This window comes from Pseudomonas sp. NPDC089534, from assembly GCF_044749305.1.
Taxonomy (GTDB): Bacteria; Pseudomonadota; Gammaproteobacteria; order Pseudomonadales; family Pseudomonadaceae; genus Aquipseudomonas; species Aquipseudomonas ekonensis.
This window is the reverse complement of the sequence record NZ_JBIVHR010000004.1, coordinates 1-54681: the sequence shown is the minus strand read 5'-3', so window position 1 is coordinate 54681 and position 54681 is coordinate 1. Positions and strand designations below refer to the sequence as shown.

Sequence of the window (54681 nt, the reverse complement as noted above, 5' to 3'; positions counted from 1 at the left end):
CCCGCTCGTTCGACGACAACAACAAGGGCAAGTACGTGGGCGAGCCGCGCACGGTGTATGTGCAGACTTCCGTGGCGTTCTGATCCTGCGCGTTGAATGGCTTTCAGGGCCGCTGCGCGCCCCAGCGGGAGCAAGCTCCCTCGCCACAGGCGCGCTATCGACCGCCGGACAAAACGAAACGGGCCTGCAATCGCAGGCCCGTTTTCATTGGGTGGATAGGTGAATCAGCGGATCAGCCGTTGATCGCTGCCTGTTCGTTCTCCAGGAATTCTTCCTCCAGCAGCCGGTCGGCGTGGGTGCCGCGTTCGAGCCTCACCACATTGGCGCGTTTGGCCCGCAGCTTGCCGTACAGGTGCTCCAGTGCATGTTCCAGTTTGGTGCTGGCCCCTTCGATCGCCTGTTCCAGCGTATCGGCTTTGTGGGTCACGGAAATCGGTTGATGGCCTTTTGGCCGCGCTTCCAGTTGGCAGCGCATGTCATGGGGACCGGGCTTGTCGCCGTTCTCGTCACCCAGGTGAACTTCGACGCGGGTCAGGTCTTCCTCATAACGTTCGAGCGTGCTCTCAATGGTTGTACGTACCCACTCCTCCAGTCGCTTGCTGCTTTGAACATGGTTGTCGCTGTTGACTTGGATTTGCATAGTTCATCCCTTATTTCAGCTTGCTCTCAAGAGGCCCGGAACAGGATTTCCGTGACCCCTTGATGACAACAATCGGCCCGTGCGCCGAACATTTCAACCCCCTGAAAAAGATAAATATCCGTACGCAAAAAAAGCCGGACAACGGGCAAAAGCACTGGTATGGTCGGGAATTGCCTCGGCCTGCCTTGCCGAAAAATCCGGTCACAAACTCCCGTCGTTCAACGGGTGCAGGCCCCGGAAAATCCCCGCCTCCTCCACCAGCCAGTCATGCACCGCGCGCACGCCCGGATGGCTCAGCGCACCCGGCGCGTACAGCAGCACGTAGCGCTTGTGGTTGGGCACCGACTGGCCGAACGGCACGATCAGCGTGCCCCGCTCCAGTTCGTCGTTGAGCAGGGTGCGCCGGGCGATGGCCACCCCCATCCCGGCGATGGCCGCCTCGATGGTCAGGTGGTTGCGGTTGAACGTATGCCCACGCCGCACATCGGCGCCTTCGAAGCCGATGGCGTCGAGGTAGAACTCCCATTCCGCGTATTCGTAGCTGCCGCGCCAGGCGGTGATGTCGTGCAGCAACGGAAAATGCACCAGATCCGCCGGACCGTGCAGCGGCGGCCGCCCGCGCAGCAGGCCCGGCGCGCACACAGGAAAGATCTGCTCGTCGAGCAGGGCTGTGGATAACAGCCCCGGATAGCTGCCGTCGTTCAGGTCGATGGCCAGGTCGAAGTCCCCTTCGTGCAGCGGCACGCTGCTGTCCTCCGCCACCAGCCGCAGCTGGATGTCCGGGTAGCGCTGCTGCAGGCGCGGCAGGCGCGGCGTCAGCCATTTGCTGAGGAACGAGGGAATCGAGCGCACCCGCAGGATCCCGCTGATCATGCCCGCATCGAGCCGCCGCAGCTCCGCGTCGATGCTGCCGTAGGCCTCGTTGACCGTCATCGCCAGCCGCTGGCCCTCGGCACTGAGCTCCACGCCCCGGGCCCGGCGATGGAACAGGCGCAGCCCCAGGCGCTCCTCCAGTTGGCGGATCTGCTGGCTCACCGCCCCCGGCGTGATGTGCAGCTCCTCCGCGCAGCGGGTGAACGACAGGTGCCGGGCGGCACAGGAAAACACCTGCAGCCAGACGTAAGTCTGGGCATGCAATTGACGACTCATGGTTTAGTCCTGCTAAAGGCTTTCTTAGGAAGTTTCGTTGGTCACGTCGAACCGAGGCAGGCAGTATCGCCGACATTGCGCTTGTCCTACAAAAAATGGCAGCGATTCCTACTCCATTGCTTGTAAGGGTTTAGCATGGCTATCAGTGTTTTCGATCTGTTCAAAGTCGGCATCGGTCCGTCCAGTTCCCATACCGTCGGCCCGATGCGCGCCGCCGCGACCTTCGCCCAGGCCCTGACCGACCGTCGCCTGCTCAACGATGTCGAGCGGGTGGAAGTGCGCCTGTACGGCTCGCTGTCCGCCACCGGCGTCGGCCACGCCACCGACCGCGCCAGCGTCATGGGCCTGATGGGCGAATGGCCGGACAGCATCGACCCGGGCACCATCGAACCGCGCATCCAGCGGCTGCGCGAGACCGGCCAACTGTCCCTCGGCGGCCAACGGTCGATTGCCTTCAACTGGCAACACGATCTCCTGCTGCTGGACGAGAGCCTGCCCTACCACCCCAACGCCATGTCGCTGACAGCCTTTGCCGCGACGGGCGAGCTGTTCAGCCAAACGTACTACTCGGTGGGCGGCGGTTTCATCGTCGAAGCGGCCGAGGTCGAGTCCGGCGCGGCAGCGGCCGGCGAGGTGACCCTGCCCTACGACTTCTCCAGCGCCGTGGAACTGCTGGCGCTGTGCAAGCAGCACAACCTGCGGGTGTCCGAGCTGATGATGGCCAACGAACGGGCCTGGCGCAGCGACGCCGAGATCCGCCAGGGCCTGCTGCACATCTGGTCGGTGATGCGCGAGTGCGTCGAGCAAGGGCTGAGCCACGAAGGCGTACTGCCCGGCGGCCTGAACGTGCCCCGCCGTGCGGCGAAACTGCACCGCAGCCTGCTGGAGATCGGCAAGCCCAACGTGATCAGTTCGACGCTGTCGGCGATGGAATGGGTCAACCTGTTCGCCCTCGCCGTCAACGAAGAGAACGCCGCCGGCGGGCGCATGGTCACCGCACCCACCAACGGCGCGGCAGGGATCATTCCCGCGGTTCTGCACTACTTCATGAAATTCAACCCGCAGGCGTCGGACGACGACGTGGTCGCGTTCTTCCTGGGGGCCGCCGCCGTCGGCATCCTGTGCAAGAAAAACGCCTCGATCTCCGGCGCCGAAGTCGGCTGCCAGGGCGAAGTCGGTTCGGCCTGCGCCATGGCGGCTGCGGGCCTGGCCGAAGTGCTCGGCGCCACCCCGGAGCAACTGGAGAACGCCGCCGAGATCGGCCTGGAGCACAACCTCGGCCTGACCTGCGACCCGGTCGGCGGCCTGGTGCAGGTGCCGTGCATCGAGCGCAACGCCATCGCCGCCGTGAAGGCGATCAACGCCACGCAGATGGCCCTGCGCGGCGACGGCAAACACTTCATTTCCCTCGACCGGGTGATCCGCACCATGCGCGACACCGGCGCCGACATGCATGACAAGTACAAAGAGACTTCACGGGGCGGCCTGGCCGTGAGCTGGGTGGAGTGCTGACGCGCCTCCCCTGACCGCCCCGGCCGGCCGCCTCGCGCGGCCGGCCAACCGTGAGCCCGAGCAAGAATAATAACGAGGCAAAAACGATGACCGATGTACGTACACCCGCTGCCGAACACCCCGCTGCAGACCTCACACGCCACACCGAAACCACCCAAAAGGGCTGGAGCAAGGCCGACACCACCTGGATGCTGGGCCTGTACGGCACGGCGATCGGCGCCGGCACGCTGTTCCTGCCGATCAACGCCGGCGTCGGCGGCTTCTGGCCGATGCTGATCCTGGCGCTGCTGGCCTTCCCGATGACTTTCTTCGCCCATCGCGGCCTGACCCGCTTCGTGCTGTCCGGACGCTGCGGCGACATCACCGAAGTGGTGGAGGAACACTTCGGCACCGGCGCCGGCAAACTGATCACCCTTTTGTATTTCTTCGCGATCTTCCCGATCCTGCTGGTGTACAGCGTGGCGCTGACCAACACCCTGAGCAGCTTCCTCGAACACCAGCTGCACATCGCCCCGCCACCGCGCGCCGTGCTGTCGCTGGGGCTGATCCTCGGCCTGATGGCCATCGTGCGCTGCGGCCAGGGCGTGATCGTCAAGGCCATGAGCGTGCTGGTCTATCCGTTCGTCGCCGCCTTGCTGCTGCTCGGCCTGAGCCTGATCCCGAACTGGAACGGCGCCTTCTTCGCCAGCGCCCAGGACGCCATGCCCGCGTCGGTGTTCCTCAAGACCCTGTGGCTGGCGATCCCGGTGATGGTGTTCTCGTTCAACCATTCGCCGATCATTTCCGCCTTCGCCCTCGACCAGAAACAGCGCTACGGCGCCCAGGCCGAACGCAAGAGCAACGGCATCCTGGCCATGGCCCACGGCATGATGGTGGTGACGGTGATGTTCTTCTGCTTCAGTTGCGTGCTGGCGCTGTCGCCGGCGGACCTGGCGGCGGCCAAGGCGCAGAACATCTCGATCCTGTCGTACCTGGCCAACCATTTCCAGACCCCGGTCATCGCGTACGCCGCGCCGCTGATTGCGCTGGTGGCGATCACCAAGTCCTTCCTCGGCCACTACATCGGCGCCAGCGAAGGCTTCCAGGGCATGATCGTCAAGAGCCTGCGCGGCCGCGGCCGGGCGGTGTCGGCCGGTTGGCTGAACCGTGCGACCGCGCTGTTCATGATCCTCAGTTGCTGGGCCGTGGCGACGTTCAACCCGAGCATCCTGGGGATGATCGAAACCCTCGGGGGACCGGTGATCGCCTGCCTGCTGTTCCTGATGCCGATGTACGCCATCCGCCGCGTGCCAGCCTTGCGCCAATATTCGGGCCCGCTGTCGAACGTGTTCGTCGTGCTGATCGGCCTGATTGCACTGTCGGCGATCATCTATTCGTTCCTGCCCTGAAACGGGCCACGCAAAAAGAAGGCGAGCCCCGGGCTCGCCTTCTTTTTGGCCGTGGACATTGTTCGGCACGCGTTCCGGCATGTCCCTTGCTACCGCCCTTGCGCTGCAAACGGACTTTGCAAACGCAAGCGAGCGACATGCCGATGGTCTGGCAGGGCGAACCAACCCGGCCACGACCGGTCAACAACTGCACGTTCAATCAGGCGGTGACGCATCATGGACAATCCCTTTCAGATCATTACCGATGCCTTCGCGCCGGACTATCAGATCAACCTGAGCATTCAGGGCCTGGACGGCAGCATCATGCTGACCCTCTCCCAAAATGGCCGGGTCGCGGCCAAGCGCATGATCAGCGCCGACCAGCGCAACGACCCCAAACGCCTCAGGCATCTGGTGCAGAGCATTCAGTTCGGCATCGCCATCGAGCAGGGCCACAGCGCCATGGCCATTCTCGAAGCGATGACCCACGGCGATCCCCTTCCCCCGCCGCCGCACCGGCGCCAAAGTCCGGCACGGCCGGCGACCCGGCTTTAGAGCTCGCCCTTCTCGACTTCCGGATGCTCGCCGGAGCCTGCGCCGGTCTTGCGGTGCGGGTGCTCGATCTTCACCGACGGGAACTGCGAGGAGGCGTAGCGCACCACCAGGATCGAGAACGCCAGCAGCAGAATCCCGCCGCACAGGTAGATGATGCCCATGTCCGGCGGGTTGTGGTGCGAGACGTTGGAGATCAGCAACCGGGTCAGCGCGGTGATCGCCACATAGATCAGGAAACGCACCGGCATGTGGTTGGTCTTGAAGTAAATCCCGACCATCGCCCCCAGTTCCAGGTAGATGAACAGCAGCAGGATGTCGTCGATCTTGATGTGGCCCTCTTCGACCATCGTGAGAAATTCCATCACCGCCGCCCAGGCGGTCACCGCGCCGATGGCGAACAGCGCCAGGTAGTGGAAGGTCTCGACGAAGAGGTTGCCCAGGGACTCGGCCAGCTGATGCACGTTTTGCCGCAGTTTCTCGGCCCAGTTGATTTTCACGGTGATGTTTCCTTAGCCCGGTACGAGCGGATGATGCGGGGTGGACATGACGGTTTTTCTGCACGCGTCCCCTGCCATGCAGAAACAAGGCCACGCATCATGGCGAGCGGCGGGGAAACCTGCGCCGTGGCGTTTGGTCGCACCATGCGGGGGCGAAACGAAAGGCGTTGCCGGAAGAGGCAAAAGGGGATGGCCGAAACACTGCGCCGCATTCTTCAAACATGTGCAGCGAACTTGAACCGGCGTTCGGCGCAACGCCGATTCCCATTACAAATATTTACATCGCGACGGGCCTGATTAATTGTGAAGCGGTAACTTCATTCGGCTTACGGTTACATGACATCCGACAGCCAATACGTTTGCGGCATAAGTTTATTCAATAAAGAACTGATCAAGCGTCCAATAGTTAGTTTCGGCATGCACCGATTTGACGCAGCGGAAAGATCACATTATCGGCGCCGCCATAAAACTGTGCGGCACTTAACATTAATTCCATAACAATCCCATGAGCGAGGCCTTGACCGCCGCCGCGATCTTGTTCTGGCACCCCAGCTTCTTGAGGCAGTGGTTAATGTGAAAATTGACCGTTCGCTTGGAGATGCCGAGGATGATGGACACGTCGTCCGACGACTTGCCGTCGGCGGTCCACTGCAGGATTTCCTTCTCCCGCTGGGACAGTTCGATGGGCACCGGCTGCACCGATTCGGCGCCCATGAGCTGCAGCCGGGTGAGGCCCAGGTGGGTGATCTGCGCCAGCCAGGACAGCTCGGCCTGCTTGGTCTCAAGCTCCAGCGCAGTGATCGGCTGGTTGCCGCGCGCGAAGGTCACCAGCCCCTGGGCCTCGCTGTTGAGCAGCGTTTGCCCCCACCCTTCCGAGAGCCCGTGGCGGTGCGCTTCCTGCCAGAATTCCGGGGCCCGGGCCTTGAGCTCGGCGTCCCACAGCACCGGTTTGACGCTTCTGAGCGCACGGATGACGTAGGGGTCGATTTCCAGGTAACGATTGTCGGAATAGGCAGCCTGCCAGGCGGGCGAATAGTTGTTGACGAGAAAAAGACGCGGCTTGGTGATCGGGAAAAGTCTTCTCGAACCGTAAGCCAAGTAATCGAATTCCAACTGACGGGCTACGCTGGTTAGATTGTCGAACAATACTTCGACATCCGTGGCGGACATAGCCTTCTCTAACAGTTCAGCCTGCCAGTGCGACATAGAGATTCCTTTCTCATACTTATTGCATGCGGCTTCGTGCCGGCGCCCATAACATATTTCAAAATATTGCGATAGCTGTCAAGGGTGACAGGTAGTTCGCGAACTCGCAGTGCCCTCTAATTAACTCCAGCCCAATCACTAAAAGGAAACTGTGATGGATTACTTGTCTGGACGTTACGACCAGTTGACGCCCGTCGAGCGTCAACGCCTGGCGCACTATCGCTATCAGGTGTTTGTGGAAAGGCTCGGCTGGGACTTGTCGACGCCCGCCGACTTCGAGTTCGACCAGTTCGACCACAGCGGCACCCACTACATCGTCGCCGAAGAGGATGGCGGCACCATCAAGGGCTGCGCCCGCCTGCTGCCCACCACCCAGCCGTACCTGTTGAGCGAGGTGTTCACCTCGTTGCTCGACGACGTGCCCGCACCGTGCCGGGACGACATCTGGGAGCTGTCGCGCTTCACCTCCCTGGACCTGGACACCCAGACCGGCCGGGACGAACAGATGATGTCCGACGAGAACACCGTGGGCCTGTTCATGGCCACCCTGGACTACGCCCGCACCTGCGGCGTGTCCCGACTGGTGTCGGTGTCCCCGCTCGCCGTCGGCCGCCTGCTCAAGCGCGGCGGCATCGACTTCAAATGGCTGGCGCCGCCGCGGATGCTGGACAACCGGACTCTCGGCGCCTGCTGCATCACGGTGCAGTGACGCCCGACGCCTCAAAAAAACAAGCAAGCCGCTGTAACGAGCCCAACGGTTCCTGTCGGTGTGGATCGATCTTGCGACATGGAAAGCAACTGCCGAAAACCTACGTTCAACACTGAGGGATGATCATGATCGACATGGAAAGGAAAGTCGCAAAGGACATCGTGCACAAGGGCCACGATGACGACGTGCTGATATACGACGCCCGCCACCTGCTGCCCGCCTGGCTGGACGCCGGGATCGTCGCGCGGGCGGAGCTCGGGCCGGCGCAGAGCGAGGCGGTGAACCGGGCGTACCGCGCCGACAGCGACCGGCTGGTGCTGCGCTCGCTGCCGACGGTGATCGGCCTGGACGAGCTGGAGCAGGCCGGCCTCTCGGCGGAACTGCCGGAGCTGCTGATCCATTACGAGAAGGCCACCGACCACCTGATCCTGAGCGGTGTCTGGATACCGGAAAGCACCGAAGCCAAGCTGGCGCAGCTGCCGGGCTGCGAAGCGCCGCTGGACGTCGGCCAGCGGCGCCGGGTGCACGACATCCTCAAGGGCCTGGACGGCTGCCCGCAGCAAGGCTTGCTGTGCTTCACCCTGTTCAACGACACCGCCAACTACTTCTTCTACCGCAAGCACCACGAACACGTGCCCGGCCTGATGCTGATCGAGGTCGCCCGGCAGGCCATGTACGCGCACTTCTACGAGCACAGCGGCTACGCCCGCGGCGAGGTCTCGATCTCCATCGTCGACCTGATGTCCAGCTTCCCCCGCTACACCGAGTCGTCCTTCCAGGTCGACGTGCTGGTGGGCGACTACGACGGGCTCGCGCCGTCCCGGGCGCGCAAGGTGGACAAGCGCGCGCGGTTCTACCAGCGCGGCGAACTGGTGGCCGACATCCGGCTCCACGGGGAAGTCATCAAGATGCCCGTGTTCAAGCGCATGCGGAACATCAACATCGACCCGGGCCTGTGGTTCCGGCCGCTCAAGGGCATCCGCCAGGAAGTGCTGGTGCGCCTGGAGTCCGGCCGCCACCTGACCGGCCGCCTGGAACTGCTGTCGATGGCCGGCCTGCAAGTGCGCAGCGACAGCCCGCTCGACGCGCCGGCGCAGGGCCATGCGTACCTGTACCTGGAAAACGAAGGCATGGTCTGCCTGCCGGTGCAGACGGTCAGGCCCCACGCGGCCTCGACGGACGGCCTGCTCCGGCTGCAACTGGCGGAGCTGGATTCGCAGCTGCGGTTCAAGTGGCGGGAAGTGCTCAAGCAGTTCACCTACTTCTCCCATGAGGAAACCGTGCCGGTCGCCGAGTTCGGGCAGCCGCTGTGGATGAACCTGAACCCGGCGTCGGCGATGCCCGAGCAGAGGACAGAGCCATGACCGCCTATCCCAACGTGCTCGAACCGCTGCACCTGAAGGGCGGGCTGACGCTGCGCAACCGGCTGTTCTTCGCCTCGATGGGCGTGGACCTGGCCGACCGCAGCGGCTGCGTGACGCCCGCCATGGTCGAGTTCTACCAAGGCATCATGGAGGGCGGCTGCTCGATGGCGTTCCTGTGCAACGCCACGGTGTCGCCCCAGTCCCGCCTGCAAAGCACCGGCCTGGCCCTGTTCGAGCCGCACCAGGGCGAGTCGCTCAAGGCCATGTTCGAGATGGCCGAACGCGTCGGCACCCCGGTGGGCGTCCAGCTCCAGCACTATGGCGGCCAGGGCACCACGACGAACACCGGGGTGCCCGTGCTGACGCCCAGCGGCGTGCCTTGCCCGCGCGTGTCCAAGCTCGATCCGGATTATCGGGTGCGGGTCATGGACGAAGCGGACATCGCCCAGGTGATCGAGCAGTTCGCCCACTCGGCCTGGCTGGCCTGGATCAACGGTGCGCAACTGGTGCAGTTGCAGGCGTCCAACGGCTACCTGCTGAGCAGCTTCCTGTCGCCCCACACCAACAAGCGCACGGACCGCTACGGGGGCAGCCAGGAAAACCGCGCGCGCCTGCTGCTCGAAGTGGTCCGCGCGATCCGCGAGCGCACCCAGGGCAAGCTGATCGTCACCATCCGGCTGGGCATCGACGACCAATTGGGTGACGAGGGGCTGCAATACCCGGACATCAAGGAAACCGTCCAGGCCCTCTGCCAGGCCGGCGTGGCGGCGCTGGAATGCTCGATGTGCATCGGCGCCACCTTCGGCCAGCTGATCCATCACTCCTCGGCCATGGACGACTACCTGCAGGCCGGGGTCAAGGCGATCAGGGCCGTGTCGACGGTGCCGGTGGGCTACGCCGGGTTCACCGACGGCCTGGACAAGGCCGAACGCCTGCTGGGCGAAGGCGTGTGCGACTGGGTGGGGATGTCCCGCGCGCTGTTCGCCGACAACGACCTGATCAACAAGACGCTGCAGGGCCGTTCGGCCGAGATCCACAAATGCCGCTGGGACAGCCAGTGCTTCAGCGACAAGAGCAATCCGCGCCTGGACCGGGTGTATTGCTGCGTGAACCCCAAATACTTGAGGCCTTCGTTGGCATAAGGACGTGACCATGTACGACTTCACAGCAAAAGTGTGCCTGGTGACAGGCGGGACCAGCGGCATCGGCGAGGCGGTCAGCGAACGCCTGATCAAGGCCGGCGCCGAGGTGATCGTGTTCGGCAGGGACGAGGAAAAAGGCGCGCAGGTGGCGGACCGGCTGGGTGAGCGCTGCCGCTTCATCCCCTGCGACGTCGCCGACCCGGCGCAGGTCGAACAGGCCTTCGGGCGCATCCGCACCCTCTACGGCCGGCTCGACTGCGCCTTCAACAACGCCGGCGTGACGGCCCGCTACGGCGCCGTGGCGGAGTCGTGCCCGGACGACTGGGCGAAGGTGATGAGCATCAACGTCAACGGCACCTACCACAGCCTGCGCCACGAACTGCGGCTGATGCTCGACCAGGGCCGGGGCTCCATCGTCAACACCTCGTCCTGCGCCGGCGTGGTGCCGATCGGCGGCCAGGTGGCCTATGTCGCCAGCAAGCAGGCGATCAACGGCATGACCCAGGTGGCGTCCATCGAAAACGCCCGGCTGGCGGACGGCGGGTGCATCCGCGTCAACGCGGTGGCCCCCGGCCCGATCCTCGGCGGCATGAACAGCGAGGCCCGCCTGCAGGCCGCGCCGGAAAACACCCAACGCAAGATCAACGTCACCTCCATGAAGCGCTTCGGCACCGCCGATGAAGTGGCGAACGCGGTGCTCTGGCTGCTCAGCGACCAGTCGTCCTACGTCACCGGCGTGATCATGCCCATCGACGGAGGGTACGCCAGCGGCAAGTTCTGACCCGGCCCCGTCCTGCCCGACGACCCGCCCACGGCGGGTCGTTGCGTTTGCGCCCGGGAAAAGCGCCGGATCCGGTCTACATTGAAAAGCCACTACCCAAAGCGAAGGGATTCGCCTATCCTTTCGCTGTATATAGATACAGTACAACCAACGTGAAGGCATGTGAGGTGGTGAATGGCCGTCGAAGTGGTATACCGCAGCAGCCGAGACCTGGAGCGCTTGTTCATGGATAAAGCCGAAGCTGACCGTCATGACAAGATGCTCGAACTGGCGGAACTGCTGTCCGAAGTGTTGCAGAAGGCCGTTCCGTCGTTGAACGAGCAGCAAGTGGAAGAAGTCGGGATCTACATGGCGAAGAACCGCGACGTGTTCGCCAAGGCGTTCAAGAGCCAGCCCGATGCGCTGTCGGAACTGATCAACGCGCCGACGACGCCTGCCGGGAAAGCCCCGGAGGCCGAAGCGACCGAACCGGCCGAGCCGGTGGAGGCGCCGGCCAAGCCGGTCAAGGCAGCGAAGGCCGCCAAGTAACCGCTGCCCGAATCGAACAAGGCCCCGGACCCAACGGTCCGGGGCCTTTTCATGTCCGGGGCAACCTGAGCCTCAGCGGTAGAGCACGCGTTCCGCCAGTTCGTCCGCCACCCGTGCCGGCGAACGCTTTTCCGCCTGGGCATGGGCAAACACCTCGGTCAGGCGCGAACTGATCTTCGACAGGTGCGCGGTGATGGTGGCCAACTCCTCGCCCCGGTGCTTGAGCGACACGTAGATCAGCCCGCCGGCGTTGATCACGTAATCGGGCGCATACAGGATGCCCCGTCGCTCCAGCTGGTCGGCCATGTCCAGGTGCGACAGCTGATTGTTCGCCGAGCCCGCCACCGCCGAGCAGCGCAACTGCGACACCGTGTGGCTGTTGAGCACACCGCCCAGGCCGCACGGCGCGAGGATGTCGCACGGTGTGCTGAGCAGCGCGTCGTTGGCGATCGGATGGGCGTTGAGCTGCTCCATCGCCAGTTGCACCTTGCCGTGGTCGATGTCGCTGACCAGCAGCTCGGCACCGGCGGCGTGCAGTTGCTCGGCCAGGGCGAACCCGACATTGCCCAGCCCCTGGATCGCCACGCGCAGGCCCTCGAGGTTGTCGCTGCCCAGCCGCGCCATGGCCGTGGCGCGGATGCCGGTGAACACGCCCATTGCGGCATGGGGCGCCGGATCGCCGGCGGAGGTGGTGCTGGTGACATGCTGGGTCTGCTGGGCGATGCAGTCCATGTCCGCCACCGACGTGCCGCTGTCGATGGCGGTGATGTAGCGGCCGTCGAGCTGGTCGATGCAGCGGCCGAACGCCTCGAACAGGGCGGCGCGGTTCTCCACATGGGCCGGCCGCACGATGACGGCGACGCCGCCGCCCTGGGCCAGACCGGCCAGGGCGGCCTTGTAGCTCATGCCCCGCGCCAGGCGGACGGCGTCCTCGACCGCGGACTCGTCGCTGGGGTAGGCCAGGTAGCGGCACCCGCCCAGGGCAGGCCCCAGACGGCTGTTGTGGATGGCAATGACCGCCTTCAACCCGGACTCCGGGTCGACGCTGAGGTGCAGCGATTCCAGGCGGGTGCTTTGCATGAGAGCGAACATCGACGGGCTCCCGAATCACTTGCGGTAGTCGCCAGTATAGGCTTGCGCCTGAAAATTGCTGAAGCGCGCCGGAATAAGCGCAGGCGCCGGGCAACGCTTCGCGGCATAACCCGATGCCAGAGCGGCGGCGCACTGGACGAATGGCAAGGAGGGGGCTACAACGAGGCATTCAACGGAGATTGTGATGAGCCCGCGCCAACGTTTCTTCGACTGCCTGCACCGTTCGCCGCCCGCGCTGTTCGAGGCTGCGCTGTGGATCGCGGCGGAACACGACAAGGCCGTCGATCCCGAAGCGTTGCTGCGCGACCTCATGGAACTGCAGCAGCACGTCGGCGCCGGCCTGCCGATGCTGCCGGCCGGCGAACTGGCGCAGCCGCTGCTGCGGCGGATGAATGACCTGGGGTTCGCCCAGGACGACTTCTCGCCGCTGCGCCCTCAGGCCGCTTTGCTGCACAAAGTGCTGCAGACCCGTCGCGGCCAGCCGTTGGCCCTGGCGCTGATCGCCCTGGAACTGGCCCGCAGGCTGGGCATCCCGCTGGCCGGCGTCAACTTTCCGGGGCATTTCCTGCTGCGGGTGCCCGGCGCCGACCACTTGCTCGATCCCTGCGGCGGACGTCGGCTCTACCCCAACGATTGCCGCGAACTGCTGCACCGCCAGTACGGCCCGGACATGAAACTGAACGCCGAGCATCTGCAGACCGCCGAACCGCAGCAGATGCTGCAGCGCCTGTCGCGCAACCTGCGTCAGCTGCACCTGACCCACGACGATTTCATCGCCGCCCTGATCGACGCCGAGCGCGTGCTCGAACTGGGCGACGCCAACGTCGCCGACTACCTGGCCCGCGCCAGCCTGTACCAGCGCCTCGATTGCCCCAATGCCGAACGCTTCGACCTGGAGCGCGCCCTGCTGCTCAGCGACGATCCGATCCAGCGGCTGCGCCTGACCGAACGCCTGGGCCACCTGCCGCCCAACTCGATCGTCCACTGAACATGCAGGAACGAACCTCTGTGGGAGCCAGCCTGCTGGCGATTCCGGACGCCGCGAACTGTCAGTCAAACCGCATCATCGTTCATCGCCAGCAGGCTGGCTCCCACAGAAAAGCGGCTGCACCTGCCGAGCCTTTGTGCCAGCCATACCTTTGTGGGAGCCAGCCTGCTGGCGATTCCAGGCGCTGCGGACTGTCACTCAAACCGCGTGATCGTTCTTCGCCAGCAGGCCGGCTCCCACATCGGATCGGCCGGGGTCGACGGGCGAACGCACCTGGATGATCAGCAAGGCGGCGATCACCGCCGGCACCGCGCAGAAGAAGAAAATCTGCTGCACCGGAATGTGCATCGCCAGCAGCAGGCTGCCGAACAGCGGCCCGAGGATCGAACCGAAGCGCCCCACCCCCAGCGCCCAACCGGTGCCGGTGGCGCGCACGTGCGCCGGGTAGAAGTTGCTGGCGAAGGCGTTGAGCGTCAGTTGCCCGCCGATGATGCAGAACCCCGCCGCAAAGACGAAGGCCACCAGATAGCGGGGATTGTCGTGGTTGAGGCCGAGCAGCACCGTGCACAGCGCCGCCCCGGCCAGCACGCCGGACAGCAGGCGCACCTTGCGCTTGAGGCGGTCGGCGAACCAGGCCATGCAGATCGCCCCCACGGTGCCGGCGAACAGGAACATCGAGGTCACCAGGTTCGCTTCCTTGAGCGCGAGGCCGCTTTCCAGCAGCAGCGACGGCAGCCAGCTGATCATGAAATACAGCAGGATCAGGCTGACGAAAAAGGTCGACCAGATCAGCAGCGTCGGCCGTGCATAGCCGTTGCGGAACAGCTCGACCACCGTCAGCTTGCTGCCCTGCTCGCGCTCGTTCTGCTCAACGGACGCCACCGGCGGCTGCCAGTCCGGCAGCATCCGCGCGGTGACCTTGCGCAGGCGCGCATAGGGCGGCGCATCGCGCAGCAGCCGCGGCAGGGACTCGGGCAACAGCCACCACAGGAACGGGAACAGCAGCAACGGCGTCACGCCCCCGGCCAGGAACACCGCCTGCCAGCCGAAGCGGTCGATGAAACCGGCAGCGACGAACCCGCCCGCCGCGCCGCCGAACGAAAAACCGCAGGCGGCCAGCGTCACCATCAAAGTGCGCAGGCGCGGCGGCGAATATTCGGACATCAGGGCCATGGCGCTGGGCATCGCCCCGCCCATGCCGATGCCGCAGATGAAGCGCGCGACCATCAGGGTGTCCAGGGAATCGGCGAACACCATCAGCACGGTCAGGCTGGCATAGATCAGGACGCAGGCCAGCAGGATCCGCCGCACGCCGAAGCGGTCGGCCAGGGGCGTCACGGCCAGCGACCCCAGGGTCAGGCCAAGCAGGTTGGCGCTGAACACCGGACCGAACGCGGCTTTCTCAAGCCCCCAGTCCTGGGCGAGCGCCGGCACCACATAGCCGAGCACCTGGGCATCGTAGCCGTCGGTGACCAGCAGCAAGGCAAGCAGGATCAGGAGCGACCACTGGAAACGGGACACAGGACGGGCGTCGAGCGCCGCCCGGAAGCTGGCAATCTGGTTGTGCATCGCAAGGTACCTGTTTTGTTCTTATGGTTGTTTGCTGCGACAGAACCGGTGTTTCCGTGTGGGAGCCAGCCTGCTGGCGAACGCGATCTGTCAGTCACCCGAAAGGTGCCTGAGAGAACGCGACCGCCAGCGGACCGGCGCCTACAGCTGAGCGGCGCGAGGCCTCAAGGGGTGTCCGGCTGGTTCGCCGGATGGGCCTTGACGAACGCCGGATGCGCGGCGGCCAACGCCGCCACCCGACGGATCCGCGGGTAGGCGTCGAGCGAAACATTGAAGCGCTCGGCCGCGTACAGCTGCGGGATCAAGTAGACGTCGGCCAGGCACGGCCATTCGCCGAAGCAAAAGCCTTCGTCGCCGATCAGTTGTTCCACCGTCGCCAGCCCCTGGCCGATCCAGTGGCCGATCCACTCCGTCACCTGGGTTTCGTCGTGGCCCGACTGACGCAGGCGGTTGAGCACGCTGACGTTGTGCAGCGGATGCACGTCGCAGCCGATCACCGACGCCACGCCGCGCACATGGGCGCGGGCGGCGAGGTTTTCCGGCAGCAGCGGCACCTGTGGATAACGTTCCTCCAGGTACTCGATGATCGCCGGCGACTGGATCAGCAGTTCGCCGTCATCGGTGCGCAAGGCCGGCACCCGACCCTGCGGATTGATCGCCAGGTACGCCGGTTGCCGGTGCTCGCCCCCCGGCGGCGCGATCAGGTTGACCGGCAGCGCACGGTAGTCGAGCCCCTTGAGCGCCAGGGCAATGCGCACCCGGTACGACGAGGTGGAACGGTAGTAGGTGTAGAGATCCATGAGCCGCTCCTGTCAGCGTGCCGCCAGCACTTTGCCCCGGCACTCGCCGAAGCCGATGGAGGCGAAACCGTCACGGGCGCAGCGGGCGCGCAGGATGATTTCGTCACCGTCCTCAAGGAACTTGCGCACTTCGCCGGTGGCCAGCTCGACCGGTTTCTTGCCGCCCTCGGTGATCTCCAGCAGGCTGCCGAACTGGCCGCTTTGCGGACCCGACAAGGTGCCTGAACCGAACAGGTCGCCGGCCTGCAGTTGGCAGCCGTTGACGCTGTGGTGCGCGACCATCTGCGCGACGGTCCAGTACATGTATTTCGTGTTGCTCAGGGTCAGGCGGTGGGCCGGCAGGTTCTGCTCGCGCATGGCTTCGGTGAGCAGCAGCACTTCCAGTTCGATGTCGAACGCGCCGCCGGCCTGGTCGCGGTTGTCCAGCAGGTACGGCAGCGGCTGCGGATCGCCTTGCGGGCGCGCCGGCTGCGCGGTGCGGAACGGCTCCAGCGCCTCGGCGGTCACCACCCACGGCGAGACGCTGGTGATGAAGCTCTTGGACAGGAACGGCCCCAGCGGCTGATATTCCCAGGCCTGGATGTCGCGGGCCGACCAGTCGTTGAGCAGGCAGAAACCGGCGATGTGCTCGGCGGCGTCGCCGATGGCGATCGGCTCGCCCATCTCGTTGCCCTGGCCGATCCAGATGCCCAGCTCCAGTTCGTAGTCCAGGCGGGCGCAGGGGCCGAAGGTCGGCTCGCTGGCGCCGGCCGGCAGGGTTTGCCCTTTCGGACGGCGCACATCGGTGCCGGAGGCGCGGACGGTGGACGCCCGGCCGTGGTAGCCGATCGGCACGTGCTTGTAGTTGGGCAGCAGCGGGTTGTCCGGGCGGAACAGCTTGCCGACGTTCTGCGCGTGCTCGATGCCGACGTAGAAATCGGTGTAGTCGCTGATCCGCGCCGGCAGGTGCATCCGGCAATCAGCCGCCAGCGGCAGCAGCTTGGCGGCCGGGGCTTGGATCTTGGCCTGCAGGGCGCTGCCTTCGCTGAACAGTTCCAGCAGACGTGCGCGCAAGGCGACCCGTGCCTCGCGGCCGAGGGCGAAGAACGCATTCAGCTGGCCGCCACGGGTGGCTTCGACCGCTTCGCGGGCGGCGCCTTCGAACAGGCCGGCGTCCAGCGCCGCCTCCAGGTCGAAAATGCGGTCGCCGATGGCCACGCCGCTGCGCGGGGCCGAACCGTCGGCGCTGAACACGCCCAGCGGCAGGTTCTGCAACGGGAAGTCCGCATGGCCGTTGGCCGAGGCGACCCAACTGCGGGCGATGGAAGTCTGAGTCATGGGTTATCTCCGGGTCGGGTCGAACGTGACGGGCAGCGTGGCCCAGCAGGCGTCGTAATTGGATTGCAGTTGCGGGCAGTCGAGGGCGAAACGGCTCGGGCGCAGCACCTGGCTGGTCTCGAACATGAACGCCATGGTGTTGTCGATCTTCGCAGGCTTGAGGTCAGCGTTGATGGCCTTGGTGCAGGTCTCGCCGTCCGGGCCGTGGGCGCTCATGCAACTGTGCAGGGACGCGCCGCCGGGCACGAAGCCTTCGGCCTTGGCGTCGTACTCGCCCTGGATCAGGCCCATGAATTCGTTCATCAGGTTGCGGTGGAACCACGGCGGACGGAACGTCTTCTCGGCCACCATCCAGCGCGGCGGGAAGATCACGAAGTCGAGGTTGGCCAGGCCGTGCACGCTGGTCGGCGAGGTCAGCACGGTGAAGATCGACGGATCCGGGTGATCGAAACTGACCGTGCCGATGGTGTTGAACCGGCGCAGGTCGTATTTGTACGGCACGTTGTTGCCGTGCCAAGCGACCACGTCCAGCGGCGAGTGTCCGAGCTCGGCGCCCCACAGCTGGCCGAGGAACTTCTGCACCAGGGTGGTCGGCTGCCGAAGGTTCTCGTAGGCGGCGACCGGGGTCAGGAAGTCACGCGGGTTGGCCAGGCCGTTGCTGCCGATCGGCCCCAGGTCCGGCAGGCGCAGCGGTGCGCCGTGGTTCTCGGCGATGTAGCCGCGGGCCTGGGCGTCCAGCAGTTCGACGCGGAACTTCAGGCCCCGCGGCAGCACGGCGATCTCCAGCGGCCCGACCTCCAGCACGCCCAGTTCGGTGGCGATGCGCAGGCGCCCCAGTTGCGGCACCAGCAGCAGCTCGCCGTCGGCGTTGAAGAACACCCGCTCCATCGAGCGGTTGGCGGCATAGCCGTAAATGCTGATGCCGGCCGGTTTTTCGGCGCCGGCGTTGGCGGCCATGCTCACCAGACCGTCGATGAAATCGGTGGGTTCGGTGGGGATGTCCAGCGGGTTCCAGCGCAGGCGGTTGGGCGTGACGTCACCCAACGGGCCGCCGGCCAGTTGCCGGTCCAGCTTGGCGAACGCCGGGTGATTGGCCGACGGGTTGATCCGGTACATCCAGGTGCGCCGCGCTTCGCTGCGGGCCATGGTGAAGGCGGTGCCGGAAAACAGTTCGGCGTAAAGGCCGTAGGGGGCTTTCTGCGGGGAGTTCTGGCCGACGGGCAGTGCGCCGGGCAACGCTTCGCTGCTGAATTCGTTGCCGAAACCGGACTGGTAAGCCAGGTCTGAATCGAGGTTCATGGAGCCTCCTGAACAGGGAGTCGGCATGGCCCGTCGCTCTGGATCAGAGGTGTTGGCACGCCGGGGTTGTTATTGTCGTAATTCGATTACGCATAACGTAATTTGCTCGCTATCCAGCGTCAAGCTATAAAGACGCCCATTCGATCCGGGACACCGCAGCACCATGGAAAAGACCAGCGACAGCAACGGCAAACAGAAAGTGCGCTCCGCCGAGGTCGGCACCGACATCCTCAAGGCGCTGGCCGAGCTGTCGCCCGCCACCTCGCTGTCGCGCCTGGCCGAGCACGTGCAGATGCCGGCGAGCAAGGTGCACCGCTATCTGCAGGCGCTGATCGCCTCCGGGTTCGCCGAGCAGGACGCCGCCACCAACCACTACGGTCTGGGCCGCGAGGCGCTGCGCGTGGGCCTGGCCGCCCTCAACAGTATGGACGTGCTGAAAGTCGCCGCCCTGCCGCTGTCGGAACTGCGCGACGAACTCAACGAAAGCTGTTTCCTGGCGGTCTGGGGCAACCAGGGCGCAACCGTGGTGCACATCGAACCGGCGGTGCGTGCGGTGACGGTGGTGACGCAACTGGGCTCGGTGCTGCCGCTGCTCAGTTCCTCCACCGGCCTGGTCTTCAGCGCTTACCTGCCGCACCGCGAAACCGACGAGCTGCGCGAGCGGGAAACCGCCGTCGATGAGCATCCGCTGGCGGATGAGAAGGCTTACGCAAGCCTGTGCCAGCAGATCCGCGCACGGGGCCTGCACCACGTGCACGGCTTGCTGATGCCGGGGGTGGACGCGCTGTCGGCCCCGGTGTTCAACGCGGTCGGGCAGATCGCCGCCGTGCTGACCATCGTCGGCCCGACCTCGCTGTTCCACGCCGACGAAAACGGCCCGGCGGCGCAGCGGCTGCTGGCGGCGGCCCGGGCCGTGAGTTGGCGGATGGGGTATCAGCCCGAAGGTCCGGTCACCTGAGAGGCCCCGTCCGCCCACAGCGTTCAGATGAGCGTGGTTCGGCTGGCGGTGTTTTCCGTGTCATCCAGAACCTCCTGGATCGCCTCCAGCACCCGCTCGTGCAGGCGCGGCAGGCCGGCGGCCTCCGCCACCAGTTTTTCGATCGCGTAAACATCCCCAATCAAATCGATGAAGTCCTTCTTGATTGCGCTGAGCGCCGGCTTGCCGACCCCGGCCTTGCCCAGCGAGGCCAGTTCGATCAAAGCCGTCTTCAAGTGCTCCAGCGCCTTGGCCCGGTTGCCCTCCGAGTAAGCCTCGACGCCTTGAACCAGGCTCTTGGTGAACAGGAACGCGCCCAATGCGATGCCGATGGGCGCACTGACGACACCGACGGCCCCGACGGCCGTCACCACGGCGTCGAAGGCCAGTCTGCCGATGATCTCGCTCAGGCTTTCGGTCTTGTCATCGACGTCGGAAATGACCTGGCGGATCAGTTCCTCATGGCTGCGCCCCAAATCGCTCATGCGGCTGTCGGGCTCAAGGGCCGGCGCTTCGGTGAAGTTGCCCAGTTGCTCCAGGTCCGTGAGGTAGGCGCCGACCTGCGCCTGATGCCGGGCCGCCACGCGACGGCAGAAATAATCGCCCAGGCCGCCGCTCTTCACCGACGCAACGAATTCGCCGAACGGCCGCAGCTCACGGCCGTCCGGTGCGTCGGGGGTGAACAGGTAAGGCTCGGCCTTCCCGTCCACGACCAACCGGAAGACATAGACGCCCACCACCAGGCGTCCTTTCAGATGGAGCCGGAACAGCGCGCTGACCCGCACCTTTTCCGGCAATTCACCGTTGAGGGTGACGGTCTGCGACGGCTTGGGCTGCGATTGCCGCAACGCCTCGATGACGTTGTTCATCTCCTCGATGTGCGTTCGCGGCATGGGGCTGGAGAACCGGGCGTTGAGCGCGGCCGATTCCATCTGCCGCAGCAGGATGCCCACATGCACGGCGCGCTTGAGCGCCCCCTCGGGATGCGACGGCTCCAGGTCCACCGTGCGCAGCCGGTCGATGTACTTCTCGCCCGGCCGCAACGTCCTCGACCACCCGGCGATGTGACGGATATCAAGCCCCGTGAACGGGGCATGCCTGCCGGACAGCGTGAACCTCGGGTACAGCGGCTGGCCCGCCCCGTCGGCATAGAAATGCGTTTCGCTGGCAATCAATTCGGTGAGCGTCATCCTCTGCTGTTCGCTGATCTGCACATAGATCAGATCGGGATCGATCGAGATCCGCTGACCTTGCGACAACAGCAACGCTTCGGCCTCCTGCTTGATCAGGTCGCGGCAAAAGCGTTCGTAACCGAGCAGTCCGGCACCGCGCACCTTGACCACGTGCAGCGCCTTCAGCTCGCTGCCCAAACGCGTGAACCGCTGCCGAAGCGCCTGGGGTGCGGTGCGGTAGCCATAAGGGGCCTGGCTTTCCTGCTGCGCGATCAGCCAGGCACGTTCGTTGTGCACAAGCCCGTCGAGCACCCCGTCGCCGCCGTAGGGAGAAGGCGCCAGCGTCACGCCGGTCCAGTTGGCGGGCTTGAGGGGAACGGCCTTCAGATACCCCGCCAGGGAGGCGCGATCCATGGCGTGGGATTGCTGGCTGAGGTAGCTGCACCCCGCTTCATTGGCCTGGGGCATTCGCGACTCGCCGGGCTGCGGCTCGTCGACGGCCAGCCAGCCGCTGATGCCCAGGTTCAGCGCCCGGAACGAACGCCAGCCGTACCAGTCCTGTTGCCCGGGCGAACCGGGGGCGTACAGCAGCCAGTCATCGGTGTCGCCGGTTCGGTCACCGATCACCACGAGATCCTTGAGGGGACGGGTATGGGGCAGCAGGCGCAACGACGCGACGGTCAGCGCCGCATCCCCCGCCAGCGCACGCTCGATCCGCGCCAGGTTGGCATCGCTGAGATGGTCTTGCAGCCGCGCCGCCAGCGCACTCAGCAAGAGCCGGTTGCGCAGGACGTCTTTCATGGCGGCCAACACGTCGCTGCGCTCATGGGCTTCCCGGTAGGATGCCGCGAACTCCGCCCGTGCGTCCTGGCTCAGGAGTTCCATCAGCCAGGCCGGGTTCACCTCCGGATCCATGCCCGGCAAGCGGACGGAGAGCTGCGCCTCATGCATCGGATCGTGCAGGCCCCGCACCAGCATGTCGGCGATCGCCAGCGTGTCTTCCTGAACGATTGTCCGCCCGGCCACGTTGAACCCGTACCGGCTATGCACTTTGCATCGATCAAGTTCGGGTAGATGCCCGATGTTCTTTTGCAACGCCTCGCCGACCACCTGCCGCGCATAGGCCTCCAGGCTGGCGAACGTTCCCAGCCGAGCGACGAGCTCCGCCCGGCTGGCGCTCAGGCTGTCCTCAAGGTTTGCGTAGCGCAATCGGTCGGCCGCCCCGGCGGCCTTCAGCCACTGCGGCCCGGGCAAGTCGACGGGATGGAGTGCCGTGTTCATCATGTTCATGTCTGCCCCCTGAATTAATGTGCGAAGCCACTTCTGACTGGCTCCCGAAAAACAGTAATTCAGCGAAAACGGGCAGGACATGGCGAAGAGAATTCAGAATGCGCACAAGTCATACCGGATATGACTCCGCACAACGCCCGTAAAGATTCATGGCCCCTTGGTCACCTGGACCGCCGTTGCTCACCGCCACAATCCCATCGACTTCGCCCTGGCCACCGCTTGAGTCCTGCGTTCTACGCCCAGCTTGGCGTGAATGCGCCGAGTGTGGGTTTTTACAGTGTGCAATGAAATGAACAACGCATCGGCAATCTGTTGATTGGAATGCCCTTGCGCGATCAGTTCCAGCACCTGGCGCTCGCGCTGGCTCAGTGCGCCGGCTTCGGGTAGCGGGCCGGACTCCCCGTCCGCAAGGCCGGCCTCGTGCGCCAGCAGCAGGGACGCGGCACGCTGACGCAGCTCGCCCAGCACTTGCCGGGCCTGATGCTTCTCCACCCCGGCCATCGCTGTGCGCAGGGTCTCCAGGGCCTGCGCACGGCAGCCGCCCAGCCACAGGGCCTCCGCCTTGGCCAGGTGCAGCTCGGTGCACAGGGCCGCCATGCCCCCCGCCTGTGCCTGGCCCATCCAGCGGTCCAGTTGCGCCACCGCATCGGCGGGCCCCGAGCCGAGCCGGAGCCTGGCGAGCATCAGCAGATACTCGATCCGCGCAATCAGCGCCAGCGTCGCCGGCGGGGCCTGCAATGCCTGCGGGCCGCGATAGTGCTTGAGCACCCGGCTCAGCGCTTCGCATGCCAGCTCCACCCGTCCCTGCTGCAACCAGAAATGGCTGCTGACCTGCAGCAGCGCGCCACGGTAGACCGTGTCCGGAATCTGCCGCTGCTGCATCAGCCGTTCGGCATCGCGCAGGCGCACGAAGGCTTGGGCGTAGTCCCCACGGTTGGCCGCCAGTTGCGCCAGCCCGAGAAAGCCGTACAGCACGCGTTTGTCATGACTGCGCAGGCAGTCGTCCAACCCGCTGCGGAAGAACCCGGCCGCCCGGGACTGCTGGCCCATGCCCAGCGCCAGCCGGCCGCGCCGCAGCGCGATGCGGCCCAGCAACGGCGCCGGACGTTCGCCCCGCGCACTCAGCAGTTGCTGCATGTCCGCCAGCAGGCCGTCGGCACGGTCCGGCGCCCCGCGCTGTTCCAGCCATTGGGCGTGATCGAGCTCCAGCAGCCCCTCGAACAGCAATGACCCTTGAGCCCGCGCCAGACGAAGGGCCTCACGGTTGATCGCCTGCGCCCGGTCCATGTCCGCGCACAGCAGGGCCTGTTGCGTCTGCCCCGACAGGCACAGCAGACGCGCCGGCCAGGCGTCATCCCCCAGGGCCGCCAACGCCTCCTGAAAATGTTCACCGGCGGCCTCCATGCGCCCCTGCAAATGCAGCAGCCAGCCTTTCTGCGCCTGCCAACGGGCGATCAACTGTCGCTGGAGCGTCGCCGACGGCTGAGGAAGGAATCGCCCAAGGTGCTCGATCCAGGCCGTCGCCTGCCCGAAGCGCCCGGCAAACAGCAAGGCGGCGGTCATCAGGCCGATCAGTTGCGGCGAGCCGAGCATCAGCGCCTCGCCCTGGCGCTCATGCAGGCTCAGCAACAGCGCCACGGTCCGCTCCTCGAACAGGTGCTCGAAGGTGAAATGCTGCAGCAGGCTGACCGCCACTTCGTACTCTTCGGCCAGCAGCGCCTGTTCGAAGGCCGATTTCCAGTCCTGTTCGGCGGTGAACCACTGACAGGCCCGGCGATGCCAGGAACGCCCCTGCGGCCAGTGTTCGTCCATGATCAACCGGGACAGCGCCGGGAAGACCTGCAGCCACTCGGCCGAGTCCTGCCACGGCTCGATGAAGCAGCCGAGCGCCTGCAGCGTGCTCAAGTACTGCGTGCCCTCCCCGGCGCCGAACAGGTGATCGCAGAGCCCGGCGCTGAAGCGCGGAAAATGCGCCAGCACCCGCCAGGCTTCGGCCAGCTCGGGCGTGAGGCTGCTGAACAATTCGCGCTGCAGATAATCCAGCAGGGTGTCGGCACGCTGTTGCGGCAGCTCCCTTTGCGACCAGTCGCACTTTTGCAGCAGCGCCATGCGCACGCCGGCGCACCAGCCGCCCGTGTGCAGGACGATGCGCTGCGCCACAGCCTCGGCCTGCTCCGGCGGCAAGTGACGCAGCACCGGCGCGAGCTCCTTGGGCGTCAGCGCCAACGCGTGCGCCTCGCACTCGTACAGCGCGTCGTCGAGCAGCAGCCGGGGCCAGTTGCACGACGGGCGCCGGCGCGATCCGATCCACCAGACCAGCGCCGGACTGCCGGCCGCCAGCAATCGGTCGAGCAAGGCGTCCAGCAACGGATCCGGCTGGCGGCAATAGTCATCGATGAACAGCCAGGCCGGTGTCGGCCAGCGGGCCAGCGTCTCCGTCAGCGCGGCCTCGTCCGAAGCCTGCGCGCCCAGCGCCTGCGCCAGCCGCCGACAGAACCCGTCGACGGACAACGCCGCGCCCGCCAAGGGCAGCCAATGCACCGTGCAGTCCGCCGGCGCCTGCAACAGGCACTCAGTCATCAACGCCGTCTTGCCGCTGCCGGCCGGCGCGCAGACCAGACGGATCCGCGCCGTCGCCTCGAGCAACGGCCCGCTCAGGCGGCTGCGCGACTGATGATGGGGAGACAGCCTGGGCAGAAAACGGGGCGGATCCAGACACGGCGTCATGACGGTCATCGTGCGAGCCTTCTTATCGTTGTGCCGTCACCCTAGCCCTGTCCCGCGCGCTTGTTGATAAGTATTCAAGAGGCTGATCGGCCCCCATAAAAAAGGCGACCGCCCGGTCGCCTTTTGTACCGCCTGTGTATCGGAACCGTTACCGCACGCCCTCCGAACGCAGGGCCGACGGCGTGTAGTCGGCGGCCTTGGCGTCGAAGCCGAACTCGAAGCTGTGCTTCTCTTCGTTCTTCATGCCCAGGGCGATGTAGCGGCCGGCGATGATGTCGTAGAGCGCTTCGAGGGTGTACGCCTGGGCCTGGTGATCGTAGTAGTACTGGGCGTGCCCCTCGGCCACCCGCCACAGCTGGCCGCGGCCGTCGTAGTGGTCGACCAGCGCCACCTGCCAGCTGTCCTCGTCCAGGTACATGTGGCGCTTGGCGTAGATGTGCCGCTCGCTCGGCTTGACCGTGCCGACCACCTCCCAGACCCGGTGCAGCTCATAGCGGGTCAGGTCCTGGTTGATGTGCCCGGCCTTGATGATGTCGTCGTACTTGAGGCTCGGCGAATCGAGCTTGTAGCTGTTGTAGGGGATGTACATTTCCTTCTTGCCGATCAGCTTCCAGTCGTAGCGGTCCGGCGCCCCGGAGAACATGTCGAAGTTGTCCGAGGTGCGCAGGCCGTCCGCCGCCGTGCCCGGCCCGTCGTAGGCCACCTGCGGGGCGCGGCGCACCCGGCGTTGGCCGGCGTTGTAGATCCACGCCAGGCGCGGCTCCTTCACCTGGTCGAGGGTCTCGTGCACCAGCAGCACGTTGCCCGCCAGCCGCGCCGGGGCGGTCACCGACTGCTTGAAGAAGGTCAGCACGTTGGCGGCCTTCTCCGGATCCAGGTCCTTCATCAACTGCGGCACCGCGATCTCTTCCTCGAAGCGGATCGGCGTGTAGCTGCCGTTGGTCTGCGGCGTCACCTGGGTGATGATCCGCCGCAGGTTGCCGCCGTGGTAGCGGGTGATGTGGTTCCACAGCACCTCGACGCCGTTCTTGGGGATCGGGAAGGCGTAGTAGCGGTTGCCGGTGAAGTTGGCCAGGCCGTTGCCGTCGTTGATGGTGGTCACGTTCAGCGCGCTGCGCTTGGCCGACTCGTAGATCTCCGGCGGCACGGCGACGGTGCGGTGGGTCGGGTAGACCGGGATCTTGTAGGTCTCGGGGTAGCGCTTGAACATCGCCACCTGGCCGTCGGAGAGCTTGCCCTTGTACTGCTCGACGTTGGCGGCGGTGATGGTGAACAGCGGCTTCTCGCCGGCGAACGGGTCGGCCAAAAATCCTTTGCTGTCCACCGCCCCGGCGTTCTTCGGGATGCCGCCGGTCCAGGCCGGGATCGAGCCGTCGGCGTTGCCGGCCTTCTCGGCCCCCAGCGGCGTCAGGCTGGTGCCGAGCTTGTTCGCCTCTTCCGGCGAGACCGCCGCGATCACGTTGGCCGCCAGGAGGCTCAAGGCCAGGGCGCCGCATTGCAGAATCATCTTGCGCATCGGATTCATCCTTATTCGGGCAGGTCAGAAGTTCACGCCGAAGCTCAGGGCCACGAAGTCACGGTCTTCGAGGACGTTGTAGTCGCCGCCGAAAAAGTCGGTGTAGCTCAGGCTCGCGGTGTAGGTGTTGCGGTAGTCGGCATCGACCCCGACGCTGACCGCTTTGGCCCCTTCGTTGAACAGCCCGTTGGGGCCGTACCCGGCGACGTCGTGGGACCAGGACAGGTTGGGCTTGAGGTTGATGCCGCCGATCACGTTGGCGTAGTCGAGGATCGCCCGGGCCCGGTAGCCCCACGAAGTGGACGTGACGAAGCCGCCGGTGTCGCCGCCGAAACCGTACTGGCCGTACACCGAGTCGCGGCCGTAACGCAGCTTGCTGCGCGGTTCGAGGCCGCCGACCCGCACCACCGCCGCCTCGCCGACCACGGTCAGGCGTTCGGCGCCCAGCACCTGGTCGAAGAAATGGGTCAGGGTGCTCTGCACCTGGGTCACTTCCTTGCGCCGGTAGCCTTTGTTGTCGGCGCCGGGACGGGTGGCCAGCGGCGACGCCGCGCCGCCGGCGATGGGGTTGAGCATCGCCAGGGTCAGGTCGTTGGTGTTGACCTGCACCGGGGCGTTGGGCCGGTAGCTGATCTCGCCGGTCCAGGCGGTGCCGGTGGGCAGCGTGGTGGAAAAGCTGGCGCCGTAGAGGCGGATGTCTTCCGGGTATTCGAGGTAATACTGGCCGCGGCCGAGCATCACGCTCTGGGCCAGGCCGGAACCGGCGCCGGGCGCGATGCCGTTGGCGATCCCGACCATCCCCGGCAGGGCCGCCAAGGTCGAGAGCCCGGCGGTGGTGGTGCCGACCGTCGGCGTGCGGCTGTGGTAGTTCATGAAGTACAGGCCGTACTCGGTGTCTTCGCCGAGCCAGCGCAGCGCCGTGCCCCACTGCCCCGAGTCCCGCGCGTCGCGGTCGCCGCCGCGGGGAATCACCACGCCTTCGCGGGTCACCTGGATCGGCTGCCCGAACGCCGCCGCCAACGGCGCCAGCGGCGCGATCGCCGGGTTGCCGACGGTGTAGCCGGTGGTGCAGCCGTCCGCCGCCACGTCCACGCCGAAGAACGTGCCGCAGTTGTCCAGCACCGTCTGGTCCCACTCCAGCTGATAGAAGCCTTCGACCGTGAGCTTGTCGGTCAGGCCCTGGGAAGCGAACAGCATGTTCACCGGAATCAGGCCTTCCTTGATCTCCGCGCCGGGGCGGCGGAACGCCGACACGTCGATGGGGTTGATGCTGTTGATCGAGTTGCCGATGAAGGTGCTTTCGCCCCAGCTCACCACCTGCTTGCCGGCGCGCACGGTGCCCGGCAGGTCGGCGATGGAATAGTTGTGGTAGACGAACGCGTCGAGGATCTCGGCGCCCGAGGACTTGGCGCCCTCCTTGCGGCCCTTGTCGCTGATCGGCTTGAACTCGCGGTCCTCGTCCTTGAGTTCGAAGTCGTACCAGTACTTGCCGCGCACGAACACACCGGTGTCGCCGTACTTGAGCTCAAGGTCGTGAATGCCCTTGAAGATCTTGGAGAAGGTCTCGCCCTTCTTGAAGTTCAGGCGCCCGTCATCCCCGGTCGAGGACTGCCCCGTCCCGCCGTTGACCGTCCCCACCAGCGACTTGTCGGCATCGCGCAGGCCCCAGCTGGCGCCGACCGACAGGGACGAGTCGAACGTGCCCTCGATTTCCCCGATGTTGAACGAAACCGCCTGCGCCTGGGCGCAGCAACCCAAGGCCACCGCGGCGGCCAACGCCTGCGGTGTGAAGATGGCGCGCATTGTTGTTTTTGTCATGCGTCTTCCCCGGTGAGTGACAGGAGGCTCCACCCTACTGCCCCGCCACCGCGCCCGATAAGCGCACCAAGGAGGTATTCACGCTGTCGCCCGAAAGGATGAATGCCCCTGCGGGGCGGGCCTTTGCGCCGATCATGGACGGGCTGGATGGTCTACGATCAATGCCGGGCATGATGCCCGTCGTGGTGCGCGGGACTGTTGCATGCCCCGTAACAGTGCATGTCCGGAATCGGTATTTTTCCCACAGGCCCGAAACCTTATTCTGAACGGGCTTTCACGGCGGACTGCCTTGAAGCACGAAGTCCATGGCCTGCGGGTCATCGGCGACCGAATTCAGATGAACCGGAACCTTTCCGATCCATCGCACCGCTGTTCACTGACGTTGATTTGTAGCTCCTTGATCCAACGTCTTACCTTGGCCGCTGCGTTTGCAGCGGCCTTTTTTTTGGGCGATGTTTTTGCGCCGCCGACTCAGCGTTAGTCATTCATCCCGCCGCTGTCAGAAGTTTCCTTAATCAACATCGGAAACTTCTTTATTTAAATAACGAACACCCCAACTTCGTTATTTTCGTTGAATTTTCTGCCGCATTCTTCTGCAACAACTTACAGGACTCTCGGATCCGCGCACGGGACTTTCCCTGTAACTTTAAATGGCAGAGCGACTGCACGCTTTCAAACAACCAACTCTCAAATGACGAGCGTTCAAACAACGCACATTCAAAAGGACAGGAATATGCAAAGACCTCCACCCGTGAAACTGGACGCCATCCACACCAAGGCAACAGCGCCCCCCGGCTACAATCCATTGCCGGCCACGACCTTCGATGTCAGCAACAGCGGAGCCTTCCAGAAACCGCACACGTTTCCGGGCAACGTTCATATCGTCAAAGGCAGCGCGCAATCACTGGACAGCGAGTTTCAGACCCGATCCAACCAACTGGCACACACCCTCGAACAGGAACTTGCCGCCGCACGCCTTGAAGTCTCCACCCACCCCCTGCCGCCCGTCGAGGCGATTGTCCGGGAGCTGGGCGTGCGCAACACGCTGATCGCGCGCAAGACGGCCGAACTCCACCGCCAGACCGCCCTGGGCAACGTGTTCTACGGCAGCGACACTCTGGCCCGGCCGCTGAACGACTTCACGGCAAAGGCCGTGACCATGGAGCGCCCGCTCAGGCCCGACGGGATCGCCTTCCAGACCTGATCCGCGTCATACCGGGCGGCCCACGAGGCAAGGCTGCTGGCGCAGTCGCTGCAGATGCTCAACCAACAGCAGGCCAATGTGCAGAACTGGCTGGCTGCCGTTCAGGCCAACGACCGGGCGCGGATCGCCGCCGAGCAGCAAGCGCAGCAGGCCGCCGCCGAGCTGACCCGGATCAACGAGCAGGCACGGCTGGCGGCGCTGGCCGCCGAGGCACAATGCCGGCAAATGATCGAGGAAGCCGCCCGCCGCGAAAGGGAGCTGGAAGAGATCCGCATCCGCGAACAGGCGCGGCTCGCCGCATTGGCCCAGCGGATATACCAGAACATTTTAAGAGGACGCGATTGATGGATCCCATTGAGCAAACCATAAGAAATGAATCGCTCGTAGATATTTTGACGTTCTTTGGAATCGGACTCGCCTATCCTTCCCTGGATCGATTGATCGGGCGATACAGATTTGAAGTCATCGCCAATGGAGAACTTTTTAAAACATATGCGAAACTTTTCGAAGACGGCATCCTGGCCAATGGCGAGGGGCCGGTCGCAATCAAAGGGCCGAACTGGAAAGCGCCCAGGTTCATGACCGAAAAGCGATACTCCTGATGCAGCCTCCAAGAAAATCGGTGGCCGCCTACTTAGATTGAGTATCTTTGCAAATTCGCTCCAAGAGTGAATACCTAGGAACAAACCACCCCATGATGAGATTCAAGGAAAAGCTCGAGGAATACACAGAGCAGGAATACAAAGCCCTAATCACGCGCTTGTTCGAAGGAGACTACTCCTCAGAAAAGGAGCATGACGCGATAGTGGAGAGTATCGTGAAAACATCAGAACACCCTGATGGAACCGGAATCCTTTACGACCCGAGAGTGGGCGTAGAGGACAGCCCCACCGGGGTAACCAACACGATAAAACAATGGCGCGCCGCCAACGGAAAAACCGGATTCAAAACGGAAACATAGCGCCCATGAACGGGCAGGCATCCTCATCTGTCAAAGGGGCCCCGCTGGAAGCCCCCGCACTTCATGGCCGAAAACCGTTACGCGTGACGCAGGAACCGGCCACCCGGCATGCCCGGTGGCCGCCGGGCTCACAGCGAATACTTCTGCAGGTTCCCCATCATCTCCTTCAGCGCCTCGATGTTGTCCTTCGGATGCGCCGCCCCTTCGAAGTCGCAGATCTGCTGCCAGTGCGCCGCCACATCCTGCGGCGAGAAGCCGACGCGCGGATCGAACCCGGCGCCCAGGCTGCGCTCCCAGCGCACCTTGCCCATCCAGCCGCCGCCGACCTCGAACAGGCCTGCGGTCTCCTGGCAGTTTTCGCTGGCCAGGTACACCACCAACGGGCTGACCAGTTCCGGCTTGAGCTGTTCGAACACCTGCGGCGGGATCAGGCCTTCGGTCATGCGGGTGCCGCCGGTGGGGGCGATGGCGTTGACCAGGATGTTGTTCTTGCGGCCTTCGATGGCCAGGGTGCGGGTCAGGCCGTACAGGCCGAGCTTGGCCATGCCGTAGTTGGACTGGCCGAAGTTGCCGTAGATGCCGGAGGTCGACGCGGTGAAGATCACCCGGCCGTAGTTCTGCTCGCGCAGGTGCGGCCAGGCGGCGCGGGTGACCTTGTAGGCGCCTTCGACGTGGACGCGGTAGACCAGGTCCCAATCGGCGTCGTCCATCTTGTGGAAGGTCTTGTCGCGCAGGATCCCGGCGTTGTTGACCACCACGTCGACGCGGCCGAACGCATCCAGCGCGTTCTGCACGAGTTTGTCGCCGTCGGTGACCGAGTCGTGGTTGGCCTCGGCGATGCCGCCGGCCTCGCGGATTTCCGCGACGACCCGGTCGGCGGCCGATGCGTTGGCGCCCTCGCCCTGGGCCGATCCGCCGAGGTCGTTGACCAGCACTTTGGCGCCCTGCCTGGCGAACAGCAACGCGTGGGCCCGCCCCAGGCCGCCGCCGGCTCCGGTGACGATCACGACTTTGTCTTCGAAACGCACAGATTCATTCATCGCAGGGACTCCAGCAGGCCTGAGGGACAGAGAGCCCGAGTGTCAGGCACCGGGCATGCAGTCACAACGAACACGGCTGGAGCTGAATGGTGGGCGATAAGGCTGGGGGATGATGAAAGCCTGCACAGGGGCAGCCCCCCTGCGCACAGGCTTCAGGAACACGCCGCCTTGAGCGGCGGCTGCACGAGGTGATCGCGGAACTCCAGGTAATGCTTGAGCACCTGCGCCGGCGCTTCGGTCTGGGGGTAATGGCCGATGCCCGGCAGCAGCACCGCGTCCGCATCCGGAATGAGCTGGCGGTAGCGCTCGACCATGTGCCCGCCGGAGATCGGATCGGTTTCGCCGTCGATCACCCGCAGCGGGATGTCGCCGCGCTGCATGGCCGCGACCCAACGGTCGCGCTGCACCCGCCGCTCGGGGATGTAGCCGATCAGCTTGTGCATGATCCGCGGCCCGTGGTTGCTCTCGATCAGGCTCCAGAAGTCATCCAGCTCGCTTTCGCTGGGACGGCTCTGCGGACCGAAGATCTGCCGGAAGCTTTTCGCCAGGCCTTCGCGGCTGAACGCACGGCCGATCATCCAGCCCAACGGGCTGAGCAGCAGCTTTTGCATCAGCACCGGACGGTGGGTTTCCGGGAACAGCCCGCCGTTGAGGAACACGCAACTGGCCACCTCGATCAGGCCGTCGCCGTGCCGGGCGAGCAGTTCCTGGGCAACGCTGTCGCCGTAATCGTGGGCCAACAGGTGAAGCGGCTGTTCGACCTTCAGGTGCGCGAGCAACGCCTGTTGCAGGTCGGCCTGCTCCAGCAGGCTGTAGGTGTGGTTCAAGGGCTTGGCCGAATCGCCGAAACCGAGCATGTCGCAGGCGATCACCCGGTAGCGCTGGGCCAGCGGCTGCCAGAGGTAATGCCAGTCCCAGCTGGCGGTCGGGAAGCCATGGATCAGCAGCAGCGGCTCGCCCTGTCCGCACGTCCAGTAACGGATCGGCTGGCCACGGAAGACAAACGTGCGGCTGCGCTTGCGCCAGACGCTCAGCGGAATCTCGGTCAGAGGCATCAGAGTCGGTATCCCGCGTCTTGTTGATCGAGTTTGCGCAGCAGCGCCGGCCAGGCCAGCGCGCCGCCCATGCCCTGGGCGCTCTTGGTGACGCCGGCGATCATCGCCCGGGCACCGGCCAGGATCTGCGGTTCGATGGGGATCAGCTCGGCGCCGCCGGCCTGGGCCATCACCTGGATGTCGCAGGCGCGCTGGAAGGTGAACATCATCAGGAAGGTGTCGGCGATGGTGCCGCCGCAGGTCAGCAGGCCGTGGTTGTGCAGCATCAGGAAACCGCTGTCGCCCAGGTCGGCCTGCAGCCGCGCCTTTTCCTCGTGGTTCAGCGCCACGCCCTCGTAGGCGTGATACCCCAGGCTCGACAGCACGAACAGCGACTGCTGGCTGATCGGCAGCACCCCTTGGCGCTGCGCCGACACCGCCACGCCGGACGCGGTGTGGGTGTGCAGCACGCAGGCCACGTCGTGCCTCACTTCGTGCACGGCGCTGTGGATGGTGTAGCCGGCGGGATTGATCTCGTAGGGGCTGTCCATGAGTTTGCGGCCGGCCAGGTCGACCTTCACCAGGCTCGACGCGGTGATCTCGTGGAACATCAGACCGAACGGGTTGATCAGGAAATCTTCGGTGCCGGGCACCTTGGCGGAGATGTGGGTGAAGATCAGGTCATCCCAGCCATGCAGGGCGACCAGACGGTAACAGGCGGCGAGATCGACGCGGGTCTGCCACTCCGCGGCACTGACCTGGTCTTTGACATTCTGGGACGACGGGACGGGGGCTACGCTCACTGTATGCACCTCTGCGTTCTTATTGTTCTGCACGTGACAGCAGTCTAGTCAGCCACCGAAGATCGTGTAGTTGCATTGGTAGCCAGCTTGATGACTGAGCGGGTCAGAAAGGCCAGGGCCTTGGATCCATGTCAAAGCACCGACGCCAGCAAAGGGGCGGCGAACAGATTGAGCAGCCCGGTCAGCACCATCACCAGCCCGGCCACCGAGCCTTCCTCGCCGCCCACTTCATGGGCCCGGCTGACACCCGCGCCATGGGCCCCGACCCCGAACAGCGCACCGCGCGCCAAGGCACTGCGCAGCGGCAGCCACTTGAGCAGCACGCCGCCCAGCAGGGCGCCGAACACGCCGGTGAACATCACGAACACCGCCGTCAGTTCCGGCACGCCGCCCAGGTCCTGCGCCAGCGGCATGGCGAACGGCGTGGTGATCGAGCGCGGCACCAGCGACAGCGTCACCGAGCTGTCCAGCGCCAGCGCCCGGGCCAGCCCGAACGACGTCGCGACCGACGCCGCGCTGCCCGCCAGCATGCCCAGCAACAGGGCCGGCCAATGCCGCATCAGCAGGCGCCGCTGCTGCCAGATCGGCACCGCGAACGCGACGGTGACAGGACCCAGCACCTGCATCAGCCAGCGGGTGTCGCTCGAATACTCGGCATAGGCGGTGTGCAGCGGCACCGCGAGGGCCAGCAGCAGCGCCGGCACCAGGATCAGGGGCGACAGCACATAGCGCCCGGTGCGCCGGTACAGCCAGCGGCTGAACAGGTACGCGAGCAGCGTGAAGGCCAGCCAGAACAACGGCATCGGTTCATACGTCATGGGAACGCCTCAGGCGCACGGCCAGCTCCACGGTGAACGCCGTCACCAGCATCACCATCAATGTGCTGGCGCCGATCACCAGCGCGATCCGCCAGCCGTCATCGCGCAGCAAGGCGCCGTGATCCAGCAGGCTCATCAGCGCGGGAATGAAGAACAGCAGCATCTCGGCCATCAGCAGCCCGGCGCCCAACTGCAACGCCGCCGGCTTGACCCGGCCGGACGCGAACGCCAGCAGCAGCAGCGCCATGCCGATCACCCCGCCGGGAATCGGCCAGGCCAGCCACTCGGCGAACCGGCAGCCGAGCAGATACAGGCCCAGCAGCACGGCCAGTTCAGCCAACAGACGGGAAAGACGCTTGATCATGGTTTCGCTCCTCATAAGCGGCCATTTTACGAAGCGGCCTGCCATCCCCGAAGCGAATTGTTAGACTCACAGCCATTCCAATCCGGAATCAGGCCATGGAATTCAAACAGCTGCGCAGTTTCGTCGAAGTCATGCATCAGGGCGGGTTCACCCAGGCCGCCAAGACGTTGCACATCAGTCAGTCCGCCGTGAGCAAGCAAGTTGCGCAACTGGAACAGAGCCTGGGCACGCCGCTGCTCGAACGCCTCGGCTCGCAGTTGCGCCTGACCGCCGCCGGCAGCGTGGTGCTGCAACGGGCCGAAGGCATGCTGCGCCTGCGCAACGAGTTGCTCAGCGAACTGGACGACCTGAGCCAACTGGCCCGCGGCGAACTGCGCCTGGGCCTGCCCCTGCTGGGCAGCGACGCGTTGTTCGCCGGGCTGTTCGCCGAGTACCGGCGGCGCTATCCGAACATCGCCATTCACTTGCTGGAGGGCGGCAGCCGCCATGTCGAGCAGGCGGTGCTCAGCGGCGAACTGGAACTGGGGGGCAGCCTGCTGCCGAAAGACCCGCAGTTCGACTTCCAACCGTTCTGCGACGAACCGCTGGATGCCTTGCTGCCGGTGGATCATCCGCTGGCCGGCAAGGGAGACATCGGCCTGGAGGAACTGGCGGACACGCCGTTCCTTCTGTATCAGCGCAGCTTCGTGCTCAACGACCGCCTGCTTCAGGCCTGCCAGCAACTGGGCTTCACCCCGAAGGAAGGCGGACGCAGCGGTCAGGCGGACTTTCTCGCTGCGCTGGTCGCCGCCGGACAGGGCGTGGTGCTGCTGCCCAGCGTGGTGGCCCGCGCCCTGGAGCGTCCGGGCGTGGTGCGCCTGACCTTGAGGGCGCCGGACACCCTGCGCTGGGACATCGCGTTCATCTGGCGCAGCGGCGCCTACCTGTCGAAAGCGGCGCAGGCCTGGCTGGCGCTGCTGCGCGAGCGGGCGGTCAGCCCTTGAGCGCGGCGATCAGCCCGGCAAGCCATGGCTCGGCATCGGTTTCCGGGGTGACGCTTTCGCTGGCGTCCAGACGCAGCATGTCCTGCACTTCCCGCAGGCCCAGCTCGGCGAACAGTTCGCGCATCTGCTCGCCGCCGCCGCAGAAGGTCTCGCCGTAGCTGGCGTCGCCCAGGGCGATCACCGCGCCGGGGAGGCCGCGCCAGGCCGCCGGCAATTGATCGCGCAGCGTCGAATGCAGGGGCTGCAGGTTGTCCGGCAGTTCGCCCATGCCGGTGGTCGAGGTCACGGCCAGGAACGCTTCAGGGCCGAACGCCTGGAGGTCGGCCAGGTTCGCGCGCGGGTTGTAGAAGGTTTCCAGCCCCGCCGCCTTCATGAGGCTCTGGGCATGGCGGGCGACTTCTTCGGCGGTGCCGTAGACCGAGCCGGAGAGAATGGCGACTTTCATCAATCTGATCCCGAAACTGAAAAAATGAGCGGCGATAGTAACAGCCGGACGCGCAACGCTGCGATCGGCTCTCAACAAGCGCTACTGGCCAGTAGACAGCGTCCGGCGATCTTCTAGAATGCCAGCGGTCGACAACCCTGAAAGGATTCAACAATGATCAATGCCAACCTGCTGCAAATGGTGATCAACGCGTCGAACGACGGGATCGTGGTGGCCGAACGCGAAGGTGAACAGGACAACATCCTGATTTACGTGAACCCGGCCTTCGAGCGCCTGACCGGCTACACCAGCGAAGAGATCCTCTATCAGGACTGCCGCTTCCTGCAGTCCGGCGACCGCGACCAGGACAACCTGGCGCTGATCCGCAATGCGCTGCAAGAGGGCGGATCGTGCCGCGAGATCCTGCGCAACTACCGCAAGGACGGCACGCCGTTCTACAACGAGCTGTCCCTGTCGACCGTGAAAGGCGCCGAAGACGGACAGACGTATTTCGTGGGTGTGCAGAAGGATGTGACCGTTCAGGTCAAGGCGCAGCAGCGGGTGATCCAGCTCGAAGCCCAGGTGGCGGCGCTGGAAGCGGAACTGGCCGCCCTGAAAGCGACGAACGGTTCAAACAAAGCGGCGAACTAATGGTCATTAACTACAATCACCAATGACTTTGTAATTATTTATTTCGAGCTAGCCATGCAACGCGACGCCCTCCTGACCCAGGATGAGCTGGATTTCATCCAGACCATGCAACACAACCCGCAACTGAACGTGCGGGATGCGACGTCGAGTCTCATGGTCAACGGCGGTTCACAGATCCGCGACCTGCTCACGCGCCTGGCGGCCCATGAGCAGGTCACCATTCAGGCCAGCTTCGAAAACCAGCAGATGACGTTCCCGCTGCACCTGGTCGAGGATGAGTTCCACGCCCTGCATCTGCGCCTGGGCGTGCCGAGCATCTACGAGGACGGCCCGATGGTGCGGCCGTGGCGACTGGTTCTCGAAGAGCCGGTGGCGCTGGAGAACGCCAAGGGGCAGCCGGGCATGCTCTGGGTGCACGAGGTTTCGCACAAGGGCGTCCTGCTGGAAGTGCGCAACAAGACCAAACCGCCGAAGCACTTCGCCCTGTGGTTCAGCCCGTCGGGCTATGAGCGGATCTCGCTGCGCGGCACCTTCGAACGGGAAACCGAGCAAGGCTTCTACGCCTACGCGCTGAACCAGAGCGACGCCGACGAAACCGAGCGCCTGCGCCAGTTCATCCTGCAACAGCATCGCCTGTCGCACCCCGCCCTGCACACCTGAGTTTCAGGTATCCAGGTTCCCCGCCAGGAACCTCACCATCCGCTGACGCATGGTCGCGCCCTCGTTGCCCAGGCAACCGATGGACGACCCCGCCAGGCTCTCCTGCGCAAGATCCGCCGCGTCGCCGGCCAGCATCAGTTGGCAATCCAGGCTCAAGGCCAGGCGGTTGAGGCGCCGCGGCAGCTCCGGCGACGGCGCATGGTTGGAGAACAGCACCAGCGCCTGAGGCTTGATCTTTTCGCAGACCAGGGTCAGTTCATCGAACGGTTGCCCCGTGGTCAGCACCCGCACCCCCGCATCGCTCTCGCTGAGGAACAGCGCAGCCACCAGCAGCTCAAGTTCGCGGCACTGGCCGGACAGGGCGCTGACGATCACCTTGCGCGGCTGCGATCCGCGCAGCATGACGACGCGCTGCAGCACACGGGCCCGCAGGAAACCGTCGAGGAACAGCCATTCGCTGGTCTGCCCGAACGCCTCCTGACGCTGCAGCATCTGCAGCCACAGCGGCATCAGGATGTCCTGGAACACCACGGGCAACGCATAGGAAGAGAAAATCTGGCCGTAGACGCGATCCAATTCCTGATCGTCGAACGAGCTGACCGCCCGGCGCACCTGTTCTTGCCACTGGAGGTAATCGGTCTGAACCAGTTCGTCGGGGATGATGTGGGCCAAGGCCTTTCTCGGCTCGGTCCTGGCCAGGATCTTGCCGACCTTGCTCACCGACACGCCGCGGTCGATCCAGTCGACGATGCTGCGCACGCGCTCGATATCGGTCACGGAGTACAGGCGGTGCCCGCTTTCGGTGCGCGTCGGCTGGATCAAGCCGTAGCGTCGCTCCCACGCCCGCAGCGTGACCGGGTTGACGCCGGTCAGCCGAGCCACTTCGCGTATGGGAAACAGCTCTTCGCGCTCGAGCGCGTCAGAGGCCTGCGATGCAAGGCGAAGCTCGTTGATGACAGGCATTGGCGGACGCACATCCTTGTTGGCGTTGGCGACAGGATCTGCTCGCATTCTACTCCTGATGCCCTGTGGCGGTTCAAGCCATGAACAGCGACGAATGTCGCTGTTTTCAACGAGGAAATCCGGAATAATCCTTGCTTGTCGAAAAACGCGGCCCATCACCCCGGCGCCGCGTTCAGGCGTGGCTCCTATCCGGAGCGACGCATTTGCAATACGGAGATACAAAATGTCTGCATCCCCCGTCACGCTGATGGTGGCCCGCCGCGTCGCCGAAGGCCGTTATCAGGACTTGATCGCCTGGCTGCGCGAAGGCGAACAACTGGCCACCGACTTTCCCGGCTACCTGGGTTCCGGCGTGCTCGCCCCGCCGCCCGACGACAACGAATTTCAGATCATCTTCCGCTTCGTCGACGAACAGACGCTGCACGCCTGGGAGCATTCCGCCTCGCGAACCGCTTGGCTTGCCCGCGGCAGCGACCTGTTCGCCCATCCGAAGGAACACCGGGTCAGCGGCATCGAAGGCTGGTTCGGCGCCGCCGGGCAACGGCCGCCGCGCTGGAAGCAAGCGGTGGCGATCTGGCTGGCGTTCTTTCCGGTGTCGCTGCTGTTCAATTTCGTGCTGGGCCCGTTGCTCGCCGACATGAGCCTGCTGCCGCGGGTGTTCGTCAGCACGCTGTGCCTGACGCCCTTGATGGTCTACTTCTTCATTCCGCTCTCGACAAGGCTGCTCGCCAACTGGCTGAACGCAACGCCGGCGCGCCGGGCGTCCGCGCAACCCTCCACGCAAAACCCGTGACGCCCGCCGCCCTGCCGCAGCGGCTTTCCCGCTCCGGCAGGGCTGTGCGATAGGTCTGCGACCGCGTCGCTGTTATAGTTTTTGCTTCCGATCCGACGCGAGCCGCCCATGACCGCCACCTCCGCCCCGATCCTCATCACCGGCGCCGGCCAGCGTGTCGGCCTGCATTGCGCGAAGCGCCTGCTCGAAGACGGCCACCGCGTCCTGTTCACCTACCGCAGCGAACGCCCCGGCGTGCAGGCGCTGCGCGACCTGGGCGCCATCGGCCTGCAGGCGGACTTCTCCAGCGAAGCCTCCATCCTGGGCTTCATCGCCGACCTCAAGACCCGCACCGATAGCCTACGGGCCATCGTGCACAACGCCTCCGAATGGCTGGAGGAAAGCGATGCCAGCCAAGGCCAGGACTTCACCCGGATGTTCGGCGTGCACATGCTCGCGCCGTACCTGATCAACCTGCACTGCGCCGACCTGCTGCGGCGCTCCAGCCCGGCCGACATTGTCCACATCAGCGACGACGTGACCCGCAGGGGCAGCAGCAAACACATCGGCTACTGCGCCACCAAGGCCGGCCTCGACAGCCTGACCCTGTCCTTCGCCGCGCGCTATGCCCCGGCCATCAAGGTCAACGGCATCGCGCCGGCCCTGCTATTGTTCAACCCGGACGACGACGCGGCGTACCGCGCCAAGGCACTGGCCAAGTCCGCGCTGGGCATCGAGCCCGGCTGCGAGGTGGTCTACCAGAGCCTGCGCTATCTGTTCGACAACCCTTACGTCACCGGCACCACCCTGACCGTCAACGGCGGGCGGCACGTCAAATAAGCGCCTGCGCGAGGATCCACCATGACGCCTTCCCTGCCCGGCCATTACCGCGAAATCCTCGTCGGCATCGGCGAGGATCCCGACCGCGAGGGGCTGCTCGACACCCCCGAGCGCGCGGCCAAGGCCATGCAGTACCTGTGTCACGGCTACGGGCAAAGCGTCGAGGACATCGTCAACGGTGCGCTGTTCGACTCCGACACCGACGAAATGATCATCGTCGCCGACATCGAGCTGTACTCGCTGTGCGAGCATCACCTGTTGCCCTTCATCGGCAAGGCCCATGTGGCTTATATTCCGACAGGCAAGGTGCTGGGGCTGTCGAAGGTCGCGCGGCTGGTGAACATGTTCGCCCGCCGCCTGCAGATCCAGGAGAACCTCACCCGGCAGATCGCCGACGCCATCGAACAGGTCACCGCAGCCGCCGGCGTCGCGGTGGTCATCGAGGCCCGACACATGTGCATGATGATGCGCGGTGTCGAGAAACAGAATTCGACCATGAACACCTCGGTCATGCTCGGCGCCTTCCGCGACTCGAGCAACACCCGCCAGGAGTTCCTGCAATTGATTGGACGGAGCAGATAAATGCCACAACTTCAGCCGGGAACGGCGCGCATCCGGGTCAAGGATCTGCGCCTGCGCACTTTCATCGGGATCAACGAGGACGAGATCCTCAACAAGCAGGATGTGCTGATCAACCTGACCATCCTGTACGCCGCGCAGGAAGCGGTGCGCGACAACGACATCGATCACGCGCTCAACTACCGCACCATCACCAAGGCCATCATCGCCCACGTGGAAGGCAACCGCTTCGCCCTGCTCGAACGCCTGACCCAGGAGCTGCTCGACCTGGTGATGGCCAACAAGGCAGTGCAGTACGCCGAGGTCGAGGTCGACAAGCCCCATGCGCTGCGGTTCGCCGAGTCGGTGTCGATTACGCTCGCGGCAAGCCGCTAAGCTTCAAGCTTCAAGCTTCAAGCTTCAAGCTTCAAGCGGTAAGCTAAGGGCCCCCTACAATTCAGAATCCTGCAGCTTGGAGCTTGCCGCTCTCAGCTGTCTCGAAGAGACTTCCATGACCGAGCAACAACGCCTCGAACTCGAAGCCGCCGCCTTCCGCCGGCTGGTCGCCCATCTGGACAGCCGCAAGGACGTGCAGAACATCGACCTGATGAACCTCGCCGGGTTCTGCCGCAACTGCCTGTCCAAGTGGTACAAGGCCGCCGCCGACGAGCGTCAGATCGAGGTCAGCCTCGACGACGCCCGCGAAGTGGTTTACGGCATGCCTTACGCCGACTGGAAAGCCCAATACCAGCAAGAAGCCAACGCCGAACAACAGGCGGCGTTCGCCAAAGGAAAACCCAATGAGTGACCTGAACACCCTGCGCGCCAGCCTCAAGAGCGGCGAACACGCCTTCGCCGACACCCTGGCGTTCATCGCCGCCGGCTACGACTATCGCCAGCAGGCCTTCAACAACGGCGGCGTGGAAAACGCGGCCGGGCAGAATGAAGGCTCCTGCAAGACCCTCGGCCTGGCGCTGCTGGAAGGCTTGAGCGATGAAGAGGCGCTGCTGGCGTTCGGCGAGCATTACCGCTCGGTGGTCGCCACTCCGGACGGCAGCGACCACGGCAACATCCGTGCGCTGATCAAGCACGGCCTGGCCGGCGTGAAGTTCGAAGCCCAGCCCCTGACCCGCCGCTGAGTCCCGACACCGACGCTAATCCTGTGGGAGCCAGCCTGCTGGCGATGGCGTCGGTCAAGACGCCGCAGAGCAGGATCAAGGCAGCAGGATCCGCCACATTGGGATCGCGTCGCCCAAGCAATCGCGGGCACAAAAAAACCGGCCAAGGCCGGTTTTTTCGTTTCTGCGGTATTAGTGCGCTGCGTTCTGCAGACCGTCCAGGTAACGCTCGGTGTCCAGGGCCGCCATGCAGCCGGCGCCGGCCGAGGTGATGGCCTGGCGGTAAACGTGGTCGGCCACGTCGCCGGCGGCGAAGACGCCTTCGACGCTGGTCGCGGTGGCGTTGCCGTCACGGCCGCCCTGCACCACCAGGTAACCGTCCTTCAGCTCCAGCTGGCCTTCGAACAGCGAGGTGTTCGGGGTGTGGCCGATGGCGATGAACACGCCGTCGACCTTCACTTCGTCGAAGCTGCCGTCGTTGTTCTTCAGGCGGGCGCCGGTCACGCCCATGTTGTCGCCCAGCACTTCGTCCAGGGTCGCGTTCAGTTTCAGCTCGATCTTGCCTTCGGCGACACGGGCGTGCAGCTTGTCGATCAGGATCTTCTCGGCGCGGAAGGTCTCGCGGCGGTGGATCAGGGTGACCTTGCTGGCGATGTTGGCCAGGTACAGCGCCTCTTCGACGGCGGTGTTGCCGCCGCCGACCACGGCGACCGGCTTGTTGCGGTAGAAGAAACCGTCGCAGGTCGCGCAGGCGGAAACGCCTTTGCCCATGAAGGTCTCTTCCGACGGCAGGCCCAGGTAGCGGGCGCTGGCGCCGGTGGCGATGATCAGCGCGTCGCAGGTGTAGGTGCCGCTGTCGCCGGTCAGGCTGTAGGGCTTGGAAGCGAAGTCCACGGCGTTGATGTGGTCGAACACGATCTCGGTCTCGAAGCGTTCGGCGTGCTCGCGCATGCGCTCCATCAGCACGGGACCGGTCAGGCCGTGGACGTCGCCCGGCCAGTTGTCCACTTCGGTGGTGGTGGTCAGTTGACCGCCGGCCTGCATGCCGGTGATCAGCAGCGGCTTGAGGTTGGCGCGGGCCGCGTACACCGCAGCGCTGTAACCGGCAGGGCCGGAACCGAGGATGATCACTCGCGAATGACGGACTTCAGACATGGACCTGCTCCTGTTGACCGGCCAGAACCACTGGCGCGGACGCCGGACTGCCGGCGGGAATAAAAAAGGACTGTGGATAACCTTGGGGAAGGCATTGGCTCGACAGTCCTGCAAAAAGTTGGGTGCAGCGTATCGAGGGGGGCAAGATTAAGGAAATACGGTTTAACAATCCAGCTCATAGGTGGCCTCTATGCGGACACGCTGACGAGCCGGACGTCTTTGTTACAGTGAATGTCGATCCCGCCGCCGCGCTTTCGCCTGCTGGGCAAAGCCGGTAAGGTCGGCGCGTTTTCCCTTGCTCGGAGCCCGCTATGCCCGCCCCTGTCCTGTCCGGACCGCAATACCTGCGCGAAGGCCTGAAACTGGTCCTCAGCCCCGGCCTGCGCCTGTTCGTGCTGTTGCCGCTGGCGATCAACCTGGTGCTGTTCGTCGGATTGATCTACCTGGCCGGCCATCAGTTCAGCCTGTGGGTCGATGCCCTGATGCCGTCGCTGCCCGACTGGCTGGGCTTTCTCAGCTACATCCTGTGGCCCCTCTTCGTGGTGCTGGTGGCCTTGATGGTGTTCTTCACCTTCACGATGCTGGCCAACGTCATCGCGGCGCCGTTCAACGGCTTCCTGGCGGAAAAGGTCGAAGTGGTGGTGCGCGGCACCGACGACTTCCCGGCCTTCAGCTGGGGCGAGCTGATCGCCATGGTGCCGCGCACCCTGGCCCGCGAGATGCGCAAGCTCGGCTACTTCCTGCCCCGGGCGATCGGGCTGTTCATCCTTTCGTTCATCCCGGTGGTGAACATCGTCGCCGCGCCGCTGTGGCTGCTGTTCGGGGTGTGGATGATGGCGATCCAGTACATCGACTACCCGGCGGACAACCACAAGCTGGGCTGGAACGAGATGCTCGCCTGGCTGCGGCAGAAGCGCTGGCAGAGCATGAGCTTCGGCGGGGTCGTCTACCTGGCGCTGATGATCCCGCTGGTGAACATCCTGATGATGCCGGCGGCCGTGGCCGGCGCGACGTTGTTCTGGGTGCGCGAACGCGGCGCCGAGCGTCTGGCCGCAACCGCTTGACGCAGGCCTGGGCCGGTCACAAATCCATCATCCTGACGTCACACTGACGACATGGCCTCAGCCGACACTGAGGCCATGACGACAGCTCTGCGCATCACCCTGATCAGCGAAACCTACCCTCCCGAAATCAACGGAGTGGCCAATACCCTCGGTCGCCTGTGCGACGGCCTGCGCGCGCGCGGGCACCGGGTGGAACTGGTGCGTCCGCGCCAGGGCGGCGATCCCCAGCGCAACGAAGACGACGGGGTGCTGCTGTGCCGGGGCTGGCCGCTGCCGGGCTATCCCGGACTGCAATGGGGCCAGTCGTCGATGCACAAGCTGCTGCGCCGCTGGAAGCGTGAGCGGCCGGACGTGCTGTACATCGCCACCGAAGGCCCGCTGGGGCTGTCGGCGCTGCGTGCGGCGCGGCGCCTCGGGATCGCGGTGGTCAGCGGTTTCCACACCAATTTCCAGCAGTACACCCACCAGTACGGCCTGAGCCTGCTCGCACGCCTGCTCACCCATTACCTGCGCTGGTTTCACAATCGCTCCGCGCTCACCCTGGTGCCCAGCGTCAGTCAGCGCCTGGAGCTGGAGCGCCGGCATTTCGACCGGTTGGCCCTGCTGTCACGGGGTGTGGACAGCCAGTTGTTCCACCCGGCCAAACGCCTGGAAGCCTTGCGTGCACAGTGGGGCCTGGGCGAGCAGGACATCGCGGTGATCTATGTAGGTCGGCTGGCGGCGGAGAAAAACCTCGGTTTGCTTGGGCGCAGCTTCGAACGGCTGCGCAGCACTTATCCACAACGCCATGCGAAGCTGATCGTGGTCGGTGACGGACCGCTGCGCACCGCGCTGGAAAAGCAGCTGCCCGACGCGATCTTTTGCGGCCCGCAACGCGGCGAAGCGTTGGCGGCGCACTATGCGTCGGGAGACATTTTCCTGTTCCCCAGCCTCACCGAAACCTTCGGCAACGTGGTGCTCGAAGCCTTGGCCTCAGGCTTGGGCGTGGTGGCCTACGATCAGGCAGCGGCGGCGCAGCACATCCGCCATGGCTACAACGGCGTGCTGGCGATGCCGGGCGACGAGGAGGCGTTCTGCGAGGCGGCGGCATGGTTGCTGGAAGGGCAGGAAACCCTGCGCTCCGTGCGCCTGAATGCGCGCCAGCATGCCAGCCGTCAGGGCTGGGCGACGGTGATCGAACAGTTTGAGGGGCATCTGCGCGGAGCCTGCTCGGGAGAGCAGGCGCTGCCGAATGCGCAGACATTGCCTTGATCCTTCGGCGAACGGGCCGACCCCGTCGTCGGATCGCCGCCCGGAGCAAGCCCGCCCCCACATGGGTTTGACACCTGCGGGAGCCAGCCTGCCGGCGATGGCGCCAGTGAAGACGCCGCTTACACCAGCGTCATCAACGCCTCGCGGCTGAACGGCAGAATCTCCTGCTCGCGGCCTTCGCGGACTTTCTGCGCCCAATCCGGATCCACCAGCAGCGCACGGCCCACCGCCACCAGATCGAACTCGTCGTTGTTCAGGCGCTCCAGCAGTTTCTCCAGGCTGGCGGGCTGGGCGACCTTGTCGGTGTTGACCATGAACTGCAGGAACTCGCCATCGAGGCCGACGCTGCCGACGGTGATGGTCGGCTTGCCGGTCAACTGGCGGGTCCAGCCGGCCAGGTTGAGGTCGGAGCCTTCGAATTCCGGCTCCCAGAAACGGCGGGTCGAGCAGTGGAAAATGTCCACGCCGGCATCGGCCAGCGGCTTGAGGAATTCGCCCAGCGCCTCGGGGGTCTGCACCAGGCGCGCGGTGTAGTCCTGCTGCTTCCACTGGGAGAAACGGAAGATGATCGGAAAGCCTTCGCCGACCGCCGCACGCACGGCACGGATCAGCTCGATGGCGAACCGCGAACGGTTGGCCAGGTCGCCGCCGTACTCGTCGGTGCGCTGGTTGCTGCCCTCCCAGAAGAACTGGTCGATCAGGTAACCGTGGGCGCCATGGATCTCCACGCCGTCCATGCCGATGCTTTGCGCATCCTTGGCGGCCTGGGCGAAGGCGGCGATCACCTCCTGGATGTCCTGCTTGCTCATGCCGTGCACCACGACCTGGCCGTCCTTGAGCTTTTCCGACGGGCCATAGCCCGGCACGCTGGCGTCCGGCTCGGTGCCCAGGCGCCGCACGTTGCCGACGTGCCACAGTTGCGGAACGATCTTGCCGCCTTCGGCGTGCACCGCGTCCACGACCTTCTTCCAGCCGGCCAGCGCCGCTTCGCCGTAGAAGTGCGGCACGTTCGGATAGCCGTTGGACGCCTGGTGGCCCACGGTGGTGCCTTCGGTGATGATCAGGCCGACACCGGCCGCCGCACGGCGACGGTAGTACTCGATGACCTTGCTGTTCGGCACCCCGCCCGGAGAGAACGAGCGGGTCATGGGGGCCATGACCACGCGGGTCGGCAGTTCGAGGGCACCTAACTGGAACGGTTTGAACAGGGCTTGGACGGGCATCGGGAAGCTCCACGAAAACGTTGTCGACAGGCACGAGGCCATATGACGGCGATAATATGCGTGACGCCACCCACATGAAAGCATTATTGATCTGAATGATTTAGGGTCAAAAGGCAGGCAAAAAAAATCGCAGTCCGATGGCTGCGATTTTCGTGTTTCAGTTCAACGCCTTTTCGATCGCGGCGATCACGGTCGGATCGTCCGGCGCCGTGCGCGGCGAGAACCTGGCCAGCACGCGGCCGTCCTTGCCGAGCAGGAACTTTTCGAAGTTCCAGGTGATGTCACCGGGAAACTCGGCCCCCTCGCCCGCCAGCAGCCGGTAGAGCTGATGCCGTTCGTGGCCGTTGACCTCAAGCTTGCTCGACAACGGGAAACTGACCCCGTAGTTCAGGCGGCAGAACTCCTGGATCTCCTGTTCGGAGCCCGGTTCCTGACCGGCAAACTGGTTGCACGGCAGGCCCAGCACGCTGAAGCCCTTGCCCTTGTACTGCTGATAGAGGTTTTCCAGCGCTGCGTACTGTGGCGTCAAGCCGCATTTGGAGGCGACGTTGACCACCAGCACGACTTGGCCCTTGAAGGGCGCCAGCGGTAGCTCCTGGCCATTCAGGGCTGTCAACTTAAGGTCGTGAAAAGCACTCATGACGGACTCCAGATTCCCGTGTTCCCCTTGAAACAGCCGCTTGGCAGCGCGCCAAGGACAGCCGCAGACTAAAAAGGCGCCCTCAGGGCGCCTCTCCAGTACTCGAAAGCTTAGCGCAGAAAATCAGTGGTGATGGCCACCTTCGCCATGGACGTGGCCATGAGCGACTTCTTCCTGGCTGGCGTCGCGGATGGCAACGACCTTCACCTTGAAGTTCAGGCGCTGACCGGCCAGCGGGTGGTTGCCGTCGACGGTCACGTCGTCGCCGTCGATGTCACGGATGGTCACGATCTGCATCTGGCCGTCCGGCGCCGAAGCGTGGAACTGCATGCCGACTTCCAGCTTGTCGACGCCTTCGAACATGCTGGCGCTCAGGGTGCTGACCAGTTCGGCGGAGTATTCGCCGTAGGCGTCTTCCGGCTCGACGGAAACTTCCAGTTCGTTGCCGACCTCTTTGCCTTCCAGGGCTTTTTCCAGGCCCGGGATGATGTTGCCTGCGCCATGCAGGTAAACCAGCGGTGCGCCGCCGGCGGAGCTGTCGATGACCTCACCAGCGTCGTTGGTCAGGGTATAGTCGATGGAGACAGCCTTGTTGGCGGCGATCGTCATGAAGTGAGACCTTTTGCATAAGAATGAAGAACGGACAAGTCTAAACAAGGATTTGCCCGAAAGCGAACACAACCCGGACAGACGGGAACAACCGGCCCTGGCGACGGTCACCGGCTTCCATCGGGACGAGGACGGCCACTGGGTCGTCGAGCTGTCCTGCGGCCACACCCAGCACCTGCGCCACCAACCGCCCTGGCAGTCGCGGGCGTGGGTGCTGGATCCGGCGCAACGCCTTGAAAAAATAGGCCGGCCCTTTGCGTGCGGTTGGTGCGCACAGGGCTCGGTTAGCGATAACCTTGACGACTGAATTCAGGCAGATCGCCCAAAGCAGGCGATCGCCATTGCCATGCACCCTTAGAGAATCCGCATGCAAACTTTTTTTATCGCGCCCACCGATTTCGGTGTGGGTCTGACCTCCATCAGCCTCGGGCTGGTGCGCACGCTGGAACGGGCCGGCCTGAAGGTCGGCTTCTTCAAACCGATCGCCCAGCCGCATCCGGGCGACACCGGCCCTGAGCGCTCGACGGAGCTGGTGGCCCGCACCCACGGCCTGAAACCGCCGCAGCCGCTGGGCCTGGCCCATGTCGAGCGGATGCTGGGCGACGGCCAGCTCGACGAACTGCTCGAAGAGATCATCACCCTTTATCAGCAGGCCGCCGTCGGCAAGGACGTGCTGGTCGTCGAAGGCATGGTGCCGACCCGCAGCGCCAGCTACGCCGCCCGGGTCAACCTGCACCTGGCCAAGAGCCTGGACGCCGAGGTGATCCTGGTCTCGGCGCCGGAAAACGAAGTGCTGACCGAGCTGTCCGGCCGGGTGGAACTGCAGGCGCAGCTGTTCGGCGGGCCGAAGGATCCGAAGGTCCTCGGCGTGATCCTCAACAAGGTCAAGACCGACGAAAGCATGGACGCCTTCGCCGCACGCCTGAAGGAACATTCGCCGTTGCTGCGCAGCGGCGACTTCCGCCTGCTGGGCTGCATTCCGTTCCAGCCGGAGCTCAACGCCCCGCGCACCCGCGACGTCGCCGACCTGATGGGCGCCCAGGTGCTCAACGCCGGCGACTACGAAACCCGGCGCATGACCAAGACCATCATCTGCGCGCGCACCATGCGCAACACCGTGGACCTGCTCAAGCCCGGCGTGCTGGTGGTGACCCCCGGCGACCGCGACGACATCATCCTCGCCGTCAGCCTCGCGGCCATCAACGGCGTGCCCCTGGCCGGCCTGCTGCTGACCAGCGACACCCTGCCCGACCCGCGCATCATGGAGCTGTGCCGCGGCGCCTTGCAGGCCGGCCTGCCGGTGCTGTCGGTGAGCACCGGCTCCTACGACACCGCCAACCTGCTCAACGGCCTGAACAAGGAAATCCCCGTCGACGACCGCGAGCGCGCCGAGATCATCACCGACTTCGTCGCCAGCCACCTCGACGCCAACTGGCTGCACCAGCGCTGCGGCACGCCGCGGGAAATGCGCCTGTCGCCGGCGGTGTTCCGTTACCAGCTGATCCAGCGGGCCCAGGTGGCCAACAAGCGCATCGTCCTGCCCGAAGGCAGCGAGCCGCTCACCGTGCAGGCCGCCGCGATCTGCCAGGAGCGCGGCATCGCCCGTTGCGTCCTGCTGGCCAAGCCCGCCGACGTCGAGGCCGTGGCCCGCGCCCAGGGCATCGAACTGCCGCCGGGCCTGGAAGTCCTCGACCCGGACCTGATCCGCGAACGCTACGTCGAACCGATGGTGGCCCTGCGCAAGAGCAAAAGCCTCAATGCGCCGATGGCCGAGCAGCAACTGGAAGACACCGTGGTCATCGGCACCATGATGCTGGCGCTGGACGAGGTCGACGGCCTGGTGTCGGGCGTCATCAACACCACCGCCAACACCATCCGCCCGGCCCTGCAACTGATCAAGACCGCGCCGGGCTGCACCCTGGTGTCGTCGGTGTTCTTCATGCTGTTCCCCGAAGAGGTGCTGGTGTACGGCGACTGCGTGATGAACCCGCACCCGAGCGCGGCGGAGCTGGCGGAGATCGCCCTGCAGAGCGCCGACTCGGCGGCGGCCTTCGGCATCACGCCGCGGGTGGCGATGATCAGCTACTCCAGCGGCGAGTCGGCCAGCGGCGAGGAAGTCGAAAAGGTGCGCGAAGCCACCCTGCTCGCCCACGAGCAGCAGCGCGCCCTGCTGATCGACGGCCCGTTGCAGTACGACGCCGCCGCCAACGAGGCCGTGGCCCGGCAACTGGCCCCGAACAGCCAGGTGGCCGGCCGCGCCACGGTGTTCGTGTTCCCCGACCTGAACACCGGCAACACCACCCACAAGGCCGTGCAGCGCAGCGCCGACTGCGTCAGCCTCGGCCCGATGCTGCAAGGCCTGCGCAAACCGGTCAACGACCTGCCGCGCGGCGCCCAGGTCGACGACATCGTCTACACGATTGCCCTGACCGCGATCCAAGCCGCCAACCGACCCCTGGATATCTGACCCGATGCTGGCTTTTCTACCCGCCCCCTTGCGCGGCGTCATCGCCGCGCTGCTGTTGGCGCTGAACACGATTCTCCTGTGCTCGTTCCTGTTTGTGGTGGCGCTGTTCAAGGTGCTGCCGTTCGCCTTCACCCAACGCCTGACCCGCTGGCTCATGAGCCACACCCACGAAGCCTGGATCAGCCTCAACAAGGGCTGGATGAACCTGGTCTGCCGCACCCGCTGGCACGTCAGCGGCCTGCAGGGCCTCGACTACCGGCACTCGTACCTGATCACCAGCAACCACCAGAGCTGGGTCGACATCCTGGCGCTGCAGTACGTGTTCAACCGGCGCATCCAGCCGCTGAAGTTCTTTCTCAAGCAGGAGCTGATCTGGGTGCCGGTGATCGGCCTGGCCTGGTGGACGCTGGGCTTTCCGTTCATGAAGCGCTATTCCAAGGCCTACCTGGAAAAGCATCCGGAGAAGAAAGGCAAGGATCTGGAAACCACCCGCAAGACCTGCGCGAAATTCCGCGACAACCCGGTGGGCATCTTCAACTTCGTCGAAGGCACGCGCTTCACCGCAGCCAAGCATGCCCAGCAGCAGTCGCCGTTCAGGCACCTGCTCAAGCCCAAGGCCGGCGGCATCGCGTTCGTGCTGGATGCGATGGGGGAACAGCTGGAGTCGATCGTCAACGTGACCCTCCACTATCCGGGCGGACGCCCCGGCTTCGGCGACCTGCTCTGCGGCCGCGTGAAGGAGGTGGTGATGCATGTCGAGGAACTGAAGGTGCCGCCGCAGTTCGTCGGCCGCAACTACGACCAGGACGGCGAGTACCGCCTGCAGTTCCAGGGCTGGATCAATCAGATGTGGCTGGACAAGGATGCGCTGCTGGAACAGATGAACCGCGAGTTTCCTGAGCGCCGCTGATCTCTGTTGCGTTGATCCCGCTCCTGCGGCGCCTTGGCCGGCACCATCGCCAGCAGGCTGGCTCCCACAGGGGATTCGGTTGAATGCAGAGCCTGCGGCCGACGCAATTCAATGTGGGAGCCAGCCTGCTGGCGATGACGTCAGCCCAAGCCCCGCAGGATCTTGAGATCAGGACAGCCCAAACAAAAAGCCCGCCGATGATCGCTCATCGGCGGGCTTTGCGTTTCAGGCCGAGGCTCAGATCGCGCCGCGGTTGCGCAGCAGGTCCAGCACCAGCTTCACGCCCTCTTCCAGCGACACGGACTGGGTATCGACCACCAGGTCGGCATCCAGCGGCACGTCATACGGGAAGGACTCGCCCGGAATGTTGTCGCCGGCCGCCGCGTACAGACCTTGCGGATCACGCTCGGCGCAGACGGCCGGCGATGCCTGGACGTAGACCGTCAACAGACGCTCCTTGCCGATCAGGTCCTTCGCCTGCTCGCGCCCTTCGGCGCTCGGCGCGACGAACGCGGCCAGGGTCAGCAGGCCGGCTTCGTTGAACTGACGCGCCACATGGGCGGCACGGCGCCAGTTCTCGGTACGGCCGGCACGGTCCTGCGGCAGGCCCTTGTTCAGGTCATGGCGCAGGTTCTGGCCATCCAGCACGAACACCGCACGGCCCATGTCGAACAGCTTGCGCTCGACCGCATAGGCCAAGGTGCTCTTGCCCGCGCCGGACAGGCCGCTGAACAGCACGGTGGCCGGTTGCTGGCCGAAGCGCTGGGCGCGCTCTTCGGTCGCGACATGGGCCAGCTTGCCGTGGTGCGTGGCGGTGCCGTGGGTCACCGGCTGGGCGACGATCATGCCGGCGCCGACGGTGCCGTTGGTCAAGCGGTCGATGACGATGAACGCGCCGGTGGTGCGGTTGCTGTCGTAACCGTCCAGGGCGATCGGCGCATCGAGGGCGATCTTCACCTTGCCGATCTCATTGAGCTGCAGCGCGCTCGCCGAACCTTCCTCCAGCGTGTTCACGTCCACCTTGTGGACAATGCTGGCGATCGAGCCCGGCACGTAGCTGGTGGCGCGCTTGATGTCGTACTTCTTGCCCGGCAGCATCGGCTCTTCGGCCATCCACACCAGCATCGCCTCGAAGCTGTCGGTGACCGGCGGCACGTTGTCGGCATGCACCAGCAGGTCGCCGCGGGAGATGTCGATCTCGTCTTCCATGGTCAACGTCACGGCCTGGCCGGGGCCTGCATGCTCCAGCTCGCCCTCGAAGGTGACGATGGATTTGACGCGGCTGCTCTTGCCCGACGGCAGCACCACGACCTCGTCGCCCTTCTTGACGATGCCGCTGGCCAGGGTGCCGGCGAAACCGCGGAAGTTCAGGTTCGGACGGTTGACGTACTGCACCGGGAAACGCAGGTCGGTGAAGTTGCGGTCGCCCGCCACTTCCACGGTCTCGAGGATTTCCATCAGCGACTGGCCGGTGTACCACGGCGAACGCTCGGACTTGTTCACCACGTTGTCGCCCTTGAGCGCGGACATCGGCACGAAGTGCATGCTCGACGGCTTCATCTTCAGGCCTTCGGCGAACTGCAGGTAGTCGGCCTTGATCGACTCGAACACGCCCTGGTCGAAGTCTTTCAGGTCCATCTTGTTGACGGCGACGACGATGTGCTTGATGCCCAACAGGTTCGCGATGAAGCTGTGGCGGCGGGTCTGGGTCTGCACGCCGTAGCGGGCGTCGACCAGGATGATCGCCAGGTCGCAGGTGGACGCGCCGGTGGCCATGTTGCGGGTGTACTGCTCGTGGCCCGGGGTGTCGGCGATGATGAACTTGCGCTTGGCGGTGGAGAAGTAGCGGTAGGCGACATCGATGGTGATGCCCTGCTCGCGCTCGGCCTGCAGGCCGTCGACCAGCAACGCCAGGTCGATGTCGTCACCGGTGGTGCCGACCTTCTTCGAGTCGCGGGTGATCGCTTCCAGGTGATCTTCGTAGATCATCTTGGAGTCGTGCAGCAGGCGCCCGATCAGGGTGCTCTTGCCGTCATCGACGTTGCCGCAGGTCAGAAAGCGCAGCAGCTCTTTGCGTTCGTGCTGGCCCAGGTAGGCGAGGATGTCCTCGCTGATCAAATCGGATTGGTGCGACATGGTTCGACCCTAATTAGAAATAGCCCTGACGTTTCTTGTCTTCCATCGAGCCTGCGCCATCGTGGTCGATGACCCGGCCCTGGCGCTCGGAAGTCCGCGTCAGCAGCATTTCCTGAATGATGTCCGTCAGGCTTTCGGCCTCGGACTCCACCGCGCCCGTCAACGGGTAGCAGCCAAGGGTACGGAAACGCACTTTCTTCTTGACGATGCGTGCCTTCTCTTCGTCGCTCAGGTGTTCGAGGATACGGTCGTCGTCGATCATGATCAGCGTGCCGTTCTTCTCGATCACTTCGCGCTCGGCGGCGAAATACAGCGGCACGATCGGGATGCCTTCGAGGTAGATGTACTGCCAGATGTCCAGCTCGGTCCAGTTCGACAGCGGGAACACGCGGATCGACTCGCCCTTGTTGACCTTGCCGTTGTAGACGTTCCACAGCTCCGGGCGCTGGTTCTTCGGGTCCCAGCGGTGCTTGCTGTCGCGGAACGAGTACACGCGCTCCTTGGCGCGGGATTTCTCTTCATCGCGGCGGGCGCCGCCGAAGGCCGCGTCGAAGCCGTGCTTGTCCAGCGCCTGCTTGAGGCCCTGGGTCTTCATGATGTCGGTGTGCTTGGCGCTGCCGTGGGTGAACGGGTTGATGCCCTGCGCCACGCCTTCCGGGTTGACGTGGGTGATCAGGTCCAGGCCCATTTCCTCGACCATGCGGTCGCGGAACTTGTACATCTCCTGGAATTTCCACTGGGTGTCGACGTGCATCACCGGAAACGGCAGCTTGCCAGGGAAGAACGCCTTGCGTGCCAGGTGCAGCATCACGGCGGAATCTTTGCCGATGGAGTACAGCATCACCGGATTGTCGAACTCGGCGGCCACCTCGCGGATGATGTGGATGCTTTCCGCCTCCAGCTGTTTCAGATGCGTCAGTTTGTCGACCATGGCTACTCACGAAAGCTTTCTTATGAACGGCCAGCGGGCCGTGTTCGAGGGCCGAATCCTAGCACAGCGCCCTGCTTCTAATCAGGACGCCTACTAGATCGAAAGGGCATATGAATATGCCCGTCGGTTCGGCCTGAGCGGTGCCTTCAACGACGCTATCGCCAGCAGGCTGGCTCCCACAGGTTCCGTGCAGTGCATGACATTGCGGGAGCCTGCCACCGTTGCGTCAGGCAGCCCGCTCCCTCAGCAAGCCCCGCCGGTTTCAGATGGGGTTCGGGCAATCGATGAAGATGTGCTCCAGGGCGAACCGCTTGGCCAGGTACTCGCCCAGCGCCTGCACGCCGTAGCGCTCGGTGGCGTGGTGGCCGGCGGCGATGAAGCTGATGCCGTTCTCCCGGGCGCTGTGGAAGGTCTGCTCCGAGGCTTCGCCGCTGAGGAACAGGTCGACACCGGCGGCGATCGCCTGGTCGATGTAGCCCTGGCCGCCGCCGGTGCACCAGCCGACCCGACGGATCATCGCGCTGCCTTCGACCAGCAGCGGCTCGCGGCCCATGGCCTCCTGCACCCGCCGGGCGAAGTCCCTTGGCGTCACAGCCTCGTTGAGCGAGCCGACCAGGCCGACGACCTTCAGGTTGTCCGGATCCAGCGGCCCCTCGACGGTGATGTCCAGCTGACGGGCCAACTGCACGTTGTTGCCGACGTCCGGATGCAGGTCCAGCGGCAGGTGGTAGGCCAAAAGGCTGATGTCGTGCTTGAGCAAAGTCTTGAGTCGGCGCTGCTTCATGCCGGTGACGCAGGGGTTCTCGCCCTTCCAGAAGTAGCCGTGGTGCACCAGCACAAGGTCCGCCTCGGCTTCGACGGCGGCGTCGAGCAGCGCCTGGCTGGCGGTGACGCCGCTGACGATGCGCATCACCTGCGGCCGGCCCTCGACCTGCAGGCCGTTGGGGCAGTAGTCGGCGATTTTCGAACTGGCGAGGTAACGGTCGGCTTCCTCGACCAGGGTGCTCAGGGCGACGGCCATGAAAGACTCCTAAATATCCCGTTCAGAGGAGCTCGCGGCCACGTATAATGCGCGACATTATGTGAGG

Annotated in this window: 55 protein-coding genes and 1 pseudogene (1 of these 56 only partly in view); 29 read left to right on the top strand and 27 right to left on the bottom strand. The window is 65.0% G+C overall.

From position 1 onward, the window contains the following. Window positions 1-83, top strand: the end of a protein-coding gene (gene fecA, locus ACIP0B_RS02175; protein ID WP_400829457.1) for a TonB-dependent Fe(3+) dicitrate receptor FecA. It extends 2251 nt beyond the left edge of the window; the window shows 83 of its 2334 coding nt (coding positions 2252-2334); the start codon falls outside the window, past its left edge; its stop codon occupies window positions 81-83. 149 nt (window positions 84-232) lie between these two features. On the opposite strand, the gene ACIP0B_RS02170 is transcribed toward fecA, so the two are convergent. Then, entirely contained in the window at window positions 233-640 is a 408-nt protein-coding gene (locus tag ACIP0B_RS02170) for an HPF/RaiA family ribosome-associated protein (RefSeq protein WP_085578725.1), read from the bottom strand. A 201-nt stretch (window positions 641-841) separates the two neighbouring features. After that, window positions 842-1789 carry a LysR substrate-binding domain-containing protein gene (locus tag ACIP0B_RS02165; protein WP_217893597.1) on the bottom strand — a complete coding sequence of 316 codons (948 nt, stop codon included), beginning with the start codon at window positions 1787-1789 and terminating at the stop codon, window positions 842-844. Between the two features lie 135 nt (window positions 1790-1924). On the opposite strand from ACIP0B_RS02165, the gene ACIP0B_RS02160 reads away from it, so the two are divergent. From ACIP0B_RS02160 to ACIP0B_RS02150, 3 genes are all read left to right on the top strand, one after another. Beyond that, window positions 1925-3301 (top strand): L-serine ammonia-lyase, encoded by a 1377-nt coding sequence (locus ACIP0B_RS02160; protein ID WP_400829454.1) that lies wholly within the window; start codon window positions 1925-1927, stop codon window positions 3299-3301. An 86-nt stretch (window positions 3302-3387) separates the two neighbouring features. Beyond that, window positions 3388-4689: an HAAAP family serine/threonine permease gene (locus ACIP0B_RS02155; protein ID WP_400829452.1), complete on the top strand. Its 1302-nt coding sequence runs from the start codon at window positions 3388-3390 to the stop codon at window positions 4687-4689. 216 nt (window positions 4690-4905) lie between these two features. Next, a complete protein-coding gene (locus ACIP0B_RS02150; protein WP_400829450.1) occupies window positions 4906-5223 on the top strand; it encodes a DUF3509 domain-containing protein in 318 nt (105 codons plus the stop codon). On the opposite strand, the gene ACIP0B_RS02145 is transcribed toward ACIP0B_RS02150, so the two are convergent. Further along, a complete protein-coding gene (locus ACIP0B_RS02145) occupies window positions 5220-5720 on the bottom strand; it encodes a phosphate-starvation-inducible protein PsiE (protein WP_085578714.1) in 501 nt (166 codons plus the stop codon). The genes ACIP0B_RS02150 and ACIP0B_RS02145 overlap by 4 nt on opposite strands. 486 nt (window positions 5721-6206) lie before the next feature. Then, entirely contained in the window at window positions 6207-6926 is a 720-nt protein-coding gene (locus ACIP0B_RS02140) for an autoinducer binding domain-containing protein (protein ID WP_400829448.1), read from the bottom strand. Between the two features lie 154 nt (window positions 6927-7080). On the opposite strand from ACIP0B_RS02140, the gene ACIP0B_RS02135 reads away from it, so the two are divergent. The 5 genes and pseudogenes from ACIP0B_RS02135 to ACIP0B_RS02115 form a co-directional block, all read left to right on the top strand. Beyond that, window positions 7081-7635, top strand: a complete 555-nt coding sequence (locus ACIP0B_RS02135; protein ID WP_400829446.1) for an acyl-homoserine-lactone synthase — start codon at window positions 7081-7083, stop codon at window positions 7633-7635. A gap of 125 nt (window positions 7636-7760) precedes the next feature. Beyond that, window positions 7761-8999, top strand: coding sequence for an AfsA-related hotdog domain-containing protein (locus ACIP0B_RS02130; RefSeq protein WP_400829444.1), 1239 nt, complete (start codon window positions 7761-7763; stop codon window positions 8997-8999). Next, window positions 8996-10141, top strand: a complete 1146-nt coding sequence (locus tag ACIP0B_RS02125; RefSeq protein ID WP_400829442.1) for an NADH:flavin oxidoreductase — start codon at window positions 8996-8998, stop codon at window positions 10139-10141. The genes ACIP0B_RS02130 and ACIP0B_RS02125 overlap by 4 nt, the downstream gene beginning before the upstream one ends. Before the next feature lie 10 nt (window positions 10142-10151). Next, window positions 10152-10922, top strand: coding sequence for an SDR family NAD(P)-dependent oxidoreductase (locus tag ACIP0B_RS02120; protein ID WP_085578706.1), 771 nt, complete (start codon window positions 10152-10154; stop codon window positions 10920-10922). A 174-nt stretch (window positions 10923-11096) separates the two neighbouring features. Further along, window positions 11097-11336 (top strand): annotated as a pseudogene (locus ACIP0B_RS02115) (YebG family protein); the annotation flags it as partial. Between the two features lie 186 nt (window positions 11337-11522). Here ACIP0B_RS02115 and ACIP0B_RS02110 read toward each other — a convergent pair. After that, on the bottom strand, window positions 11523-12542 hold the full coding sequence (locus ACIP0B_RS02110) for a Glu/Leu/Phe/Val dehydrogenase dimerization domain-containing protein (protein ID WP_400829440.1): 1020 nt from the start codon (window positions 12540-12542) through the stop codon (window positions 11523-11525). A 184-nt stretch (window positions 12543-12726) separates the two neighbouring features. Here ACIP0B_RS02110 and ACIP0B_RS02105 point away from each other — a divergent pair, with 184 nt between their 5' ends. Further along, window positions 12727-13530, top strand: coding sequence for a SirB1 family protein (locus ACIP0B_RS02105; protein ID WP_400829438.1), 804 nt, complete (start codon window positions 12727-12729; stop codon window positions 13528-13530). 198 nt (window positions 13531-13728) lie between these two features. Here ACIP0B_RS02105 and ACIP0B_RS02100 read toward each other — a convergent pair whose 3' ends face one another. The 4 genes from ACIP0B_RS02100 to hmgA all read right to left on the bottom strand — a co-directional run bounded on the left by ACIP0B_RS02100 (window position 13729) and on the right by hmgA (window position 18515). Continuing rightward, window positions 13729-15099, bottom strand: coding sequence for an MFS transporter (locus tag ACIP0B_RS02100; RefSeq protein WP_400829436.1), 1371 nt, complete (start codon window positions 15097-15099; stop codon window positions 13729-13731). 164 nt (window positions 15100-15263) lie between these two features. Next, entirely contained in the window at window positions 15264-15899 is a 636-nt protein-coding gene (gene maiA, locus ACIP0B_RS02095; RefSeq protein WP_400829434.1) for a maleylacetoacetate isomerase, read from the bottom strand. A 12-nt stretch (window positions 15900-15911) separates the two neighbouring features. Further along, a complete protein-coding gene (gene fahA / locus ACIP0B_RS02090; RefSeq protein ID WP_400829432.1) occupies window positions 15912-17216 on the bottom strand; it encodes a fumarylacetoacetase in 1305 nt (434 codons plus the stop codon). 3 nt (window positions 17217-17219) lie between these two features. Beyond that, window positions 17220-18515: a homogentisate 1,2-dioxygenase gene (gene hmgA / locus ACIP0B_RS02085; RefSeq protein WP_400829430.1), complete on the bottom strand. Its 1296-nt coding sequence runs from the start codon at window positions 18513-18515 to the stop codon at window positions 17220-17222. Window positions 18516-18678: 163 nt separating this feature from the next. Between hmgA and ACIP0B_RS02080 the strand changes: the two genes are divergently transcribed. Then, window positions 18679-19473 (top strand): IclR family transcriptional regulator, encoded by a 795-nt coding sequence (locus ACIP0B_RS02080; RefSeq protein WP_400829428.1) that lies wholly within the window; start codon window positions 18679-18681, stop codon window positions 19471-19473. Between the two features lie 23 nt (window positions 19474-19496). Here the strand turns inward: ACIP0B_RS02080 and ACIP0B_RS02075 are convergent, their stop codons facing one another. From ACIP0B_RS02075 to ACIP0B_RS02060, 4 genes are all read right to left on the bottom strand, one after another. Next, complete coding sequence (locus ACIP0B_RS02075; protein ID WP_400829426.1) at window positions 19497-21953, bottom strand: dermonecrotic toxin domain-containing protein; 2457 nt, start codon at window positions 21951-21953, stop codon at window positions 19497-19499. Window positions 21954-22133: 180 nt separating this feature from the next. Beyond that, on the bottom strand, window positions 22134-24689 hold the full coding sequence (locus ACIP0B_RS02070; RefSeq protein WP_400829424.1) for a LuxR C-terminal-related transcriptional regulator: 2556 nt from the start codon (window positions 24687-24689) through the stop codon (window positions 22134-22136). A 139-nt stretch (window positions 24690-24828) separates the two neighbouring features. Then, a complete protein-coding gene (locus ACIP0B_RS02065) occupies window positions 24829-26196 on the bottom strand; it encodes a DUF1329 domain-containing protein (protein WP_400829422.1) in 1368 nt (455 codons plus the stop codon). A gap of 24 nt (window positions 26197-26220) precedes the next feature. Beyond that, entirely contained in the window at window positions 26221-28014 is a 1794-nt protein-coding gene (locus ACIP0B_RS02060; protein WP_400829420.1) for a DUF1302 domain-containing protein, read from the bottom strand. Between the two features lie 751 nt (window positions 28015-28765). Between ACIP0B_RS02060 and ACIP0B_RS02055 the strand changes: the two genes are divergently transcribed. From ACIP0B_RS02055 to ACIP0B_RS02040, 4 genes are all read left to right on the top strand, one after another. Continuing rightward, window positions 28766-29218, top strand: a complete 453-nt coding sequence (locus tag ACIP0B_RS02055) for a hypothetical protein (protein ID WP_400829418.1) — start codon at window positions 28766-28768, stop codon at window positions 29216-29218. A 54-nt stretch (window positions 29219-29272) separates the two neighbouring features. After that, window positions 29273-29563 carry a hypothetical protein gene (locus tag ACIP0B_RS02050; RefSeq protein ID WP_400829416.1) on the top strand — a complete coding sequence of 97 codons (291 nt, stop codon included), beginning with the start codon at window positions 29273-29275 and terminating at the stop codon, window positions 29561-29563. Beyond that, window positions 29563-29820, top strand: a complete 258-nt coding sequence (locus ACIP0B_RS02045; protein WP_400829414.1) for an immunity protein — start codon at window positions 29563-29565, stop codon at window positions 29818-29820. The genes ACIP0B_RS02050 and ACIP0B_RS02045 overlap by 1 nt, the downstream gene beginning before the upstream one ends. A 92-nt stretch (window positions 29821-29912) precedes the next feature. After that, entirely contained in the window at window positions 29913-30179 is a 267-nt protein-coding gene (locus ACIP0B_RS02040; protein WP_400829412.1) for a bacteriocin immunity protein, read from the top strand. A gap of 128 nt (window positions 30180-30307) precedes the next feature. On the opposite strand, the gene ACIP0B_RS02035 is transcribed toward ACIP0B_RS02040, so the two are convergent. The 5 genes from ACIP0B_RS02035 to ACIP0B_RS02015 form a co-directional block, all read right to left on the bottom strand. After that, window positions 30308-31219 carry an SDR family oxidoreductase gene (locus ACIP0B_RS02035; protein WP_400829410.1) on the bottom strand — a complete coding sequence of 304 codons (912 nt, stop codon included), beginning with the start codon at window positions 31217-31219 and terminating at the stop codon, window positions 30308-30310. Between the two features lie 152 nt (window positions 31220-31371). Then, window positions 31372-32274 carry an alpha/beta fold hydrolase gene (locus ACIP0B_RS02030; protein ID WP_400829408.1) on the bottom strand — a complete coding sequence of 301 codons (903 nt, stop codon included), beginning with the start codon at window positions 32272-32274 and terminating at the stop codon, window positions 31372-31374. After that, entirely contained in the window at window positions 32274-33056 is a 783-nt protein-coding gene (locus tag ACIP0B_RS02025) for a class II aldolase/adducin family protein (RefSeq protein WP_400829406.1), read from the bottom strand. The genes ACIP0B_RS02030 and ACIP0B_RS02025 overlap by 1 nt, the downstream gene beginning before the upstream one ends. A gap of 131 nt (window positions 33057-33187) precedes the next feature. Beyond that, window positions 33188-33874: an LrgB family protein gene (locus ACIP0B_RS02020; protein WP_400829404.1), complete on the bottom strand. Its 687-nt coding sequence runs from the start codon at window positions 33872-33874 to the stop codon at window positions 33188-33190. After that, a complete protein-coding gene (locus ACIP0B_RS02015) occupies window positions 33864-34238 on the bottom strand; it encodes a CidA/LrgA family protein (protein WP_400829402.1) in 375 nt (124 codons plus the stop codon). Before ACIP0B_RS02015 ends, ACIP0B_RS02020 begins: the two co-directional genes overlap by 11 nt. Before the next feature lie 95 nt (window positions 34239-34333). On the opposite strand from ACIP0B_RS02015, the gene ACIP0B_RS02010 reads away from it, so the two are divergent. Next, window positions 34334-35221, top strand: a complete 888-nt coding sequence (locus ACIP0B_RS02010) for a LysR family transcriptional regulator (protein WP_400829400.1) — start codon at window positions 34334-34336, stop codon at window positions 35219-35221. Here the strand turns inward: ACIP0B_RS02010 and ACIP0B_RS02005 are convergent. Next, complete coding sequence (locus ACIP0B_RS02005; protein WP_400829398.1) at window positions 35211-35666, bottom strand: flavodoxin; 456 nt, start codon at window positions 35664-35666, stop codon at window positions 35211-35213. The two genes, ACIP0B_RS02010 and ACIP0B_RS02005, sit on opposite strands and share 11 nt — an antisense overlap. A gap of 153 nt (window positions 35667-35819) precedes the next feature. Between ACIP0B_RS02005 and ACIP0B_RS02000 the strand changes: the two genes are divergently transcribed. After that, entirely contained in the window at window positions 35820-36296 is a 477-nt protein-coding gene (locus ACIP0B_RS02000) for a PAS domain-containing protein (RefSeq protein WP_400829396.1), read from the top strand. Window positions 36297-36350: 54 nt separating this feature from the next. After that, window positions 36351-36956 (top strand): hypothetical protein, encoded by a 606-nt coding sequence (locus tag ACIP0B_RS01995; RefSeq protein WP_400829394.1) that lies wholly within the window; start codon window positions 36351-36353, stop codon window positions 36954-36956. A gap of 3 nt (window positions 36957-36959) precedes the next feature. On the opposite strand, the gene ACIP0B_RS01990 is transcribed toward ACIP0B_RS01995, so the two are convergent. Beyond that, window positions 36960-37919: a MerR family transcriptional regulator gene (locus tag ACIP0B_RS01990; RefSeq protein ID WP_400829542.1), complete on the bottom strand. Its 960-nt coding sequence runs from the start codon at window positions 37917-37919 to the stop codon at window positions 36960-36962. A gap of 223 nt (window positions 37920-38142) precedes the next feature. Between ACIP0B_RS01990 and ACIP0B_RS01985 the strand changes: the two genes are divergently transcribed. The 6 genes from ACIP0B_RS01985 to ACIP0B_RS01960 all read left to right on the top strand — a co-directional run bounded on the left by ACIP0B_RS01985 (window position 38143) and on the right by ACIP0B_RS01960 (window position 41228). Beyond that, window positions 38143-38712 carry an antibiotic biosynthesis monooxygenase gene (locus ACIP0B_RS01985; protein WP_400829392.1) on the top strand — a complete coding sequence of 190 codons (570 nt, stop codon included), beginning with the start codon at window positions 38143-38145 and terminating at the stop codon, window positions 38710-38712. Between the two features lie 108 nt (window positions 38713-38820). Beyond that, window positions 38821-39531, top strand: a complete 711-nt coding sequence (folM, locus tag ACIP0B_RS01980; RefSeq protein WP_400829390.1) for a dihydromonapterin reductase — start codon at window positions 38821-38823, stop codon at window positions 39529-39531. Between the two features lie 21 nt (window positions 39532-39552). Then, window positions 39553-40113: a GTP cyclohydrolase I FolE gene (folE, locus tag ACIP0B_RS01975; protein ID WP_400829388.1), complete on the top strand. Its 561-nt coding sequence runs from the start codon at window positions 39553-39555 to the stop codon at window positions 40111-40113. Then, window positions 40114-40485 (top strand): dihydroneopterin triphosphate 2'-epimerase, encoded by a 372-nt coding sequence (gene folX / locus ACIP0B_RS01970; RefSeq protein ID WP_400829386.1) that lies wholly within the window; start codon window positions 40114-40116, stop codon window positions 40483-40485. It abuts the gene before it with no gap. Window positions 40486-40600: 115 nt separating this feature from the next. Next, window positions 40601-40897: a DUF1244 domain-containing protein gene (locus ACIP0B_RS01965; RefSeq protein WP_400829384.1), complete on the top strand. Its 297-nt coding sequence runs from the start codon at window positions 40601-40603 to the stop codon at window positions 40895-40897. Next, entirely contained in the window at window positions 40890-41228 is a 339-nt protein-coding gene (locus ACIP0B_RS01960) for a HopJ type III effector protein (protein WP_400829382.1), read from the top strand. Before ACIP0B_RS01965 ends, ACIP0B_RS01960 begins: the two co-directional genes overlap by 8 nt. A gap of 171 nt (window positions 41229-41399) precedes the next feature. Here the strand turns inward: ACIP0B_RS01960 and trxB are convergent, their stop codons facing one another. Further along, window positions 41400-42362: a thioredoxin-disulfide reductase gene (trxB, locus tag ACIP0B_RS01955; protein ID WP_400829380.1), complete on the bottom strand. Its 963-nt coding sequence runs from the start codon at window positions 42360-42362 to the stop codon at window positions 41400-41402. A 311-nt stretch (window positions 42363-42673) separates the two neighbouring features. Between trxB and cysZ the strand changes: the two genes are divergently transcribed. Both cysZ and ACIP0B_RS01945 read left to right on the top strand, forming a co-directional pair. Beyond that, the gene (gene cysZ / locus ACIP0B_RS01950; RefSeq protein WP_400829378.1) at window positions 42674-43426 is read left to right on the top strand and encodes a sulfate transporter CysZ; all 753 of its coding nucleotides are present in this window, start codon (window positions 42674-42676) and stop codon (window positions 43424-43426) included. A 51-nt stretch (window positions 43427-43477) separates the two neighbouring features. Next, a complete protein-coding gene (locus ACIP0B_RS01945) occupies window positions 43478-44677 on the top strand; it encodes a glycosyltransferase family 4 protein (RefSeq protein WP_400829376.1) in 1200 nt (399 codons plus the stop codon). 119 nt (window positions 44678-44796) lie between these two features. Here ACIP0B_RS01945 and ACIP0B_RS01940 read toward each other — a convergent pair whose 3' ends face one another. The 3 genes from ACIP0B_RS01940 to ACIP0B_RS01930 form a co-directional block, all read right to left on the bottom strand. After that, on the bottom strand, window positions 44797-45900 hold the full coding sequence (locus tag ACIP0B_RS01940; protein WP_400829374.1) for an NADH:flavin oxidoreductase: 1104 nt from the start codon (window positions 45898-45900) through the stop codon (window positions 44797-44799). 157 nt (window positions 45901-46057) lie between these two features. Then, window positions 46058-46540 carry a glutathione peroxidase gene (locus ACIP0B_RS01935; protein WP_400829372.1) on the bottom strand — a complete coding sequence of 161 codons (483 nt, stop codon included), beginning with the start codon at window positions 46538-46540 and terminating at the stop codon, window positions 46058-46060. 123 nt (window positions 46541-46663) lie between these two features. After that, entirely contained in the window at window positions 46664-47149 is a 486-nt protein-coding gene (locus tag ACIP0B_RS01930; RefSeq protein WP_400829370.1) for a peptidylprolyl isomerase, read from the bottom strand. Between the two features lie 13 nt (window positions 47150-47162). Here ACIP0B_RS01930 and ACIP0B_RS01925 point away from each other — a divergent pair, with 13 nt between their 5' ends. From ACIP0B_RS01925 to ACIP0B_RS01915, 3 genes are read left to right on the top strand one after another with little or no spacing between them, the layout of a single operon-like run. Further along, window positions 47163-47456, top strand: coding sequence for a DUF3565 domain-containing protein (locus tag ACIP0B_RS01925; RefSeq protein ID WP_400829368.1), 294 nt, complete (start codon window positions 47163-47165; stop codon window positions 47454-47456). A gap of 60 nt (window positions 47457-47516) precedes the next feature. Continuing rightward, window positions 47517-49616 carry a phosphate acetyltransferase gene (gene pta / locus ACIP0B_RS01920; protein WP_400829366.1) on the top strand — a complete coding sequence of 700 codons (2100 nt, stop codon included), beginning with the start codon at window positions 47517-47519 and terminating at the stop codon, window positions 49614-49616. A 4-nt stretch (window positions 49617-49620) separates the two neighbouring features. Continuing rightward, window positions 49621-50526: an acyltransferase gene (locus ACIP0B_RS01915; protein WP_400829364.1), complete on the top strand. Its 906-nt coding sequence runs from the start codon at window positions 49621-49623 to the stop codon at window positions 50524-50526. 237 nt (window positions 50527-50763) lie between these two features. Here ACIP0B_RS01915 and cysN read toward each other — a convergent pair whose 3' ends face one another. From cysN to ACIP0B_RS01900, 3 genes are all read right to left on the bottom strand, one after another. Further along, the gene (gene cysN, locus ACIP0B_RS01910) at window positions 50764-52662 is read right to left on the bottom strand and encodes a sulfate adenylyltransferase subunit CysN (protein WP_400829362.1); all 1899 of its coding nucleotides are present in this window, start codon (window positions 52660-52662) and stop codon (window positions 50764-50766) included. A gap of 13 nt (window positions 52663-52675) precedes the next feature. After that, complete coding sequence (gene cysD, locus ACIP0B_RS01905) at window positions 52676-53593, bottom strand: sulfate adenylyltransferase subunit CysD (RefSeq protein ID WP_400829360.1); 918 nt, start codon at window positions 53591-53593, stop codon at window positions 52676-52678. 262 nt (window positions 53594-53855) lie between these two features. Next, window positions 53856-54614 (bottom strand): Nif3-like dinuclear metal center hexameric protein, encoded by a 759-nt coding sequence (locus tag ACIP0B_RS01900; RefSeq protein WP_400829358.1) that lies wholly within the window; start codon window positions 54612-54614, stop codon window positions 53856-53858. Window positions 54615-54681: the final 67 nt, after the last annotated feature.

What these genes read in the sequence shown, in the direction of transcription:
- ACIP0B_RS02075 (WP_400829426.1), bottom strand. Translation starts at nt 21,953, where the DNA reads ATGAACATGATGAACACGGCACTCCATCCCGTCGACTTGCCCGGGCCG.
- ACIP0B_RS02020 (WP_400829404.1), bottom strand. Translation starts at nt 33,874, where the DNA reads ATGACGTATGAACCGATGCCGTTGTTCTGGCTGGCCTTCACGCTGCTC.
- ACIP0B_RS02045 (WP_400829414.1), top strand. Translation starts at nt 29,563, where the DNA reads ATGGATCCCATTGAGCAAACCATAAGAAATGAATCGCTCGTAGATATT.
- ACIP0B_RS02060 (WP_400829420.1), bottom strand. Translation starts at nt 28,014, where the DNA reads ATGACAAAAACAACAATGCGCGCCATCTTCACACCGCAGGCGTTGGCC.
- ACIP0B_RS01960 (WP_400829382.1), top strand. Translation starts at nt 40,890, where the DNA reads ATGAGTGACCTGAACACCCTGCGCGCCAGCCTCAAGAGCGGCGAACAC.
- ACIP0B_RS01900 (WP_400829358.1), bottom strand. Translation starts at nt 54,614, where the DNA reads ATGGCCGTCGCCCTGAGCACCCTGGTCGAGGAAGCCGACCGTTACCTC.
- ACIP0B_RS02000 (WP_400829396.1), top strand. Translation starts at nt 35,820, where the DNA reads ATGATCAATGCCAACCTGCTGCAAATGGTGATCAACGCGTCGAACGAC.
- ACIP0B_RS01935 (WP_400829372.1), bottom strand. Translation starts at nt 46,540, where the DNA reads ATGAGTGCTTTTCACGACCTTAAGTTGACAGCCCTGAATGGCCAGGAG.
- ACIP0B_RS02010 (WP_400829400.1), top strand. Translation starts at nt 34,334, where the DNA reads ATGGAATTCAAACAGCTGCGCAGTTTCGTCGAAGTCATGCATCAGGGC.
- folM (WP_400829390.1), top strand. Translation starts at nt 38,821, where the DNA reads ATGACCGCCACCTCCGCCCCGATCCTCATCACCGGCGCCGGCCAGCGT.
- ACIP0B_RS02015 (WP_400829402.1), bottom strand. Translation starts at nt 34,238, where the DNA reads ATGATCAAGCGTCTTTCCCGTCTGTTGGCTGAACTGGCCGTGCTGCTG.
- folE (WP_400829388.1), top strand. Translation starts at nt 39,553, where the DNA reads ATGACGCCTTCCCTGCCCGGCCATTACCGCGAAATCCTCGTCGGCATC.
- ACIP0B_RS02065 (WP_400829422.1), bottom strand. Translation starts at nt 26,196, where the DNA reads ATGCGCAAGATGATTCTGCAATGCGGCGCCCTGGCCTTGAGCCTCCTG.
- ACIP0B_RS02110 (WP_400829440.1), bottom strand. Translation starts at nt 12,542, where the DNA reads ATGTTCGCTCTCATGCAAAGCACCCGCCTGGAATCGCTGCACCTCAGC.
- ACIP0B_RS02050 (WP_400829416.1), top strand. Translation starts at nt 29,273, where the DNA reads ATGCTCAACCAACAGCAGGCCAATGTGCAGAACTGGCTGGCTGCCGTT.
- ACIP0B_RS01930 (WP_400829370.1), bottom strand. Translation starts at nt 47,149, where the DNA reads ATGACGATCGCCGCCAACAAGGCTGTCTCCATCGACTATACCCTGACC.
- hmgA (WP_400829430.1), bottom strand. Translation starts at nt 18,515, where the DNA reads ATGAACCTCGATTCAGACCTGGCTTACCAGTCCGGTTTCGGCAACGAA.
- pta (WP_400829366.1), top strand. Translation starts at nt 47,517, where the DNA reads ATGCAAACTTTTTTTATCGCGCCCACCGATTTCGGTGTGGGTCTGACC.
- ACIP0B_RS01965 (WP_400829384.1), top strand. Translation starts at nt 40,601, where the DNA reads ATGACCGAGCAACAACGCCTCGAACTCGAAGCCGCCGCCTTCCGCCGG.
- ACIP0B_RS02130 (WP_400829444.1), top strand. Translation starts at nt 7,761, where the DNA reads ATGATCGACATGGAAAGGAAAGTCGCAAAGGACATCGTGCACAAGGGC.
- ACIP0B_RS01985 (WP_400829392.1), top strand. Translation starts at nt 38,143, where the DNA reads ATGTCTGCATCCCCCGTCACGCTGATGGTGGCCCGCCGCGTCGCCGAA.
- ACIP0B_RS01995 (WP_400829394.1), top strand. Translation starts at nt 36,351, where the DNA reads ATGCAACGCGACGCCCTCCTGACCCAGGATGAGCTGGATTTCATCCAG.
- ACIP0B_RS02030 (WP_400829408.1), bottom strand. Translation starts at nt 32,274, where the DNA reads ATGCCTCTGACCGAGATTCCGCTGAGCGTCTGGCGCAAGCGCAGCCGC.
- ACIP0B_RS02040 (WP_400829412.1), top strand. Translation starts at nt 29,913, where the DNA reads ATGATGAGATTCAAGGAAAAGCTCGAGGAATACACAGAGCAGGAATAC.
- ACIP0B_RS02080 (WP_400829428.1), top strand. Translation starts at nt 18,679, where the DNA reads ATGGAAAAGACCAGCGACAGCAACGGCAAACAGAAAGTGCGCTCCGCC.
- ACIP0B_RS02125 (WP_400829442.1), top strand. Translation starts at nt 8,996, where the DNA reads ATGACCGCCTATCCCAACGTGCTCGAACCGCTGCACCTGAAGGGCGGG.
- trxB (WP_400829380.1), bottom strand. Translation starts at nt 42,362, where the DNA reads ATGTCTGAAGTCCGTCATTCGCGAGTGATCATCCTCGGTTCCGGCCCT.
- ACIP0B_RS02160 (WP_400829454.1), top strand. Translation starts at nt 1,925, where the DNA reads ATGGCTATCAGTGTTTTCGATCTGTTCAAAGTCGGCATCGGTCCGTCC.
- maiA (WP_400829434.1), bottom strand. Translation starts at nt 15,899, where the DNA reads ATGGATCTCTACACCTACTACCGTTCCACCTCGTCGTACCGGGTGCGC.
- ACIP0B_RS02105 (WP_400829438.1), top strand. Translation starts at nt 12,727, where the DNA reads ATGAGCCCGCGCCAACGTTTCTTCGACTGCCTGCACCGTTCGCCGCCC.
- ACIP0B_RS02005 (WP_400829398.1), bottom strand. Translation starts at nt 35,666, where the DNA reads ATGAAAGTCGCCATTCTCTCCGGCTCGGTCTACGGCACCGCCGAAGAA.
- ACIP0B_RS01945 (WP_400829376.1), top strand. Translation starts at nt 43,478, where the DNA reads ATGGCCTCAGCCGACACTGAGGCCATGACGACAGCTCTGCGCATCACC.
- fahA (WP_400829432.1), bottom strand. Translation starts at nt 17,216, where the DNA reads ATGACTCAGACTTCCATCGCCCGCAGTTGGGTCGCCTCGGCCAACGGC.
- ACIP0B_RS02165 (WP_217893597.1), bottom strand. Translation starts at nt 1,789, where the DNA reads ATGAGTCGTCAATTGCATGCCCAGACTTACGTCTGGCTGCAGGTGTTT.
- ACIP0B_RS01940 (WP_400829374.1), bottom strand. Translation starts at nt 45,900, where the DNA reads ATGCCCGTCCAAGCCCTGTTCAAACCGTTCCAGTTAGGTGCCCTCGAA.
- ACIP0B_RS01915 (WP_400829364.1), top strand. Translation starts at nt 49,621, where the DNA reads ATGCTGGCTTTTCTACCCGCCCCCTTGCGCGGCGTCATCGCCGCGCTG.
- ACIP0B_RS02100 (WP_400829436.1), bottom strand. Translation starts at nt 15,099, where the DNA reads ATGCACAACCAGATTGCCAGCTTCCGGGCGGCGCTCGACGCCCGTCCT.
- cysZ (WP_400829378.1), top strand. Translation starts at nt 42,674, where the DNA reads ATGCCCGCCCCTGTCCTGTCCGGACCGCAATACCTGCGCGAAGGCCTG.
- ACIP0B_RS02070 (WP_400829424.1), bottom strand. Translation starts at nt 24,689, where the DNA reads ATGACCGTCATGACGCCGTGTCTGGATCCGCCCCGTTTTCTGCCCAGG.
- ACIP0B_RS02170 (WP_085578725.1), bottom strand. Translation starts at nt 640, where the DNA reads ATGCAAATCCAAGTCAACAGCGACAACCATGTTCAAAGCAGCAAGCGA.
- cysN (WP_400829362.1), bottom strand. Translation starts at nt 52,662, where the DNA reads ATGTCGCACCAATCCGATTTGATCAGCGAGGACATCCTCGCCTACCTG.
- ACIP0B_RS02120 (WP_085578706.1), top strand. Translation starts at nt 10,152, where the DNA reads ATGTACGACTTCACAGCAAAAGTGTGCCTGGTGACAGGCGGGACCAGC.
- ACIP0B_RS01990 (WP_400829542.1), bottom strand. Translation starts at nt 37,919, where the DNA reads ATGCCTGTCATCAACGAGCTTCGCCTTGCATCGCAGGCCTCTGACGCG.
- ACIP0B_RS02135 (WP_400829446.1), top strand. Translation starts at nt 7,081, where the DNA reads ATGGATTACTTGTCTGGACGTTACGACCAGTTGACGCCCGTCGAGCGT.
- cysD (WP_400829360.1), bottom strand. Translation starts at nt 53,593, where the DNA reads ATGGTCGACAAACTGACGCATCTGAAACAGCTGGAGGCGGAAAGCATC.
- ACIP0B_RS02035 (WP_400829410.1), bottom strand. Translation starts at nt 31,219, where the DNA reads ATGAATGAATCTGTGCGTTTCGAAGACAAAGTCGTGATCGTCACCGGA.
- ACIP0B_RS02155 (WP_400829452.1), top strand. Translation starts at nt 3,388, where the DNA reads ATGACCGATGTACGTACACCCGCTGCCGAACACCCCGCTGCAGACCTC.
- ACIP0B_RS02140 (WP_400829448.1), bottom strand. Translation starts at nt 6,926, where the DNA reads ATGTCGCACTGGCAGGCTGAACTGTTAGAGAAGGCTATGTCCGCCACG.
- ACIP0B_RS02150 (WP_400829450.1), top strand. Translation starts at nt 4,906, where the DNA reads ATGGACAATCCCTTTCAGATCATTACCGATGCCTTCGCGCCGGACTAT.
- folX (WP_400829386.1), top strand. Translation starts at nt 40,114, where the DNA reads ATGCCACAACTTCAGCCGGGAACGGCGCGCATCCGGGTCAAGGATCTG.